The following is a 44,573-nucleotide window of genomic DNA, read 5'->3' on the forward strand; positions in this document are numbered from 1 at the left end:
CGACAGGAAGACGACGCCCTTGTCGATCCGCCCGCCCTCACCGTCAAAGATGGTTGCGCCGCGGATCGCGGTCGCGACGCCCGGATAGGGCTTGTAGGTCGAAGGGTAAGGATTGTCCGGCTCGGCCGAACTGCCCTGGGACGCCGGTGCGGGCTGATCCTTTTCCTTCTTGGCGACCGCCGGCGCGGTCATGCCGGTCGCGACCAGCGCCAGCCCCAGCAGCAGCTTGCTGCGTGCGTTCATGCCTGTTTCCCCTTTTCAGCGGCAATGAGATCGAGATGCATCATGCGTTTCACATAGGGCGAGACCAGCAGCACCAGGCCGCCGACCACCACGGAAAACCAGCCGATGCGGCTGTAGACGTCCAGCACCTGGGTCACGTCGCCCGCTTCCCCGCTGCCGGTGGCGCGCGCGATCAGGCCGGCGATGAAATTGCCCGCGGCCATCGCCAGGAACCAGGTGCCCATCACCAGCCCGACCATGTTCGACACCGACAGGCGCGTCATCGCCGACAGGCCGACCGGCGAGAAGCAGAGTTCCGCCATGGTGTGGAGCAGATAGATGAGGAAGACGAAGATCACCGGCGTCAGCGACTGGCCGGCCATCGCCGCGCCCGCGACCAGCACCAGGAAGCCGGCACCGCACAGGATGAGCCCGATGCCGAACTTGGCGGGCGAGGATGGCTCCAGCCGGCGCTCGTCGAGGAAGGTCCACAGCACCGCGAACAGCGGCGCGAGCAGGATGATGTAGATGGAATTGACCGACTGGAACAAAGAGGCCGGCACGTCCCAGCCCAGGATGACGCGATCGACATTGCGGTCGGTGAAGATGTTGAGCGAGGAGCCGGTCTGTTCGAACAGGCCCCAGAAGAGCGGATTGAGCGCGATCAGGAAGAGCGCGGCGAACATCCGGTCGCGCTCCACCTTGGTCAGCACCGTGACCGAGCGCCAAAGGATGTAGGCGACCGTCAGGGCGGAGAAGATCAGCAGCGTATAGCCCAGCAGTTCGGCATAGCGGATGACCATCCAGATCGCCGCCACGCCCAGCGCGGCGCTGGCATAGATGGTCCATTCCTGCGAGATCGTGCCGATCGCCGGCGCGCGCAGCTTTTCCGGCGCGGGCGGCTCGCCCTTGCCCAGCAGCCAGGGCCGCAGCCAGACGAACATGACGAGGCCGAGCAGCATGCCGACGCCGGCCGCGCCGAAGCCCCAGCTCCAGCCCCACAGCTCGCCCAGCAGGCCGCAGACGATCGGTCCGCTGGCGCCGCCCAGGTTGATGCCCATGTAGAAGATAGAGAAGGCCGGGTCGCGACGATGATCGTCACGGGCATAAAGTTCGCCCACCAGCACCGAGATATTAGCCTTCAGGAAGCCGGTGCCGACGATGATGCTGGCCAGCGCCAGATAGAAGCCGTTGAGATAGAAGGCATCCTGCCCCCCCGGCCCTTCGGTGATGGCGATCAGGAAATGGCCGATGGCGATGAACACGCCGCCCACCAGCACCGCCTTGCGCGGGCCAAGGAACCGGTCGGCCAGATAGCCGCCTATCACCGGGGTGATATAGACCAGCGAGGTATAGGCGCCGTAGAGGATATAGGCCTTGTCCTCGCCGAACAGGAAATGTTTGGTGAGGTAGAAAATCAGGATGGCACGCATGCCATAATAGGAAAAACGTTCCCACATTTCCGCGAAAAACAGCAGGAACAGGCCGCGCGGATGGCCGAGCCAGGTCTTGCCTGCCTCCGCCGGTACGGTGATTGCGGTCGCCATCGGACCCCCTTGAAATTGTCTTTTTGTGCCGGCCGGCAAGAGCGGCGGCGTTATGGCACGGACCCTAGAGGGGAAAGGTGGGCAGAGTCAAAGAGGGGTTTGGGGCAGGATTGAAGCGATAGGAAGTGCGCCCTTCACCCTTGCGTCCGGCGGCAAAGCCTCCCATTTGGCAACCGATGTTCAACGACCTTTCCAGCCCCCTCACCCTGCTGCAGACCCGCCGTTCCGGCAAGCCGCGCGACCTGATCGCGCCCGGCCCGGACGATGCGCAGCTGCGCCAGATCCTCGAAGTCGCGCTGCGCACGCCCGATCATGGCAAGCTGGCGCCCTGGCGCTTCGTGATCGTGCCGCAGGACAAAAGGGAAAAGCTGGCCGCGCTGCTGGAGGCCGCCTATCGCGCCGAGAAGCCGGAGGCCGGGCGGCTGGAGATCGAGGCGATGCACCAGTTCGCGCATCAGGCGCCGACCCTGGTGGTGGCGCTGTCCAAGCCGATCGCGAGCAGCAAGATCCCGGTCTGGGAACAGGAATTGTCGGCCGGCGCCGCGATCATGAACCTGTTGCACGCCACCCATGCGCTGGGCTTTGCCGGCGGCTGGCTGACCGGATGGCCGAGCTTCAATGACGATGTGCGCGACGCCTTTGGCAGCGAGGACGAGCGGCTGGCCGGATTCGTCTTCATCGGCACGCCCTCACGCGCGCTGGAAGAACGGCCCCGGCCAGATTATAACGATATCGTATCGACATGGGACAGATAATTGCCGAAAATACGGGCTTTCACGTAACAAGGTCCATTGACCTGCACGGCTGTATTATGGCACTGATGCACTTATGAGCGACGAATCCAAACCCGTCTATCTCCGCCTCCGCGAGATCATTGCCGCCTCCATCCTGGATGGGGACTATCGCGATGGCGACCTCCTCCCCTCGGTCCGCGCCTTTGCCGCGCAGCAGGGCGCCAATCCGCTGACCGTGGCCAAGGCCTATCAGAGCTTCCAGGATGACGGGCTGGTCGTCGTGAAACGCGGCGTGGGCATGTTCGTCGCCGATGGCGCGACCCGCAAGCTGCGCGAGGCGGAACGCAGCCGCTTCCTGGAAAGCGTGTGGCCGCCGGTCGCGGCACAGATCCGGCGGCTGGGCATCCGGCTCGACGAACTGGACAGCCAGAAGGTCTGAAGAAGAGCGCCCCGCGGGGCGCTTTTTTTTTACAATGAAGCGAGCGCCTTCACCGCCTGCTGGCGATCGGGGAAATGGGCGGCGGCCGCGCGCGACAAAGCGCGCTTCGCCTCCGCCTTGCGCCCGGCGGCGGCATAGGCCTGCCCCAGATGGAACTGGAAAGGCGGGTTTTGCGGCGCGAGGGCGACCGCCTTTTCCAGCAGATCGATCGCCGCCGGCCCCTGCGCATCGGTGCGCAGCAGCACCAGGCCGTAGATATCGGCGGTGACCGGATTGGCCGGCATCAGGCGATAGGCCTGGGCGGCATAGAGGCGCGCCTTGCCGGGCGATCCCATTTCCAGGCTCGCGCGGGCCAGATCGGCCATCAGCAGCGCATCATGGCCGCCCGTCTGGGCCTGTACCGCCTGCAACAGGCGCAGCGCGCCGCGCCAGTCATGCGCCTGCATCGCCGCCCCGGCCGCCAGTCGCTGCATCTCCACATCCATCGGATTCTGCGCCAGGAACAGGCGGACGAGTTGCAGCGCGCGGGCGGGATCGCCCGCCGCGCTCCAGGCCGCGACCAGCCGCAGCGCGGCATTGCGATCGAACCGGATATTGGCCGCCGCCTCGAAACTGCGGGCGGCATCGGCCGGCCGGCCGGCAGCGACCAGCGCATCGCCCAGCACGACATGAGCGGCCGGCGCGCCGGGATTGGCTCGCGCCAGCAGCCCGGCGCGGTCGACCGCCTCGCCCGTGCGCCCCTGCATCAGCAACGCGCGGATATAGGGGATATTGTCGGCCGCGGTGGCGACATCGGCCGGCGGCGTCATGACGGCGTTCGTGCCCCCCAGCAGGTCCGACGAGGGACGCACCGGCCAGGACGCGCGGGCCAGCAACGCATCGGCCTGCGCGCGATCGCCCAGTTGCTCCTGCGCGCGGGCGGCCAGCGTCAGCACATAGGGATCGGCATCATGGCGATCGACAAGGGGGCGAGCGTCGCCGCCGTGCCGGCATAGTCGCCGGTCAGATAGGAAGCGCGGGCGAGCAGCGTGCGCGCCACGCGATTGTCGGGCTGCATCGCCACCAGCGGCCCCAGCGCATCGGCCGCCAGCACGGCATTGCCATCCGACAGGTGCAACACGCCGCGCAGCAGCCGGGTCGCCGGCTCGCCATCCAGCCGGCCATCGGTGCGCGCCAGCAGGGTGCGGGCAAGATCGATCTGCCCGGCGCGGGCCGCGATCACCGCCTGAAGGAACCAGGCGCGCGGATTGCCGGGATCGAGCGCCAGGATGCGCCGGCTGACGCTGAGCGCGCGGCTCGCGCGGCCGGCATCGGCCAGTGTCGCGGCATATTCGGTGAGCGGGGCAAGCGCATTGGGATGATCGTCGAGTGCCCGTTCGAACCAGGGCAGCGCCGCCACCAGCCCATATTGATCGCGGATCAGCATGCCGCGCAGGGTCAGCGCATCCGGATCGCCCGGTGCCAGCGTCAGCGCCTTGTCCGCGGCCGCAATCGCCCCGGCCTGATCGCCCAATGTCAGGCGGAACCGGCCAAGATCGACCCAGGTCCGGGCTGCGCGCGGGGCGAGATGCAGCGCATCGTCAAAGGCGCGCTGCGCGGCGTCATTGTCGCCCTTGGCCTGCCAGGCGCGGGCGGCGACACGGGCCGCCTCGGCCGACTTGCCTTCGCCCGCCTGCACGGCGCGCAGGGCGCCATCGGCATCGCCCTGCAACAGCAGCGCCTGCGCCAGCAGTCCATTCGTGTCGCCGACGCTGGCGCCCAGCTTGCGCGCGCGCAGCAGATCGGCCTGCGCCCCGGCGCCATCACCCAACTGCACCAGCGCGCGGGCATGGCCCAGCCGCGCCGGCAGCGACGCCGGATTGCCACGAATGGCGTTCATCATCTCGATCCGGGCGGTGCGCGCATCACCGGCATCCAGCGCGGCCAGCCCGCGCGCGAGCGCGGCACTGCCGTCCGCCTCATGCACGCGCCACTGCCACAGGCCGGCCAGCGCCAGCAGCAGCAGGGCAAGGCCCGCCAGCAGGATCAGGCGTGAGCGCCGCATCGATCAGCCCTGCATCTTATATTGTTTGAGCAGGTCGTAGAGGGTCGGCCGGCTGATCCCCAATATCTTGGCGGCGCTGGAAATATTGCCGTCGGTGCGCGCGATCGCCCGGCGAATGGCGCGACGATCGGCCATTTCGCGCGCCGCCTTGAGATTGACGACCTCGCTGCCTTCGGCCCGATCGCCGTCTAGGTCGAGATCGGCCGCCGTCACATGCTTGCCATCAGCCATGATGACCGCGCGCTTCACGCGATTTTCCAGCTCGCGCACATTGCCCGGCCAGCCCCAGGCGTCGAGTGCCGCGAGTGCATCGGGGGCGAAGCCCTTGACCTGCGGGTTCATGTCCTGCGCGAAGCGGGTGAGGAAGTGGCGCGCTAGCAGCGCGGGATCGCCCGGCCGGTCGCGCAGCGCGGGGATGCGGATGACGATCTCGGCCAGGCGATAATAGAGATCCTCGCGGAAGCTGGCGGCGGCAATCATCGCGTCGAGATCCTGGTGGGTGGCGCACACGATGCGCGTATCCACCGCGATCGGCTGGCGCCCGCCGATCCGTTCGATCACCCTTTCCTGCAGGAAGCGCAGCAGTTTCACCTGCAAGGGCAGCGGAATGTCGCCGACCTCGTCCAGGAACAGGGTGCCGCCCTGCGCCTGCTCGATCTTGCCGGGGGTGGTCTTGACCGCGCCGGTGAAGGCACCCTTTTCATGCCCGAACAGTTCTGATTCCAGCAGGGTTTCGGGGATGGCCGCGCAATTGATCGCGACGAAGGCACCGCCGCGACGCGGGCTCGCATCATGCAGCCCCTGCGCCAGCAATTCCTTGCCGGTGCCGCTGGCGCCCAGCAGCATGACCGAGACATCGGCGCTGGCGACCCGCTCGATCGTGCGGGCGACCCGCATCATTTCCGGCGCGCCGGTGATCATCCGGCCGAGCACCCTGCCCCCCTCCGGCGCGGCTTCGGCGAGGCGGGCATTTTCCTGTTCCAGTGCATGGACGTGAAAGGCGCGCCGGACGATCAGGCCCAGCTCGTCAATGTCGACCGGCTTCTGGTAGAAATCATAGGCACCGCCGGAAATGGCATTGAGCGCGCTTTCCCGCGCGCCATGGCCCGACGCCACGATCACCTTGGTATCGGGCTTGATGCGCAATATCTCCTCCAGCGTGGCAAAGCCCTCGCTGGTTCCGTCCGGGTCCGGCGGAAGGCCCAGGTCGAGCGTCACCACATCGGGCGCCTCCATCCGCAGCATCTCGATCGCTTCCAGCCGGTCGCCGGCGATGAAGAGCTGATAATCCTCATAGGCCCAGCGCAATTGCCGCTGCAGGCCGGGATCATCCTCGACGATCAGCAATTTGGGGCGGGTGTCGCTCATCAGGCGGCCTTTCCTTGAACATCATCGCACGCCGGCGCGGGCGCCAGCGGCAGGCGCAGGGTGAAACGGCTCCCCACGCCGGGTTTGCTTTCCACGTCGATCCGCCCGCCCATCGCCTCGGCCAGGCTGCGCGCCTCGAAGGCGCCGAGGCCAAAGCCGCCGGCCTTGCTGGACGAAAAGGGCTTGAACAGATCGCGGCGGATAAATTCGGCGGTCATGCCGCAGCCCTGATCGACCACAGCCAATGTCGCCTGGCCATGCGCGCTGCCCAGATGCAGTTCGACCGGGCGATCGGCATCGCTGGCATCGATCGCATTTTGCAGCAGATGGACCAATATCTGCTCGACCCGCGCCGGATCGGCGAGCGCGACCGGCACGTCGCCGCTGACGGTGATCGCGCGCTGGCGGGCGCGGCTGCGCACGACCTGTTCGACCAGCGGGCCCAGCGCCACCGGGCGCGGCTCTTCGGGCCGGCCCTTGTTATGCTGCGACAGGCGGGCGAGCATGTCGTTCATCTTGCCCACAGACTCCTTGAGCGTCAGCAGCATGTCGGCGCGGAAATCGGGATTGTCGGCGTGCCGCTCCGCATTGCGCGAGAGCAGGGACAATTGGCTGACCAGATTCTTGATGTCATGCGCGATGAAGGCGAAGCGGCGGTTGAACTCGTCGAAGCGCTGGGCGTCGTCGAGCGCCTGCTGCCCCTGCGCCTCGCTGATATGGGTCGCCGCCTGACGCCCGGCGGCGCGCAGCATGTCGAAATCCTCCCAGTCGAGGCGGCGGTCGATCGGCGGCGGCGCAAGCAGGATCGCGCCGATCAGCCGGCCATAATGGAGCAGCGGCACCAGCGCCCAGACATGGGCATCCTCGATCAGCCAAAGCGGCAGGTCGAAGGTGGCGTCGCCATCGCGGATGCGACCGACATCGACGATCCAGCCGCTCCCTTCCCAGCTTTCCAGTTGGTCGAGCGGCAGGGACATGCTGGCAATCGGCTCCTGCGGCCAGTTCCATTGCGCCTCGAACGCCAGCCGACCGTCATCGGTGCGCAGCAGCAGCAAGGCAGCGGGGGAATCGGTGATGTCGGCGACCGCCTTGGCCACCCGCTCGCCCAGCGGCGGGGCATTTTCGCCCGGCCGGCCGATGGTTTCGCCAAAGCGCATCCATTCGGTGCGATAGTCGTAGCGATGCTGGAAGAAATGCTTGGCGACCTGCACCTTCCACAGCGCGCGCATCTGTGGCGAGGGCAGCAGGACGAACGCGGTCACCGCGACGAAGAAGACCGCGCCAATCTCCACCACCCGCGCATAGGGGCCGGCGATCATCTCGATCAGCACCGCCGCCGCGGTCAGCACCACGACATAGAGGCCGACCGCGACCAGCGAGAGCGACTGGAAGGCGATGGTGCGCGACAATTGCAGCCGCCCGGCCATTTCCTTGCGCATGCCGATGGCGATCACCGGCGCCAACAGCGCCATCAGCGGCCCGCGCAGCGCATAGAGTTCGTTGACCCGGTCCATCGCGAAATAGCCGATGACATAGAGATTGAGGTCATAGGTCCACATCGCCGCCAGCGCGCCGAGCAACAGCGACACCCGCCCGCGATCGCGCGAGGGCCAGGCGGTATAGAGATGATGGACCAGCAGCAGGCAGCCGATCGCGGTCATCATCCGCAGCACCAGCGACACCGCCACCAGCATCTGATGCAGGTCGCTGCGGACCGGCAATTGCCGCCAGGTGAGATCGGTCGAGGTCTGGAGGAAGATGAGGCCGGCGACGGCGAGATAGACGAGGCCGACGGCGACTAGCGCGCCGCCGCGCGAGGCCGGCCCGCGCCGCAGCATGACGAACAGCAGCATCAGCCAGGCGGCGTTGCGGACACTTTCCCCGATGCCCGACAGCGGCTTGTCGACGCCACCGAACGAGACATAGAGCGCCCAGCAGGAGGTCAGCAGCAGCGCGCTGGCGAGCATGCGCGGCTCGGCCGCATCGTCCCGGCGCCGCAGGATGAAGATGCCAAGCGCGGCGAACAGGACCGCGGCCAGTGCATGGCCCCAGTCGCCGATGAATTGCAGCAGCGCGCTCATGGCCTGCCGCTCAGCGCGCGCCGTCGGGCCAGAGGATCACCCGCACCGTCTGGATCAGGATCAGCAGGTCCAGGAAGGGCGTGTAATTCTTGGCATAATAAAGATCATATTCAAGCTTATGGCGGGCATCCTCGATCGACGCGCCATAGGGATAGTTGATCTGCGCCCAGCCGGTGATGCCCGGCTTCACCATATGCCGTTCGGCATAATAGCGCAGATGCTGTTCCAGATCCTCGACGAACTGGCGCCGTTCCGGGCGCGGACCGACGAAACTCATCTCGCCCTTCAGCACGGTCCAGCTCTGCGGCAGTTCGTCGATGCGCAGCTTGCGCAGCCAATAGCCCAGGCGCGTGATCCGCGGATCATCCTTCTCCGCCCAGACTGCCTGGCCCTTGACCTCCGCATCCTGGCGCATGGTGCGCAGCTTCACGATCCAGAATTCCTGGCCATAGAGGCCAACGCGCTGCTGCCGGTAGAAAGCCGGGCCACGGCTGTCGAGCTTCACCAGCAAGGCGGCGAACAGGATGATCGGGCCGGTCAGCAGCAGCAGGATCGAACTGGCGATGATGTCGAAGATGCGCTTGGCGATGCTGGACAGGCGACGACCGGCGGAAAAGCCATCGGAAAAGATCAGCCAGCTGGGATTGACGCTGTCGAGATCGACGCGCCCGGTCTCGCGCTCCAGGAAGGTCGAGAGATCGTTGACGTGGACGCCGGTGGTCTTGATCCGCAGCAGGTCGGACATGGGGATGGCGTTGCGCCGTTCCTCCAGCGCCAGCACGACTTCGCTGGCGTTCAGACGCACCACATAATCGGACATGTTGTAGATGGCGGTGCGGTTGATCGCCTCCTCCACCACCTGGTCGCCGTCATTCATGGCGATATAGCCGACCACCAGGAAACCGGCGCCGCGCTTCTGTTCCAGGTCGCGGATGCGGTTGGCCCGCCGGCCGGCCCCCAGCACGACAAGGCGGCGCTTGAACGCCTCGCCGCCGAGCAGCGAACCCAGCAGCATCCGCGCCAGCAGCAGCAGCCCCATCGCCAGCCCCATCGCGTAGAGCGAGTTGGAGCGCCACAGGGTGATGCCGGGCAGCAGGAAATACATGACCGAGAGGAAGATGACGCCGAGCGAGATGGCGACGAGCAGGCGGGCGAAGGCGAAGCGGATCGATTGCAGTGCTTCGGGGCTGTAGACGCCCACCGCGATCATGCCGGTCTGGATGGCGAAGGCGAAGCTCAGCAGCGGGCCGATGCGGGTCGCGATCGGCTCGACATCCATGCCGATCTGATGCGCGCGCAGGATCCAGCCCGCTTCCGCCGCGCCGATCAGCAGCAGGAAATCGAGCAGGCCGAGCAGCAGCACCGCATGAGGGACATAATGTTTGAACAGCCTGATCATCGTATCGCGCTTCTTCCCGCAGCACCGCCCCTCCGGTCGGGAAGGGCCGCCAACTGGAGTCGGCCCAGCCTTACAACAAGCTGTAAGGAAATCCGACAGGGCTCAGACCCTGCCTGAAAATGACAAAGAAAATCTGAAGATGGCGCCAATGACTGTAAATGAAAGCGACACCAGGATGCGTCAGCGTCGCGAGACAACGGTGTCGTGTCAGTTGTTGTTGCGCAGTTTGTCGGCCGCATTGCGCGCAGCTTCACCCACGATCCGGGCACCATTATCGACCGAATCCGCCGCCTGGGTAATGGCGTCGGCGCGCCGATCTTCGCGGCTTTCGTTGGTGAGGTAGAAGAAGCCGATCGCCAGGATCAGGGCCAGCGCCACCAGCGCGAAGACGATACCGCCGCTGCCTTGCGGACGATCCGAGCGTCGCCCGGTCCGATCCTGTCGATGTTGCGGGTCGCTGCCCATGGCTTCCGTCCTTCCCATGGCCTTTCAACCGACAAGCCGGGCGGATCGTTCCCGATCACGCCGGGGCAAGTGCATCCCGCCCTCAATCCTCGACGGTCTTGCCACCCATGTCGTCATCGCCGTCGTCGTCGGCACCATGGTCGACCAGATTGTCGGAGATGCGACCCCGGCTCAGGCGATCGACATCGTCCATAATCTCGTCCAGCACCGCCGTGTCGGTCGTTTCCTGCGTCCGGCGCGAGGGCAACGCGCCCTCCTCCAATATCTGCTCGAGCGCGGCGCGACCGCGGGCCACGCGGCTCTTGATCGTACCGACCGCAACGCCGCAGATCTCCGCAGCTTCCTCATAGGCGAAGCCACCCGCGCCAACCAGGATCAGTGCCTCGCGCTGGGGCTGGGGCAATTGCAGCAAGGCGCGCTGCATGTCGCTGAGTTCGACATGCTTGTCCTGCCCCGCAGGCGCGGCAAGCAGCCGGTCGGCGGTCAGGTCGTCCCAGTCGCCGCGGAAACGCGAGCGGCGCATCTGCGAGAGATAATGGTTGCGCAGGATGATGAAGGTCCAGGCGCGCATGTTGGTGCCGGCCTGGAAGCGGGCACGGGCGGCCCAGGCCTTGAGCAGGGTTTCCTGGACAAGATCGTCGGCGGTGTCGCGATTGCCCGACAGGGAGCGCCCGAAGGCGCGCAGATGCGGAATGACCGCGGCCAGTTCCCGCTTGAACTCGCCGTCCGACAGTGCCTCGCGCGGCGCCTGGTTCAGCCCTTCATCCACGGCAGCAACCCCCGTTTCGACTGTCGCCCTCGCTGCATGAACCGAAGTCGTCAAAGCCATATATGCATCCGCACCCTAGTTCGATTACCGCCAAAGGCCAATTCCCAAGATACCCCTAGAAACGCCCATTTTTTCCACTGCCTTACCGCCAGAGAACCAGCAGCATCACGATCACGGCCAGTGCGAGCGAAATGCCCAGCACATAGCGAACGACGTGCGGCGTGGCGCCGCCCCGTGCGTCCTGCGTCGAGATATGCTGCTCCTCGTCGGCCATCGGCCCTCTCCGAATCGTTACGCATATTTAACGCGTTAAAGCCGGGAGGGTTCCGCCGACCGTCACAAAGGATCGGCCGGCGGGAAGACAGGTCAGGCCGGAGCGGTCGCTTCGTCGAAGAAAAGCGCCTGCGAGATCGCGGCCTTGACCGTCGAGCGCTGGAACGGCTTGGTGATGAGGAAGGTCGGCTCGGGCCGTTCGCCGGTCAGCAGCCGTTCGGGGAAAGCAGTGATGAAGATCACCGGCACCGAGAATTCGGCGAGAATGTCCTTCACCGCGTCGATGCCGCTCGAATCATCGGCCAACTGGATATCGGCCAGCACCAGGCCGGGCCGCTCCGCCAGCGCCTCGCGCACCGCATCCTCGCGGGTGACGGCGATGGCGGTCACGTCATGACCAAGGTCGCGCACGATCGTCTCGATATCCATCGCGATGATCGGCTCATCCTCGATGATCAGAACCTTGGCACGGGTCTGCGCTTCGATTTCCTCCAGCGCTTCCTCGACCAGGGCCTCGACATCGGCGGTGTCGAGACCGATCAGATAGCCGGCATCTTCCGTGGTGAAGCCTTCGAGCGCGGTCAACAGCAGCGCCTGACGCGGCAGCGGGGTCAGCCGGGCCAGGCGGGCATGGGCGATCGCCTCCTGCCCGATCGAACCCGAGAAGCCGGGCTCGTCATCCAGATGCGAGGACGACCAGATCGCATGGAAGGTCTTGTAGAGGCCGAGGCGAGGATCGACACCGCTGGGAAACTCCTCCGGCGCGGCGACGATCGCTTCCAGCGTGGCGCGGACATAGGCATCGCCATGAGTCTGGCTGCCCGTCAGCGCGCGCGCATAGCGCCGCAAGAAAGGAAGATGGGGGTGCAGTTGCTGTCCAAGCGACATCGGTAAGTCTTCTCCCTGCCCTGTCGGGCCTGTTGTCCGAAACATCGGCTCCACCGGAGGATGGGATGACGATGCCGCGCTGGCAAGCCCCTCTCCCCCTGCCGCCGAATGACCGACGGTGCAAAAAATGCTTCGAATGCCGGAACCATCGACACCAAGATTTGTTTCACTCTCGTTCGGTTTTTTCGACGGTAACGGCTTTTTGGTGAAATTTGCCCAGCTTGGTGAATTGACGCCGCTATGCGTTGCGGCGAAATAGCGGACAGGCTGGCGTCACGGATTTAGCTTCAAAGGGGCTGATTTTGGTTTCTTCAACAACGGAACGGGACAGGATGGGAGGGGATATTGACGTCGGCACGACCATCCGCGACCGCGACATGAAGACTGCGCCCGAACCACGCAAGCGCCGCGCGGCCGCGAAAAAGGACGAGGCCCAGGTGTCCCAGGTGCTCAAGTCCGTCTATCAGCGCACGGTCGACGAAGATATTCCCGCCGAAATGCTGGACCTGCTCAGCAAACTGGACTGATCAACGCTGGTCGGGGCGGCATTTCTCTGCCGCCCAGACAAGGACCCTCTCGATCCCCCATGACCATGTTCGGCGTCTATCTCCGGTCCACCGGCGTCAAGATGTTCCTCATCCTGACGCTCGCGCTGCTGCCGCTGGGGCTGATCGCGCTGGTGGCGTCGCTGCAGGCGATCCGCACCGCTGACCTGGAGAAGGAGGCGCTGCTGCGTGTCGCCGTGACGCAGAGCGCGCGCAAGCTGACCGCAGATCTGAACGCTGATCGCACCGCGCTGGGCCTGACCGTCAACGCGCTGGCCGATGGCAAGGCGGACGGCGAAATCTGCAACCGCCTCTCCTTCTTCCTCACCGCGCAGGACCGGAACGGCATCCGATTCTATATCTATGACCGATCGGGCAAGAAGCTGTGCGGATCGGCCACGCCGGAACCGGCCGGCATTCCGCCCGCGCGCCGCTTCATCGGCCCGCGCGTCGAACTGCTGTCGTCCGGCGACTTTCTGCTCTCGCGCACCCACAGCCATGACAACCGCGTCGCGGCGCTGGCCTATTATTCGCGGCCGCACCTCGAAAGCGTCGCCGATCCGGCCACCGCGCTGCAGAACCGGCAACTGAGCCTGCGCCAGGGCGAGCGGCAGATGATCGTCAGCCGCCCCGGCAGCCGGATCGACGGTCATAGCAGCAGCCTGTCTGCCCGGCTCGACCCGCCCGACATATTGCTGACCATGACGGTGCGCGAGCCGCCCGCGACGATCGCCCGGCTGCTGTCGCTGTTCCTGCCGCTGGTGATGTGGTTCGCGGCCGCGGCGATCGGCTGGTTCGTGGTCAATCGGCTGCTGATCCGCCCGCTGGTATTGTTGCGGCGCCAGGTTGCCGCCTATCAGCCCGGCGAAGTGCTGGAGCCGCTGCGGCGCATCCGCACCCCCGCGCACGAGATCAGCGACCTGGGCGACACATTCCGCGAGATCAGTGAGGATGTCGCCACCCATGAGGCGGAAATGGCCGCCGCGCTCGACACCCAGCGCAAGCTGACGCGCGAGGTGCATCATCGGGTCAAGAACAACCTGCAGATCATCGCCAGCCTGATCAGCCTGCACGCCCGGTCGGCGCATGAGCCCGAAGCGGTGTCGGCCTATGGGTCGATCCAGCGCCGGGTCGACGCCCTGTCGGTCGTCCATCGCAACCATTTTGCCGAGTTGGAGGAAAATCGCGGCGTCGGCGTGCGTCCGCTGATCAGCGAATTGTCCGCCAGCCTGCGCGGCACTGCCCCGCATGAGGCGCGCCGTTTCGGTATCCAGATCGACAGCGACGATGATCTGCACATCAGCCAGGATGTCGCCGTTCCGGTCGCCTTCCTGGTGACCGAACTGGTCGAACTGGCGATGCTGTCCGATCCGCGCGCAACGATGCGGATTTCGGTGCATCTGGAGGCCGATCGCAACGACCGCGCCCTGTTGCAGATGGCGTCGCCCGCGCTGTGCGCCGGGCCGGAAATGACTTTATTGCTGAACGAACGCTATGGCCGGGTGCTGACCGGCCTGTCGCGCCAGCTCCGCTCCCCGCTCGATCATGATGCCGAAGCGGGCCGCTACAGCATCGCGATCAGCGTCATTCCCTGAAAAAGCGTCAGACCCGCTGATAGTCGCGGCGGAAATCGGCCGTGAAGGTCGACAATGTGCCCGCCGCAATATTGTCGCGCAGGCCCTGCATCAGTTCCTGATAGAAGTGGATATTATGCTGGGTCATCAGCATCGCGCCCAGCATCTCGCCCGACTTCACCAGATGATGGAGATAGGCGCGGCTCCAGGTCGCGCAGACCGGACAGCCGCAGCGCGGATCGAGCGGGCCCAGATCCTCGTTGAACTTGGCGTTGCGGATGTTGAGCGGGCCGGCCCAGGTAAAGGCCTGGCCATTGCGGCCCGACCGGGTCGGCAACACGCAGTCGAACATGTCGATGCCGCGCTCCACTGCACCGACGATGTCGTCGGGCTTGCCCACGCCCATCAGGTAGCGCGGCTTGTCCTGCGGCAGCATGTCGGGCGCGAAGTCGAGCGTGGCGAACATCGCCTCCTGCCCCTCGCCCACTGCAAGGCCACCCACGGCATAGCCGTCAAAGCCGATCTCGATCAGCTTTTCCGCTGAAATCTTGCGCAGCCCTTCGTTGAGCGAGCCCTGCTGGATACCGAACAGCGCCGCACGCTCGGCATGGTCGCCGCCCGCATCGAAGCCGTCGCGCGAGCGCTTGGCCCAGCGCATCGACCGCTCCATCGACTTGGCAGCTTCATCATGGGTGCAGCCATTCTTGGTACATTCGTCAAACGCCATGACGATGTCGCTGTCGAGCAGCCGCTGGATCTCCATCGAGCGCTCGGGGCTGAGCATATGCTTGGAGCCATCGAGATGGCTGGAGAAGGCGACCCCCTCCTCGCTCATCTTTGTAAGGGCGCTGAGGCTCATCACCTGATAGCCGCCGCTGTCGGTCAGGATCGGCCGGTCCCAGCCCATGAAGCCGTGCAGTCCGCCCAGTCGCGCCATGCGTTCGGCGCCGGGGCGCAGCATCAGATGATAGGTATTGCCCAGGATGATGTCGGCGCCGGTGGCGCGCACTTCGGCCGGGCGCATCGCCTTGACGGTGGCGGCGGTGCCGACCGGCATGAAGGCCGGCGTGCGGATCTCGCCGCGGCGCATCTGGATCGCGCCGGTGCGGGCCTTGCCGTCGGTGGCGGCGATCGAGAAGGAAAAGCGGGGCTTGGTCATCGCCGCGCTCTAGGAGCGAACGCCCGCGCGCACAAGAGCAGCGCGGTCGGAGCGCCGTTTCAGCCGGCCCGGCGGACGCCGTCGAACAGGGTCATCGCGTCGATGTCGAACCCCTCGACCCGGCGATAGCGGCCGATGAAGCGCAGACAATCGGTGGACAGGCGCAAGGTCCAGGGCTGGCCCTGCGCATCCTGTAGCGTGAGTGTCACATTCTTGCGGGCCGGAAGGCGATGCATGTCCATGCGACCGCCCTAATTAACAATGGTTAACAAAGGGCTGAGCAGACGGGCTGAAAAGGGGAAACGAAAATTTCTGTTGCGATATCGCAACAACAATCTCCATTTCGGCGCATTTACCGCGCTTTCCGGGCAACAGTTGCGGATAAAAATGGTTAATGATCTGTCAACTATTTGTCCCGCACTGCATCATAAGCGCCGACCGTCGAAGGTTCAGATTCAAGAGAAAAATGGGGCGCACATGATTGATTCAGGACGCTTTAGTGCAGCTGACGAGCGCGCGACCGAGGTCGAAGCGGCATTCGAGATCGAAAGCTTTGGCGAGGATGCCGTAACGTCATCTCCCGCCCCTTCCCAACTGTTCGACCTGGGCCAGATCGACGTGCAGTGGGAGGCCGAATCCGAAACGCTCTGGGCGTTCATGACGCCGGCCAATCGACCCAATTTCAGCATGACCATGCTGCGCGACGTCCGCTACTGGTATGCCGAGACCAAGCGGCTGTTCGATGTCGGCCAGTTGCCGGTCAAATATATGGTCGCGGGTTCCCGCTTCCCCGGCGTGTTCAACCTGGGCGGCGACCTCGAACTGTTCGCCGGCTGCATCGAGCGCGGCGACCTGCCCGGCCTGGTCCAATATGGCCATGCCTGCATCGACGTCGTCCATCGCACCTGGCGCAATGGCGACATGCCGGTGGTGTCGATCGCGCTGGCGCAGGGCGATGCGCTGGGCGGCGGGTTCGAGGCGCTGCTCTGTTTCGACGTGGTGATCGCCGAGCGCAGCGCCCGTTTCGGCCTGCCCGAAATGCTGTTCGGCCTGTTCCCCGGCATGGGTGCCTATTCGATCCTGTCGCGCAAGCTGGGCCGGCTGGCGGCCGAGCGCATGATCCTGTCGGGCAAGGTCTTCACCGCGGAGGAGATGTTCGACATGGGCATCGTCCATACGCTGGTCGAGGATGGCGAGGGGGAAGCGGCTGTGCGTGATTTCGTCGCCCGCAATCGCCCGCACCATGCCGGCCATGTCGGCGTCTATGAAGCCGGGCGCCGGGTCGATCCGCTGCACCATGACGAACTGAAGGATATTGTCGAGAATTGGGCCGCTTCGGCGCTCAAGACCGACCTCAAGGATATCCGCATGATGCGCCGGCTGGCGTCGGCCCAGACGCGGCTGACCAAATAAGGATCAGGCCAGGCGGCGCTGGCGGATCAGCGCCGCCATGTCATGGACATCGGCCCTGTTGCGGTTGAGCAGGGCCTGCAACTCGCCGATCGGGACCGGCCGGCTGAGGACGAAGCCCTGGACGTTGGTGAAGCCGGTTTCGCGGGCGTAGCGCAACTGTTCCTCGGTCTCGATCCCCTCGGCCACCGTCTCCACCTCCAGCGCGCGCGCCAGATAGGCGACGGACTGGGCGATGGCGCGGTCGCGGGGATTTTCGCCGACGCCGCGCATGAAGCTCTGATCGACCTTGATGGTGTCGAACTCATGGGTGCGCAGCGCGCCCAGCGAGGAATAGCCGGTGCCGAAATCGTCGAGCGCGAGGCGCAAGCCGATACGGCGCAATTCGCTGAGGATCAGATGGGTGCGGCGGTCATCTTCCAGGAAGATGGATTCGGTGACTTCCAGCTCCAGCCGGCGCGCCTTGAGCCCCGACTGGAGCAAAGCGGAGATGACTGCGCGCGGCAGGCCGTCGGTCTTGATGAGCGCGGGCGAGATATTGACCGCGACCCGGATATCCTCGTCCCAGCCCATCGCGTCGCGGCACGCCTGGGCCAGTGCCCAGTTGGTCATTGGCTCGATCAGGGCCGAGCTTTCGGCGATCGGGATGAACTCGGCGGGGGAAATCCAGCCCAGTTCGGGATGCTGCCAGCGCATCAGCGCCTCGCAGATGGTGATCCGGCCAGTCTCGGTATCGAAGATCGGCTGATAATGAAGTTGCAGCTCGCCATTGGCGAGCGCGCTACGCAGCCCGGTCTCCAGCTCATAGGTGCGGTTCTGCCGCTCCTTCATGGTCCAGTCGAACTGGGCATGGCGGTTTCGCCCGGCATGTTTGGCCTTGTAGAGCGCCAGATCGGCATGCTGCAGCAGTTCGTCGCCATCGGCGCCATCTTCGGGCGCGACGGCAATACCCATCGAGGCGGAGATGGTCAGGTGATGGCCGCCAACTTCGAAATCGCCGGCCAGAATGCGGGTGATGTCGCCGGCGATCACTTCGGCCTGGATGCGGCTGACGCCGGGGCAGATCAGCACGAACTCGTCGCCGCCGAAACGCGCGACATGGCCGCGCCGGTCGAGCGCGCGGGTCAGCCGCTCGGCCACCTGGCACAGCAGCTGGTCGCCGACGATATGGCCCAGCGTGTCGTTGATTTCCTTGAACCGGTCGAGGTCCATCCACAGGACGGCGGTCTGATCCGCATCGGAAATGCGATTGTCGAACAGGTCGCGCAGCCGCATCTGCATCGCCATGCGGTTTTCCACCCCGGTCAGGCTGTCATAGCGGGCCAGCCGCTCGAACTTGATCGCAAGGTTGCTCTTCTCCTGCTTGCCCTGCATCGCTTCCAGCACGATGCGGTGCGTGGTCTTGGTGATTTCCGCCATGGCGAAGATCATCAGGAAGCAGAGCACGCCAAGGACGACATAGCCGACGCCACCAGCGATCAGCAGGCCGATGGAGGTCGGCAGCATGGTGAAGCAGGTCTGGCCGACCGCGACATGGACCCGGCCGGCATTGCGGCCGGAAATGCCGCCCGCATAGGAGGCGACCATGCCGACGGCCAGCACATGCAGGGTCGCATCCTGGCTGATCGTCAGGGTCGCGAGCGATTGAAGCCCGAGCAGCGCGGCATAGATCCAGGCGCCCATTTCATAGGCGATTCCCCAGATCGGACGCGCCGGACCATCCTGATGCGCCAGCGCACGCTGGAAATAGACGGCCGAAATGGAGCGACTGATTCCCACGATCAGGACCAGCGCGGCAATGATGTGCATGGTCAGGACATGGGCCTGCCAGGCGATCACGAGACTGAGCGAACCACCTGAAATCGCGCCGGAAAGCAGCGATGCCGGGGAGGCATAAAGCGCTTTGACGAGGCTGTCCTGCACCTCAGCATTCTGCTGGGTACGGGGCGCAAAGCGCGCGCGCAGGACTGCGCACAGATGGCGGACGAGGCGTGACACGTGCCAGCATAGTGGCGGATCAGCCTTGAGATTTGGTAAATCCGATGCCCACCAAAGCAGATCAATTCCGCTGCCCGATCAACAATATCCCCCTACCCCTCCCCGGCCAAGGCACCGTCATATGGGGCCGGAAACAGGCTGTAGGACAGCAGAAACGACGGGCATGAAAAAGGCCGGTGGATCGCTCCACCGGCCCCTTTCTTGTCGCGTGAGCGAGAACTTCGTTTCGGTCGCGACCGAATTAGAAGTCCATGCCGCCCATGCCGCCCATGCCACCCGGCATGGCGGGCATGGCGGGCTTGTCTTCGGGCAGTTCCGAAACCGCGGCTTCGGTGGTGATCAGCAGACCAGCAACCGAGGCAGCGTTCTGGAGCGCGGTGCGCACGACCTTGGTCGGGTCGATGACGCCGGCGGCAACCAGGTTTTCATAGGTGTCGGTCGACGCGTTGAAGCCGAACGAGGTGTCGGTCTGGTCGAGCAGCTTGCCCGAGACGACAGCACCGTCATGGCCGGCGTTGGCGGCGATCTGGCGAACCAGCGCCGTCAGCGACTTGCGAACGATGTCGATACCGCGGGTCTGGTCGTCATTGGCGCCAGCGACGCCTTCGAGAACCTTGGTCGCGTAGAGCAGCGCGGTGCCACCACCGGGGACGATGCCTTCTTCGACGGCAGCGCGGGTCGCGTGCAGGGCGTCGTCGACGCGATCCTTGCGCTCCTTCACTTCGACTTCGGTCGCACCGCCAACCTTGATGACGGCAACGCCGCCAGCCAGCTTGGCCAGGCGTTCCTGCAGCTTTTCACGGTCATAGTCCGAAGTGGTGACTTCGATCTGCGCACGGATCTGCTCGGTACGGCCCTTGATCGAGTCGGCATCACCGGCGCCATCGACGATGGTGGTGTTGTCCTTGTCGATGGTGACGCGCTTGGCGGTGCCCAGCATGCCCAGGGTGACGTTTTCGAGCTTGATGCCCAGGTCTTCCGAGATCACTTCGCCCTTGGTCAGGACGGCGATGTCTTCCAGCATGGCCTTGCGGCGGTCGCCGAAGCCCGGTGCCTTGACCGCAGCAACCTTCAGGCCGCCGCGCAGCTTGTTGACGACCAGGGTCGCCAGCGCTTCGCCTTCGATGTCTTCGGCGATGATGAGGAGCGGACGGCCCGACTGAACCACGGCTTCCAGGATCGGCAGGATCGACTGCAGATTCGAGAGCTTCTTCTCGTGGATCAGGATGTAGGGATCAGCCAGCTCGACGGCCATCTTTTCCGGGTTGGTGATGAAGTAGGGCGACAGGTAGCCGCGGTCGAACTGCATGCCTTCGACAACGTCCAGCTCGAAGTCGAGACCCTTGGCCTCTTCCACGGTGATGACGCCTTCCTTGCCGACCTTTTCCATGGCTTCGGCGATCTTCTCGCCGACTTCCTTGTCGCCATTGGCCGAGATGATGCCGACCTGGGCCACTTCGGCCGAACCGGCAACCGGCTTCGAGCGCGACTGGATGTCCTCGACAACCTTGGCGACGGCGAGATCGATGCCGCGCTTCAGGTCCATCGGGTTCATGCCGGCGGCAACCGACTTCATGCCTTCGCGCACGATGGCCTGGGCCAGGACGGTCGCGGTGGTGGTGCCGTCACCGGCGATGTCGTTGGTCTTCGAAGCGACTTCGCGGACCATCTGGGCGCCCATATTCTCGAACTTGTCCTTCAGTTCGATTTCCTTGGCGACGCTGACGCCGTCCTTGGTGATGCGGGGGGCGCCGAAGCTCTTGTCGATGACGACGTTGCGGCCCTTCGGGCCCAGGGTCACCTTGACCGCGTCGGCCAGGATGTCGACGCCGCGCAGGATGCGCTCACGAGCGTCACGCGAAAACTTTACGTCCTTCGCTGCCATGATCTAATTCCTTCGAAAAATGGGGAAAAATGGAAAACCGAAATTCGGGAAATCGCTTAGGCGACAATACCCAGAATGTCCGATTCCTTCATGATGAGCAGGTCTTCACCGTCGACCTTGACTTCGGTGCCCGACCACTTGCCGAACAGCACGCGATCGCCGGCCTTGACGTCCAGCGGCGTGACCTTGCCGTCTTCGGCCTTCGAACCCGAACCGACGGAGACGATTTCGCCTTCCTGCGGCTTTTCCTTGGCGGTGTCGGGGATGATGATGCCACCGGCCGTCTTCGCTTCCGCTTCAATGCGGCGAACGAGAACGCGGTCATGCAACGGACGGAATGCCATGATGATTGCCTTTCCCTTTGTGCTGGGATGGGTCCGGCGTGGCCCGCAAGAGGAATGCCCCCGTGCGATATTGTGCCCCGCCTTGTCCTTCTCCCGATGAACTCTCTCACTTGTTAGCACTCGCGGATGGAGAGTGCTAGCGGCATGCATATGGAAAAGTCGTTTCGCCGGTCAAGGGCGGGACGGGATAAAAATTTTCGCCGTCCCGATGGATCGGGGATCGATCGGACCGGCACGCAGGCCATAGCGCAATCACCCCGCCCCGTCATGCCGGGCGCGACGGACCGCACGACGATTGCGACGCGACAGGCGGCAGGACGGGTAACAGCATAGGGCCACGCGCCCGTCGAAGTTCACAGTGTAAACGGGGTTTCCGGGGTCTTTGCACCGCCAACGCGCCGGGAACGCGTCGACTACGCGCCTGCCGCGCGTCGGGGGTGTGGGGGTGCGGGTCAGTGGCGCGCGCCCGTCATGCGGCGGCGAAGCGACGGCGACGCGGCACATAGGCGCCTGCCGCGCATCGATGAGGCTACAGGCGAGGCAGAGGCGGCGATGCGAAGAAAGGCGCTGGTCCATCGCGCAGGGTAGATCAGAAATCGGGCATGTAGGACAGTATCGGCGACGCGAGCATCTCCGTCATTGCGAGCGGAGCGAAGCAATCCATCTCGCGCCAGTGGATTGCTTCGCTCCGCTCGCAATGACGATATCCGGCTTTGACAGCTAAGTAACGACCAGTTTTTGCCGCTAATCGAAACTATCGCCTTGCCCATGAGCTGACATTGCGGCGCCCCATCGTGGGGCGCATATTACTGATATGAAAAAGCGTAATCTGCTCGCCGCGACCGTTATTTATATCCTTACTGCCTTTATGGTTGTTGTAATCTCGGCGATGATGGCGGGTGATTGCTCAACAGCCTTGACCGATGAAGTTTATCGGTCCTGCTCAGCCAGAGCGGATGGCAGATTGTTCTATGGTTTTATAGCTTCGTTGGGCCTTTATCCGATATTCCTTGCACTCTGCATTCGACGATCAAAGCGACGGAACCCCTGAAGCGGCTTTCGACCATTCTTGGCCACTCCCCAAAATCTTCCGTATCGCTGAAACCGGACACTCATTCAGGTGGCACATTGAAGGCTGCATCACCAAATCTAGCCAATAAAGCTTATTGAAGGATAGAAACAGCCGGGCGTTACTTGTCCTGCTTACATGCAAGATCGGCGGCGTAGACCCTCCAGCCGGCAACCACTGCATCGCGTTGACGACTCGAACCGCCGTTCACAATTGATCCGAAGCTCTCGCCGGTGATTTGATTGAGCACCGCATCAAGTCCATCCCCGACCTGCTCTGGCCCGTAGTGACGCATCCCCTCGAACGCGTCTGGGGCGTGGTTCACGAGGGAGATCGCCTGCGTGCGTAGATGGCGACGATCATCCATCTGCGCAATGATAGCAGGCACTGCTACGTAACCCAACGCTTCAAGCTGGTCGAATACATGCTGCTGCTGATCGCCATCGACTGACCGAGATTGGCGATGAGCGCGCGCACCTTCGCGAAGTGGGGAAGCGTGGTATTGGCCCGCCACGATGCGACGATCTTCGCCTGCCGTGAAGCTTCGGCGCGTGTAGCGGCGACCGTCAGGTCAGTTGCCCGCTTCAATGCGTCCGGCGTATAGCCAGCGAAGTATAGGCTAACAGGACCATCATCTCCTCGGTTAAGAAATAGGATGGCCGGTTCGCCAGCTAAGCCAAGCATCGCAGCATTAGATAGCTTGTATGTGGCATCCTGCGGATAGAAGCGGACAGTAGCACTGCTCATGTCTTCGCCTTTCACGACGCTCTCGACCTTTATAGGGATGTCCAGATACCCCGGTGACGGCTTTGCCGCTTCCTCGGTAAGTCGTTGCTTCGGCACATCCATCTTGCCGATAAGCACAATGCTTGACCCAGCGAGCAGCGTGGCGATCTTTGGGTCCGATGGGCAGAGCCGCGCTGAGACAGGCGAGGAGTTGGAGGTTGGAGAGACGCCCAATCCAAAAACAATCGCGAGCAGTGTAATCCGCATGATCATGATGATGACGATGCCACTTCTGGCGCAAGCTCGCTATCGACGATTGTTGCCGCTTGATTTTTACTGTCCAAGGTAAGCTATCGTCGCTCCTCTCTCCAAAAGCTGACTGTCGCAAATCCACCCCACTCCGCCATCTCAGCGACGGGTGGGAATGGTCGAGTTTGCCTCTCTCCCATTGCCCGGCGATTGCGGTATGTCCTTATTCATGTCGGGTCGGGAATCTTTGATGGCTGGGGCATCCCGCACGCGCGTCGATGGTTGGACGGCGCATAAGCGATAAGAGGAGAGCGCCATGTCCTATGCCACGATCGTCGCCGCCGTCGATGTCAACGCCCCTGACCTCGCCCGTGCCGCCATTGCCGGCGCGGCCGATGTGGCGGGGCACCAGGGCGTCGTCCATCTGCTCTATGTCCGCTATTATCTGCCGACCCGCTATTCCGAACTGCTGGACGGCAGTTTCGACGAGAATGAGGAGCGTGATGCGCTGGCGGCGATGAAGACATGGGCGAGCGAGGCCGGGCTGGCGCCCGATCGCACCCATTTCCTGACCCGGCGCGGGCGGGTGCGCGACGAGGTGCTGAGCGAGGCGGCGCGGCTGAAGGCCGACCTGGTGGTGATCGGGTCGCACCAGCCCTCGCTCACATCCAAGATGCTGGGGTCCAATGCGTCGGCGATCATCCACCAGTCGCCGGTCAGCGTGCTGGTGGTGCGGACGCAGGCAGCGGGTTAGCAGAAATAATCAACAGGGGTTGAGCGGCGCTCGGTTGCGGCGGGCGGGCGCCGTTCCTACCTGCCGGGCATCCCAGGCCTTTATTGGAACAGGCCCTTATCGGAGCGATGCCTGCATGACCGACAGCTATACCCCGCCCGCCGTCTGGATTTGGGACAAGGATAAGGGCGGCGCCTTTGCCAATATCAACCGGCCGATCGCCGGCGCCACCCATGACAAGCCATTGCCGGTCGGCCCGCATCCGCTCCAGCTCTATTCGCTGGGCACGCCCAATGGGCAGAAGGTGACGATCCTGCTGGAGGAATTGCTGGAGGCGGGCGTCACGCAGGCCGAATATGATGCCTGGCTGATCCGCATCGGCGATGGCGACCAGTTCGGCAGCGGCTTTGTCGACGTCAATCCCAACAGCAAGATCCCCGCGCTGATGGACCATAGCGTGTCGCCGCCGCAGCGCGTGTTCGAATCCGGCGCGATCCTGCTCTATCTGGCCGAGAAGTTCGGCAAGTTCCTGCCGACCGATCCGGCCAAGCGCACCGCGGCGCTGAGTTGGCTGTTCTGGCAGATGGGCAGCGCGCCGATCCTGGGCGGCGGCTTTGGCCATTTTTTCGCCTATGCGCCGGAAAAATACGAATATCCGATCAACCGCTACACGATGGAAGTGAAGCGGCAGCTGGACGTGCTGGACCGGCATCTGGCGGACAACGAATATCTGGCGGGCGACGAATATTCGATCGCCGATATCGCGGTGTGGCCCTGGTATGCGGGCGTGCTGCTGAACCGGGTCTATGGCGCGTCGGAGTTTCTGGACGCGGGCAGCTACAAGAACGTGCTGCGCTGGGCGAAGCAGATCGATGCGCGCCCGGCGGTGAAGCGCGGGCGGATCGTCAACAAGACCAACGGGCCGCTGGAGGATCAGTTGCACGAGCGGCATGACGCGGGCGACTTTGCCACGAAGACGCAGGACAAGCTGGAGGGGGTGGCCTGACACCCATTCCATAGCTTCCGTTCGTTTCGAGCCTGTCGAGAAACGGGAAGCACGGACGGAGGGGCATGATGCAAGGTCACGCACCGGCCCCTCCACCGCCTGTGGCGGTCCCCCTCCCCAAGCCAAGCTTGGGGAGGAATTCCATCAATAGCCCACGGTGAAGCGCTGGCGGACGTGCCGGGGCGCCTCGATCTCGTCCACGAGCGCGATGGCATAGTCGGCATAGGAAATGCTGCTATTGCCCTCGCCATCGACCAGCAGCTGGTCGGTGCCGAGACGGAATGTCCCCTTGCGATCACCGACGAAGAACAGGGCGGAGGGCGAGAGGAAGGTCCAGTCGAGATCGTCCACGCCGCGCAGATAGGCGAGGAAATCGCCGCCGCGACCAGCTTCGGCCTTATAGGCTTCGGGAAAGTCTGGCGTGTCGATCAGCTTGACGCCCGGCGCGACCTCCAGGCTGCCGGCGCCGCCGACCACCAGATAGCGGGCCACGCCCGACGCACGCACCGCGCCGACCAGCGATGCCGGATCGGTGTCAGCGAACATGACGGCGCTGACCACCGCATCATGGCCGGCGAGCAGCGCGCTGAGCGCGGCGGCATCATTGACGTCGCCAGCGATGGCGGTGACGCCGGCATCCTGCACAGCCTGTTCGGGATGGCGCGAGATCGCCGTCACCTGATGTCCGCGGCGGGCCAGCTCCGCGCTGATTTCCCGCCCCGCACGGCCGCTGCCGCCGATGATCGCGATCTTCATGTTCCATTCTCCATGGGTAGTTACCAATGGAAACCAGATAGCGATCCTGATATCATGGTCGCAAGAAGGCACTTTGCCATCACCTGGTTACGCCGAGGAAACCGCCTGCCATGACTGCGCCCACGCCCCTGCCCCGCACTGGCGACGCCTATGATCCCGATTGCCCGACCCGCCATGTGCTGGACCGGATCGGCGACAAATGGGCGGTGCTGGTGATGCTGACGTTGAAGGACGGGCCGGTGCGATTCAACGATCTGCGCCGGCGGATCGGCGCGATCTCGCAGAAGATGCTGTCCCAGACATTGAAAAGCCTGGAGCGCGACGGACTGGTTAGCCGCGCGGCTTATGCCACGGTGCCCGTGACGGTGGAATATCGGCTGACGGAGATGGCGCAGGGGCTGATCGGCATATTGGACCAGATCACCCGCTGGGCCGAGGGCCATGTCGGCGCGATCATGGATGCGCGCCGGGCGCATGACGCGCGCGAGGTCGAGGCCGCCTAACCGGCCTGGGTGGCGCGCTGGCCCTGTGACGCGGTGCGTTCACGCCACCAGCGGTTGATGCGGCGGGCGGCGGGACGCTCCACGCCATAGGTGAGCGCGCTCGCCAGCAGCAGCGAAGCAGCGGTTGCCAGCAGGAAGCCGATCCAGGTCGACAGGCCGGCGCGATCGACCAGGTTCATGATCGCCAGCCCGGCATTATGGTGGATGAGGTAGAGCGCGTAGCTGATCGCCCCCAGCCAGAGCAGCAGCCGATGGCGCAGGAAGGGCAGCCAGCCGCGCAGCATCGCGGCGAAGATCGCCATCACCAGCAGCGCGGCGACCAGATATTCGCGCGGGTCGGCCCAGGCGATCGTCGCCAGCGCCGCCACGAAGAAGGGCGCCTGTTGCCCCCAGCGACGATGCCCCGACCAGATGCGGTAGAAGAGCATGCCGATGATGAAAAAGGGGATATAGTCGAGCACCAGCAGCATGACGAGGCGGCTGGGCATGGCGTGCCAGCCGGCGATTGCGGCCTTGATCGCGAGCCAGCCGAGCAGCAGCCATTCGAGCCGGGCAAAGCCGCGCCCCATCCAGATCGCCAGCATGCAGCAATAGAAGGCGAGTTCGACGCCCAGCGTCCAGTAGACGCCGTCGACCGCAGGCAGATAGAAATAGCCCTGCAGCATCGTCATGTTGACCGGGATCACCCAGGCGGGCGGCAGCAACTGGCCGGCGCCGAGCAGCAGGACGATGCCGATCGAGAGCGCCATCGCGGCCCAATAGACCGGGAAAAGCCGGGCGAAGCGCTTGACCGCGAAATCGGCGGCGCTGCGCGTTCCTTCCAGCGAGAAGGCGATGACGAAGCCGGAAATGGCAAAGAAGAGCAGCACGCCATAGCCGCCATGTTCGAACAAGGGCGGCAGGCGATGCCCATGCGGGAAGAGCTTGGGGTAGATGTTGAAATAATGGAAGAGCAGCACGGAAAAGGCCGCGATGCCACGCAGCGCGTCCAGTTCCTGCAATCGCGTCCTGCCCTGCCCCATCATCCCCCTGCCCTACGCCCCCACGCGATAAGATTGGGTAAATTTGCGTGAACGATAGCGCCCGCGCCGGGGCGCCGGCATCAATTGCCGTCGGCGTCGACCATGAACTGCATCGGCTTACCGCGCGATTCCGGTTCCCAGCCGGCCGCCAGCGCCGCGCGCACGCCGCGCGCGACGATGGCATCGTTGATCTGGAGCCGGCCGCGCGCCAGTCCTTTGAGCAGGCGCTTGGGCGGCGGAAATTCCAGCACCGCGCCGCGCTGCGTCCCCTGCTGCTGCAGGGCGACGGTCATGCCGCGCCAGCCATCGGCATCGCTCCATTGCGGTTCGCGCCGCACTTCCCAATCATAATGCGCGCCGTCGACCAGGACGGTGCCACTGTTGTTGCTGTTTGACATGATGATCGCCCTATAGAGCATCATCCATTCATTCTGAATGGATGATGCTCTACTTTCCTTTTATTTTCCGCATTTTCCGAGCCAGCAGATGATACCATCTGCTTCGAAAATGCTCTAGCCTGCCGCCCTGACGATGTCAGCCCAGGCTTCTTCGCTAATCACCTCGATACCGAGTGCCGTCGCCTGCTTGAGCTTCGATCCCGCACCCGGACCGGCGACGACCAGATCGGTCTTGGCACTGACCGATCCCGCCGCCTTGGCACCCAGGCGCTCTGCTTGCGCCTTGGCCTCGTCGCGGCTCATCGTCTCCAGCTTGCCGGTGAAGACGACGATCTTGCCGGTGACGGCGCTGGCGGTGGTCTCGACGACATAATCGGGCGGCGACACTTCGCTCAGCAGATCGTCCCACGCCTCGACATTATGGGGTTCGTGGAAGAAATCGGCGAGCGCATGGCCCACGGCAGCGCCGACATTCTCGACCCCGATATGTTCGGCGATCGCCTTGTCCTTCTTCGCCGGCGTCTCATAGGCCTGATCGCGCAGGGCAATGATCTCGTCGGCCAGGGTGCGGAGCGCTGGAAGCGTGGTGTAGCGCTTGAGCAGGTCGCGCGCGGTCACGGCGCCGACATGGCGGATGCCAAGGCCGAACAGCAGCTTGGCGGCATCGGGCGCGCGCTTCGCCTCGATCGCGGCGAGCAGATTGTCGACCGACTTTTCCTTCCAGCCCTCACGCCCCAGCAGTTCACCGGCATGGGTGCGCAGGCGGAAGATGTCGGCCGGCTCCTTGATCCAGCCAAGGTCGAGAAATTCCTCGATCGTCTTTTCGCCCAGCCCCTCGATATCGAGCGCGGCGCGGCTGACGAAATGGCGCAGCCGCTCGAACCGCTGGGCGGCGCAGATCAGGCCGCCGGTGCAGCGATAATCGACTTCCTCCTCCTCGCGCACCGCTTCCGATCCGCAGACCGGGCAGTGAGTGGGGAAGGGAAAGGGTTCGCGTACTTCGTCGCGGGTCAGATTGTCGACCACCTGCGGGATGACGTCGCCGGCGCGCTGGACGACGATGCGGTCGCCCGGCCGCACGCCCAGCCGTTCGATCTCGTCGGCATTGTGGAGCGTGACGTTGGAGACGACGACGCCGCCGACCGTCACCGGGGTCAGGCGCCCGACCGGGGTCAGCTTGCCGGTGCGGCCGACCTGGATGTCGATCGCCTCCAGCGTGGTCTGGGCGCGTTCGGCCGGGAATTTATGGGCGATCGCCCAGCGCGGCGCCTTGGCCACGAAGCCGAGCCGCTGCTGCCAGTCGAGCCGGTCGACCTTGTAAACGACGCCGTCAATGTCGAAGGGCAGGTCGGCGCGGGCGCGTTCGATCGCGCGATAATGGGCCAGGATCGCGTCGATGCTATCGACGCAGACCAGCATGTCGGACACGGGCAGACCCCAACTCGCAATCGCCTGCATCACGCCCAACTGGGTGTCGGCGGGCAGCGCGCTATGGGCGCCCCAGCCATGGGCGAGGAAACGTAAGGGACGGCTGGCAGTGACGCTGGCGTCCTTCTGGCGCAGCGATCCGGCGGCCGCGTTGCGCGGATTGGCGAACTGGCGCGCCTTGTCGGCATCCTCCGCCTCGTCCAGCAGCCGCTGGTTGAGGGCGACGAAATCCGCCTTGGCCATATAGACCTCGCCCCGCACCTCGAACAGGTCGGGGATGGCTTCGCCGGTCAGGCGCTCAGGGATGTCGGCGATGGTGCGGACATTGGCGGTGACATCCTCACCCGTGGTGCCGTCGCCGCGGGTCGCGGCCAGCACCAGTTTGCCCTGCTCATAGCGCAGCGAACAGGACAGGCCATCGATCTTCGGTTCGGCGGTCATCGCCACCGGCGCATCCTCGGCCAGTGCCAGGAAGCGGCGGACGCGCGCGGCGAACTCGGCGATATCCTCGTCGGCAAAGCCATTGTCGAGGCTCATCATGCGGACCGCGTGCGGCACCTTCTTCAGTGCCGAGGTGGCGGCAGCGCCGACCTGTGCGTTGGGCGAGTCGGCGCGGATCAGGTGCGGGAAGGCCGCCTCGAGCGCGTTATTCTCGCGGATCAGCGCGTCATAGTCCGCGTCGCTGATCTCCGGCGCGTCCTGGTCATGATAGAGGCGGTTATGCTTCGCCACCTCCCTGGCAAGGCGCATCAGGCGGTTGGCGGCTTCGGCTTCGGTAATTTGCGTAGGATCAGTCATTTATTCAGATGCTCAAACAAGGCGAGGATAGAGAAAAAAGCCACCAATAGCGCGCTGACGATCACATAAGCTATCAAAAGTGGCTTCAAAGAACGGTTCTTCAACATTCCTCCAACGAAAAACGGCAGAAACAACACACCCAGCGTAACAGGGATCGAAAATAGGAATTGCGCCAACGTAAGTGGCATGCGCTACGCCCTCGTCGAGAGCGCCCTGCAAAGGCGGGCACCCGGTTGAAACTATGATATCAGAATTCAGATTCCTGCCACCGGCACCGTCTCGAAATGCTGGGGAAAGCCGGCGATGATCGGGCGCGCCTTGGCGATGGCAGCGCGGACGGCGGGGAGTTTCAGCGAGGCGGCGTGGCTTTCGCGGCTGTCCCAGACCTCGGTGATCCAGAGCGCATCGGGATTGGCGGTGTCGAGCGCGACGACATAGGAGAGGCAGCCGGGCATCGCGCCGATCGCATCCTTGAGATAACCGACCAGTTCGTCGCGCTTGCCCGGCGTGCTGAGCATCTGGCCGATCAGGCCGTAGCGCGGCTTTGCCTCCTGCGCAGCGGCGGGGATGGCCGTTGCGGCCAGCGTCGCGGCGGTGAGGCCGAGCATGTCTCTGCGATTATGGGTCATGCGGCTATCCTATCCCCTCCGTTCGTCCTGAGCGAAGTCGAAGGACGCGCCGAGCGGAGCGAGGCGCCTTCGCTTCGCTCAGGTGAAGGCTTCGACTTCGCTCAGCCCGAACGGTATGTGAAACGCGCGAATTGGCAAGCCTCAAGCTTCCAGCAGCCGTTCCGCCTGTGCGCGGGCTTCAGCGGTGATTTCCGCGCCGGAGAGCATGCGGGCGATTTCCTCGCGGCGTTCGCCATCGCTCAGCGCATGGACGCCGGTGCGCGTCACCGTGCCGTCGCTCGATTTCGCGATCAGCATATGGCCGGCGCCGCGCGCCGCGACCTGCGGGCTGTGGGTGACGACCAGGATCTGGTTGCTCTGTGCCAGGCGCGACAGGCGCTCGCCGATCGCATCGGCCACCGCGCCGCCGACGCCCCGGTCAATCTCGTCGAAGATCAGCGTGTCGGCCCCGCCCCGCTCCGCCAGCGCAACCTTGAGCGCGAGGATGAAGCGGGACAGTTCCCCGCCCGAGGCGATCTTGGCGAGCGGCGCGAAGGGGGCACCGGGATTGGTCGAAATCTCGAACTCGACCCGGTCCATGCCGGCGCCGCTCCATTGCCCTTCTTCGAGCGGGGCTACGACGGTGCGGAAGCGGGCGGCGTCGAGCTTCAGCGGCGCCAGTTCGCCCGCGACCGCCGCATCGAGCCGGCCTGCGGCGAGTTGGCGTTCGGCCGACAGCGCCTGGGCAGCGGCGCGATAGGTTGCGGCCTTTTGCGCGACATCGGCTTCGAGCGCGGCGATATGCTCCTCCCCACCCTCGATCGCGGCGAGGCGGGCGGCCATCTCGTCGCGCAGCGCGGCGAGATCGTCGGGCGCGACCTGATGCTTGCGGGCCAGGCCGCGCAGGTCGAACAGCCGGGTCTCGATCGCGTCCAGCCGGGCGGGGTCGAAGCTCAGCGCCTCGGCCGCCTCGGCCAGCTTGTCCTCCGCCTCGCCCGCTTCGATCACGGCGCGGTCCAGCGCCTCCAGCACGGCGGAGAGCGGTTCATATTCGCCCGCGATCCGGTCGAGCCGGCGGGCGGCCTGCCGCAACTGGGCAAGGCCACCGTCGGAGCCGGTCAGGCAATCGGTGACGGCGGACAGGTCATCGGACAGGCGCGCGCCCTTCTGCATGGTCGCGCGCTCCTCCGCCAAAGTCGCTTCCTCGCCGGCTTCGGGCGCGAATTTCGACAGTTCGGCGACGGCATGGTCGAGATAGTCGCGATCGCGCGCGGCATTGGCGACGGTGTCGCGCGCCTGCGCCAGATCGGCGGCGGCGGCGCGCCAAGCGGTGTAAGCGGTGGCGACCGCCTCCGCCTCGCAGCGGCCATAGGTGTCGAGCAGGGCGCGGTGGCCGCGGGCGTTGAGCAGGCCGCGATCGTCATGCTGGCCGTGGATCTCGACCAGCGCGCCGCCCAGGTCGCGCAGCAGCGCGGCAGAACAGGCCTGGTCGTTGATGAAGGCGCGGCTGCCGCCATCGGCCTTCACCGTGCGGCGGATCAGCAGCGGTTCACCGGCTTCGATCTCGATGCCATTGTCGGCCAGCAGCAGCGCGGCGCGATGTCCGGCGGGCGGCGGATCGAAGCTGGCGGTGACGCTGGCCTGCGCCTCCCCTGCCCGGACAAGGCCGCTGTCGGCGCGGGCGCCCAATGCCAGCCCCAGCGAATCGAGCAGGATCGACTTGCCCGCGCCGGTTTCACCGGTGAGGACGGACAGGCCGGCGCCGAACTCCAGGTCCAGCGCCTCGATCAGCACGACATTGCGGATGGCAAGCGAGGTCAGCATGGCGCCTGTCTACCTGCCATCGCACAAAAGGGGAACAAATAAAGCGTGCGCCTCAGCTCTTGACCGGATGCTGCTGCATCAGCTTGTAGCTGCGCTCATACCATTTGGTGCCGGGATAGTTGCGGCCCAGCACGGCGGCGGCCTTCTGCGCTTCGGCCGGGATGCCGAGCGAGAGATAGGATTCGACCAGACGCTCCAGCGCTTCGGGCGTGTGGGTGGTGGTCTGGAACTTGTCGATCACGGTGCGGAAGCGCAGCGTGGCGGCGAGCCACTGGCCCCGGCGCTGGTAGAAGCGGCCCAGCTCCATTTCCTTGCCGGCGAGGTGGTCATTGACCAGGTCGACCTTCAGACGGGCGTCGGCGGCATAGCGGGTGTCGGGATAGCGGCGGATCAGTTCGCCCAGCGCATCCATCGCCTGCTGCGTGATCTTCTGGTCGCGGGTGACGTCGGCAATCTGCTCATAATAGCACAGCGCGATCAGATAATAAGCGTAGGGCGCGTCCTTGTTGCCGGTGTGGATCGACAGGAAGCGCTGCGAGGCCGCGATCGATTCCGGATAGTCGCGGTTCATATAATAGCTGAACGCCGACATGAGCTGCGCACGGCGCGCCCAGGGCGAATAGGGATGCTGGCGCTCGACCTCATCGAACAGTGCGGCGGCGAGCTTGTACTGGCCGCGATCGAGGCGGGCCTTGCCGCTGTTGTAGAGGGTCGACACGTCGCGGGCGACGTAGAGGGTGTCGGCCTTGTTCTTCGATGTGGAGCAGCCGGTCAGCACAGGCGAGGCGATCAGGACCAGAGTGGTGGCCGCGCCGATGCGCGTCAGGGTTTTCGTCAGCATGCGCCGGGTCATAGCCGAGCGGATCGCCGTCGCCAAGCGCCAGAATGTTGCAGAACGTTAAGCCGTGTCAGCGCGTCTGTTGCGGCAGGTCGAGGCAAGCCATGGCGCCGCCATCCGGCGCAGGTTCCAGCCGGAAGCGGCCGCCAAGCTGCTGCGCCAGCGCGACGGCAATGCGCAGGCCGATGCTGGTCGGTCCGTCGGGCATGGTCCCGTCCGGCAGGCCGCGCCCGTCGTCGACGATGCGCAGTTGGAGCGCGCCGCCCGTCTGCTGTTCCAGCGTCACCGCGACGCGGCCGGCGCGATCGGGCAGGCCATGTTCGATCGCGTTGCTGACCGATTCCGCCACGATCAGCGCCAGCGGCACGATGACATCGGGTTCGAGCGACAGGCCATCGGGCGCGCAGATGGTGCAATCAATATCGGTGCGGCCGGACGCATCGACGATATCGGCGCAGAGCATGACCATGAAGGCGCGCAGTTCCTGCCCCTGCCCCGAGGGATCATAGAGGGCGCGGCTGATCTTGCCAATCAGGGCGAGGCGGGCGGCGGCATCGTCCAGCGCGCGACGGGCGACATCATTGTCGATCTGGCGCCGCTGGAGCGAGAGCATGGCGGCCACCACCTGAAGATTGTTCGACACGCGGTGCTGGAGTTCGCGGAACAATAATTCGCGATTCTCGGCCAGGGCGCGGCTGCGCTCCCGCTCCACCGCCAGGTTGAAATTGGCGCGCTGCATGAAGTGGATGAGCAATATGTCGACGGCCACGACCATCGTGTAGAAGATCAGCGCCATCGCGACGCCGGGGTTGAAGGCCAGCGCATAGAAGGGCGGGATTAAGCAATACCAGGACAGCAGCCCGCCGATGATGGCGGCGAAGATGCCCGGCCGCACCCCGAACAGGAAGGAGGAGAGGATGACCGCCGGGAAGAAGGTGACGAAGGGATAGCCGACCGGCAGCAGCGTTTCCGCTGCAACCCGCACCAGCCAGGCGAGCAGGCAGAGCAACAGGCTCAGCGCATAGCCATAGACCGGTCTTGGAAGCACGAGCGGCAGGCGCTCGACAAACCGCTCATTGCTGCGTTGCATGGACATTCCCCCGGAACCGTGACGCGACCGTATCAGATGTCGCCCCCCGCGCCTTGATCGAAATCAGCCCTGACGGGATTCGTCACGAAAAAGGGCGCCCGGCCAAGCCGGACGCCCCCTTTTCCTGTCAGCGATGATGCTGCCGATCAGTCCTGGGTCAGGAAGTCGGGCAGACCGGCGTTGGAGCCGTCATCGTCGCCCTTGCCTTCGCTGCGCGGGCCACGGTCGCGGCGCGGGCCACGATCGCCACCACGACCGCCACGGTCGCCGCCGTCACGGCGCGGGCCGCGACCACGATCGCCGCGATCACCACGGTCGCCGCGCGGTTCACGCGGTTCGCGGGCCGGACGGGTATCTTCCAGTTCCTCGCCGGTTTCCTGGTCGACGACGCGCATCGACAGGCGAACCTTGCCGCGCGGATCGATCTCGAGAACCTTGACCTTCACTTCCTGGCCTTCCGACACGACGTCGGTCGGCTTTTCGACGCGCTCGTTCTTAATTTCGCTGACGTGGACGAGGCCGTCCTTGCCACCCATGAAGTTCACGAACGCACCGAAGTCGACGATGTTGACGACCTTGCCGGTGTAGATCTTGCCGACTTCCGCTTCCTCGACGATGCCGAGAATCCACTTCTTGGCAGCTTCGATCTGGGCGGTGTCGGACGACGAAATCTTGATGATGCCTTCGTCGTCGATGTCGACCTTGGCGCCGGTTTCGGCGACGATCTCGCGGATGACCTTGCCGCCGGTGCCGATGACGTCACGGATCTTCGACTTGTCGATCTGGATCGTCTCGATGCGCGGGGCGTGCGCCGACAGTTCGGTGCGGGTCGAGGACAGGGCCTTGTTCATCTCACCCAGGATGTGGGCGCGACCTTCCTTGGCCTGGCGCAGGGCGGTCTCGAAGATTTCCTGCGTGATGCCGGCAACCTTGATGTCCATCTGCATGGTGGTGATGCCGGCTTCGGTGCCAGCGACCTTGAAGTCCATGTCGCCAAGGTGATCTTCGTCGCCCAGGATGTCCGAGATGACGGCGAAGTCGCTGCCTTCCAGGATCAGGCCCATGGCGATGCCCGACACCGGACGCTTCAGCGGAACGCCCGCATCCATCATCGAGAGCGAACCACCGCAGACGGTGGCCATCGACGAGGAACCGTTCGACTCGGTGATGTCCGAGAGAACGCGGATGGTGTAGGGGAATTCGTCCTTGGTCGGCAGCACCGGGTGCAGCGCACGCCAGGCGAGCTTGCCATGGCCGACTTCACGACGACCCGGCGCACCGAAGCGGCCCACTTCACCGACCGAATAGGGCGGGAAGTTGTAGTGCAGCATGAAGTTTTCATAGTGCAGGCCAGTGAGGCCGTCGATCATCTGCTCGGCGTCCTTGGTGCCCAGCGTGGTGGTGCAGATCGCCTGCGTCTCGCCACGGGTGAACAGGGCCGAACCATGGGTGCGCGGCAGGAAGCCGACCATCGCCTCGATCGGACGGATCTGGGTGGTGGTGCGGCCGTCGATGCGCTGGCCGTCCTTCAGGATGGCGCCACGGACGATCTCGGCTTCCAGCTTCTTGGTCAGCTTGATGCCGGCCATCACGGTCTGGGCGTCGAGGCCGTCTTCCGTGAACATCGCCTTCGCCTTGGCGCGGGCTTCGTTCAGGGCGTTCGAGCGGGCCGACTTGTCGGTCAGCTTGTAGGCGGCGGCGATGTCGCCACCGATCAGATCCTTGAGCTTGGTCTTCAGCGCGCCGAGATCGTCGCCCTTGGCCATTTCCCACGGATCCTTGGCGGCCTTTTCGGCCAGCTGGATGATCGCGTCGACGACCTTCTTGCTCGCTTCATGGGCGAACAGGACGGCGCCGAGCATGACGTCTTCCGACAGTTCCTTGGCTTCGGATTCGACCATCATCACGGCGTTGCTGGTGGCAGCGACGACCAGGTCGAGTTCGCCGGTCTTCACTTCGTCCAGCGACGGGTTCAGCTGATATTCGCCATCCTTGTAACCGACGCGGGCAGCGCCGATCGGACCCATGAAGGGCACGCCCGACAGGGTCAGGGCAGCGGAAGCAGCGATCATCGCGACGATGTCGGGCTCGCTCTCGCCATCGAACGACATCACCTGGGCAATGACGTTGATTTCGTTGTAGAAGCCTTCGGGGAAGAGCGGGCGGATCGGACGGTCGATCAGGCGCGAAACCAGGGTTTCCTTCTCGGTGGCGCCACGCTCACGCTTGAAGAAACCACCCGGAATGCGGCCGGCGGCCGAATATTTTTCCTGATAGTGAACGGTCAGCGGGAAGAAGTCCTGGCCGTCCTTCACCGACTTGGCGGCGGTCACGGCGCACAGCACCACGGTTTCGCCATAGGTTGCCAGCACGGCGGCGTCGGCCTGACGCGCGATCCGGCCGGTTTCGAGGGTCAGCGTCTTGCCGGCCAGCTCGATCGAAACTTTCTTTACATCGAACATATATGTTCCTTTGCCCACCTGGCCCTATTGCCGGGCGGGGCCTCATATGCGGACGAAACCGGTCCGCGGCGGTTGTGGAGCATCGTGTGGCCCCTGAAACGAAACGGGGCGCCGGATTGCGCCCGTCCCGAATGACATCCCCAAAAGGACGTCCGTTAGAATCGGAAACGGCCCCGAATGGGGCCGTCCCTTATTAGCAGGCTTACTTACGCAGGCCCAGCTTGGTGATGAGGTCGGTGTAGCGAGCCGCATCCTTCTTCTTCAGATAGTCCAGCAGCGAACGACGCTTGTTGACCAGCATCAGCAGGCCGCGACGGCTGTGGTTATCCTTGTGGTGACCCTTGAAATGCTCGGTCAGGTTCGAGATGCGCTCCGACAGGATCGCAACCTGGACTTCCGGCGAACCGGTGTCGCCTTCGACGCGGGCATGTTCCTTGATCAGCGCTTCCTTGCGCTCTGCAGTGATCGACATCGGGCTTCCTTTCGTATCTAGAGATTGAAGCCGCGCACCACCCGGATCTCCGGGCCACTGGACTCCACCAGCGCGACGGGCGTATCGCCCAACATCGCCAGCAGGAGACCGGTGTGCGGTTTCCCCATGAGCATCTTCCCCTGTCGGAGTGCCAATGCTTCATCGGGAGAGACTGCAAGAGCCGGGATATCGTCCAGCCCTGCCGTCAACGGGAGCATAAGCTCGCCGATGTCGCCGCCCCTAGCAGCTTCGTCCAGTTTGTCCAGCGAAATCGCGGTTTCCAGGGTGAAGGGCCCGGCCTTGATCCGCCGCAACATGGTGACATGGCCGACCGTGCCGAGCGCCAGCGCGATGTCGCGGGCAAGGGAGCGGATATAGGTGCCCTTGGAGACATGGGCACGCAGGGTGACGGAGGCGAGTGCGCCCTCTTCCTGTTCCTGCCCCGCGATCGCCAGCGCATGGATCGTCACCGATCGCGTCTTCATCTCCACTTCCTCCCCCTTGCGGGCGAGGTCATAGGCGCGCTGTCCGTCGATCAGGATCGCGCTATAGGCGGGCGGCGCCTGCTCGATCGGGCCGGTGAAGCGCGGCAGGATGGCTTCCAGCTGCGTCAGCGTCGGGCGCACCTCGCTTTCCGCGATGACCTTCCCCTCCAGATCGAGCGTGTCGGTCTGTGCGCCGAAGGCGATGGTGAAATCATAGATCTTGTCGCTGTCGAGCATCCGGCCGGCCAGCTTGGTCGCCTCGCCGATCGCGATCGGCAGCACGCCGGTCGCCAGCGGATCGAGCGTGCCGCCATGGCCGACCTTCCATTTCTCCGTCCCGCCCAGCACCTCGCGCTGGGTCCGCAGCGCGCGCTTCACTGCGCTGACCGCCTGGGTCGAGCCAAGGCCATGGGGTTTGTCGAGGATGATCCAGCCGTGCATGGCGGCGCGCTCTATAGCGCCCGCCCTGCCCTGTCAGCCCTTATCGCATCCTTACGTCCGTTCGTTTCGCGCCTGTCGAGAAACGGAGGCCAATGGAAGGAAGGATGAAACGCCTTGCCGATCAGCCATTTCCCCCTGCCCCGCGCTCGGCTATTCCGGCCCCATGACGATCAAGCTCATCTGCCTCGATGCCGACGATACGCTGTGGCACAATATGCGCCATTTCAACGCGACCCAGGAGGCGCTGACCGACATGTTGCAGCCCTTTGCCGATGTCGATGTGACGCGCGAGCGGCTGATCGCCTGCGAGATCCGCAACCTGCCGCTCTATGGCTATGGCGCCAAGGGCTTCACCCTATCGATGATCGAGGCGGCGGTGGAACTGGCCGGCGATCAGCTGTCGACCGCGATGATCCAGGACATATTGGCGGCGGGCCGCGTGCTGCTGGCCCATCCGGTCGAGCTGTTCGACGGGGTGGAGGAGACGCTGGAGCGGCTGGCGGACATAGGCCCGCTGGTGCTGGTGACCAAGGGCGACCTGCTGCACCAGGAAAGCAAGCTGGCAGCATCGGGCCTGGGCGACCTGTTTTCCGGGATCGAGATCGTCAGCGACAAGAAGGTCGACACTTTCCGCACCCTGTTCGCCCGCCATGGCATCGCCCCCGAACAGGCGGTGATGGCCGGCGATTCGATGCGGTCGGACATATTGCCGGCGCTGGAGGCCGGCGCCTGGGCCGCGTTCATCCCGCAGGAGGGCGCCTGGTCGCATGAGCGGGCACAGCCGCCGATCGGCGCGGCCCGCTATACCCAGTTGGAACGGCTGGGCGAACTGCCTGACTGGATTGCCGGCATCAACTGAAGTTCAGGCGGCGCGCGCGGCCCATTCGTCGGCGAGGATCGAATAGATCACCGTGTCGCGGACATGGCCGGTCCAGGTGATGCGCTGCTTGCGCAATATGCCCTCGCGCACGGCGCCCAGCTTCTCCACCGCCCTTTGCGAGCGTATGTTGCGGGCGTCGACCCGAAGTTCGATGCGATGGAAACCGCAGGCCAGCGCCCGGCCGATCAGCAAGGGCTTGATCCGGCTATTGAGACCGGTGCCGCGGGTGGCCGGCGTCATATAGGTGAGGCCGATTTCCAGCGCATTGTCGGCGGGATGGACATTGAGGTAGCCTGACATGCCGACCGGCTGGCCATCCGCCAAGATCAGGAAGGCATTGCGGTCTGCGCTGGTCAGCGTCGCGTCGAAGGCGGCATCGAAATCCGGTCCAGCAAAGCGCACGGGATAAATCTCCCATACCGGATCGTCGACCGGACAAATCCCGCGCAACGCCTCGCGATGATGGTCGGCCAACTGCTCCAGATGAAGGCCGGGCGCGTCGATCGGCGCCAGCAGATCGTCCATCCGGCTCATCCGCGCATCTGCTCGACGAAATGGCGACGGCACAGCGCCACATAACGGTCATTGCCGCCAATCTCGGTCTGGGCGCCCTGGCGGATCGCGCGTCCCGACGCATCGACACGCAGGTTCATCGTCGCCTTGCGGCCGCAATCGCACACCGTCTTGATCTCGGTCAGCGCATCGGCGAGGCCGAGCAAATGGGCGCTGCCCTCGAACAATTCCCCCTGGAAATCGGTGCGCAGGCCATAGCAGAGGACGGGAATGCCCAGGCTGTCGCTAACCGCGGCGAGTTGCCAGACCTGATCGCGGGTCAGGAACTGCGCCTCGTCCACCAGCACACAGGACAGTGGTGTCGTGTCATGCTGGGCGGCGATGGCGGCGAGCATGTCGACGCCCGGCTCGAACAGATGCGCCTGCGCCTCCAGCCCGATGCGCGAGGCGATCCGGCCATGGCCGAAGCGATCGTCGACAGCCGCGGTCCACAGCATCGTCGCCATGCCGCGTTCCTGATAGTTGAAGCTCGACTGCAGCAGGGTCGTCGATTTGCCCGCATTCATCGAGCTATAATAGAAATAGAGCTTCGCCATGGCCGCGCTTTAGCGCAGCGTGGGCGCAACGCCAGCCAGGAAACGCACCAGCGCGTCGGCGAGCGCGATCCGCTTGTCGGAGAAGCTGTGATCGGTCGGCCAGACCATCAGGCGGGTATTGGGATTGGCCGACTGGGCGTCCGCCCCGACCTTGCGCGCCATCGCGCCAATCCCCCGGTCCGCGCCGATGATGGTCAGCGGCCGGCGGCCATAGCCGACCAGCTTGCGGCCAAGGTCGAACTTCTGCGCATCGCCCTTGATCTCGGCGGTCAGGCTTTCATAGCTGGCGCCCGACAGCGGCGGCAGGTCGCCCGCCACCTCCGCTTTCCAGCCGGCCTCCCCCTGTGGCGTGGCGAGCGCGGCAACGGTCTGGGCCGGATCCCAGGGATCGATCAGGAACAGCCCGGCGACGCGCGGTTCTGCGGCCGCCGCCTCCGCCGCCATGAAGCCGCCCATGCTGTGGCCGGCGACCACGATCGCGCTGGTGTCGATACGATATTTGGCGACGGTCGAGGCTTCCTCCAGGAACAGCAGCGCGTTGAACGCATCCTCCGCCGCGTTGGTGAAGGAAAAGATGCCGGGGCTGCCCCACGATCCGCGATAATGGAGGGTTAGAACATTCCAGCCGGCGCGGCGCGCGGCCTGAGCCAGATCCAGATTCTGCTCATTGCCCGGAAAACCGTGCAGCAGCAGCAGGGTCGGATGCACGCCGCTGCCCGCCGCGACATACATGACCGCATTCATCGCCCCCTCGCCCGAGGGAAGGACGAACGCGTCCATCCGCGCGGGATTGGCGGCGTCGGGCGCGGGATCGGTGATGACGGCGGGATGGGTGGCAGGTTCGCGGGCGATGGCGGGCGTAGCCAATGCCAAGGCGGCCATACTGATTATCCCGCTCATCTTCATGCGTCTGCCCCTCTTGATCTTCCGGTTCCGGGAAAGACGCTGTTAGCGCTGCCGCACCGTCGCGTCGACGCTGGAAACATTCCGCGACCGGACAAGATATGGCAAGACGCGCCACACAATTGCTGGAGCAAACACATGGCGACCGCGCAAGCCCGTGAAGCCTGTCTCGATCCCATCGTCCTCGTGCAGGACCGATATAGCGGTGCCTATAGTGGCGGGGCATGGCTTGCACTGGCGGAGGGCGATCGCTCCTACGAGGAGGCTTCGCGGATAGGCTGGATCATGAGCCACGGTCCCAGCGGCAATGACCTGGAGGCAGCTGCGTTTTGGCAGGCTCATCCAGCCTGGATTGCTACAGGTAAAACGCCCGACGAGGCGATCGCGCGTTTACGCTCTCAAAATTCCATCGCAGCCATGGCGTAGCCCTCCCCCGGAACAGCGCTCCGGGGGCCAGCCTTTCAATCTTCGCTCTCATCCTGCTCCAGGTCGCGGGCAACCTTGGGGTCGCGGAGCAGCTTGTCGATATGGCTGCCCTCGTCGAAGCTCTCGTCCGACAGGAATTTGAGCTTCGCCGCATATTTGAGGCGGATGCGGTGCGCGACTTCGCGCTGGAGATAGGCGGTGTTGGTGCGCAGCGCCTTGAGCACCGCTTCCTCATCCTTGCCGAGCAGCGACTTGATGAAGACGGTGGCGTGGCGCAGGTCGGGCGACATGCGCACTTCGGTGACGCTGACCACATGCTGGCTCAGCACATCGTCATGCACGTCGCCGCGCTGGAGAATGTCGGAAAGGACATGGCGCACCTGTTCGCCGACGCGCAGCAGGCGGACAGAGGGGCCTTCGGATTGTTGTTGAGCCATAGTCAGACCTTAAAAAACATATCGTCGAGCGAAACATTCAACTCCATGGCCAGCTTGCGCCAGAGTTCCACATTCGCGCTTCTCTTATTGCGTTCTACATTACTGAGATGGGCATGCGTCGAGCCCACCCGTTCCGCCAAAACTTTCAGCGTTAAGCCCCGATGTTTTCGCCATGCGCGTAAAGGGCTTTCCCCGGCCATCATTCCATCGACCACTTTCGCGGGAAGATATTCCTCGCCCTCATCGCGGCGCGCCTCAGCCTCTGCAGCTGCTATCATGTCAGCCTTATCCTCCGCGATCTCGACAAGCCGCTGATAATCCTCAATCGGCAGCATCGCGATCTTCTGGCCCGCGATCTCGACAATCTGAACGGTCATGGGTTCACCTCATAAGCCGATCCGCGCGGCGCTATATCGTCAATCCACAGAATATCCTGATCAAAACGGAAAATCACGCGCCAGTCCTGAACCCGCAAGCGATATTCCGGGCGCCCCTGAAGACGCTTCACATTGGCTTCCAGCGATGCGGGATCGTTCGCCAACTCGTCAATCTTCTGCCGAATAAGCGTTCGCTTGTTCGATCGCAGCAGCGCTCTCATCGCCGTCTTCGAGAAGCGGATATCCACATCCGCAAATTATAGGCACGGCAAAGGCCGGTCAAGAAATTTAGCTCACAGCTAAATTCCTCGACCGGCCTTCTGTAACTCACAGCGTGCGTGCGCGCTCTTCGACTTCGAACAGTTCGAGCGTATCGCCCGGCTTGATGTCGTTGGTGTCCTGCAGGACCGCACCACACTCCATGCCGGCGCGGACTTCGGAGACATCGTCCTTGAAGCGACGCAGCGACGCGATGTTGGTGCGCGATACGATGACATCGTCGCGGGTGAGGCGCGCGGCCAGACCCTTGCGGATGATGCCGTCGAGGACGAGCAGACCAGCGGCCTTGTCCTTCTTGCCGGCCGGGAAGACCTGCAGCACCTCGGCGCGGCCGACGATCGTCTCGATCCGTTCGGGGGCGAGCTGGCCAGCCATTTCGCCGCGAACTTCCTCAAGCAGGTCGTAGATCACGTCATAGTAGCGCAGGCTGATCTTCTCGCGCTCGGCGAGCTGACGGGCCTTGGCATTGGGACGGACGTTGAAGCCGATCAGCGGCGCGCGGCTGGCAGCGGCCAGCGTGACGTCGCTCTCGGTGATCGCACCGACGCCCGAATGCAGGATGCGAACCTTGATCTCGTCGGTCGAGATGCGGTTGAGCGAGGACACGATCGCTTCGACCGAACCCTGCACGTCGCCCTTCACCACCACCGGATATTCGATGACCTTGGTGTTCAGCGCCGAGAACATATGCTCGAAGCTGGTCGGGGCAGCCGTGGTGCGCTTCTTGGTCGCCTGTTCCTGACGATAGGCAGCGACTTCGCGGGCGCGGGCTTCATTCTCGACGACGGTGAGCTGGTCACCGGCCATCGGCACGCCCGACAGACCCAGAACCTCGACCGGGGTCGAGGGACCAGCGACCTTAACCTGCTGGCCCTTGTCGTTGATCATCGCGCGGACCTTGCCGCTTTCCGAACCGATGACGAAGGTGTCGCCGATCTTCAGCGTGCCCTTGCGGACCAGCACGGTCGCAACCGCACCACGGCCCTTGTCGAGCTGTGCCTCGATCACATTGCCTTCGGCGTCGCGATCGGGGTTGGCGGTCAGTTCCATGACCTCGGCCTGGAGCAGGATCTTGGTGATCAGTTCGTCAAGGCCGGTCTTCTTGAGCGCCGACACTTCCACGTCCTGGACGTCACCGCCCATGTCCTCGACCACGATTTCCTCGCTCAGCAGGCGCTCACGCACCTTCTGCGGGTTGGCGTCGGGCTTATCGCACTTGTTGATCGCGACGATCATCGGCACGCCAGCAGCCTTGGTGTGGTTGATGGCTTCGATCGTCTGCGGCATCAGGCCGTCATCGGCCGCCACCACGAGGATGACGATGTCGGTGACGTTCGCGCCACGGGCACGCATTTCCGAGAAGGCTTCGTGACCCGGCGTATCGAGGAAGGTGATGAGGTCACCGCTCTTCGTCTTCACCTGATAGGCGCCGATATGCTGGGTGATGCCGCCGCTTTCGCCGGCCACCACGTCGGTGCCGCGCAGCGCGTCGAGCAGCGAGGTCTTGCCATGGTCGACATGGCCCATGATGGTCACGACCGGGGCACGCGGCTTGAGCGTTTCGGGTGCGTCAGCCTCGCCTTCCATGCCGATTTCGACGTCGGCATCCGACACGCGCTGGATGCGGTGGCCGAATTCCTCGACCAGCAGCTCCGCCGTATCCTGATCGATCGGCTGGTTGAGCGTGACGGCGGTGCCCATCTTGAACAGGGCCTTGACCAGGTCCGCGCCCTTTTCGGCCATACGGTTGGCCAGTTCCTGCACGGTGATGCTTTCGGGCACCACGACGTCGCGGCTCTGCTTCTCGCGCGGCTGGCTGCCGCCCGAATAATGGGCACGACGTTCCTTCTCGCGAGCGCGCTTGAGCGCGGCGAGGCTGCGGGCACGGGCGCTGTCGTCGTCCGCAAGCGCGCGGGTGACGGTCAGCTTGCCGGACTGGCGGCGATTGTCATCGTTGCGCTTGGCACGATCGGGCTTCGCCGGTTCGGGGCGTTTGACCGGCGCGACCGGGGTGAAGCGGCGCGGCGGCGGCATGGTCGAGCTGGTGGTGGCCGGTGCGGCGGGCGCAGCCGGGGCAGCAGCGGCAGGCTCGGCTGCAGCAGCCGGCGCG

At 64.6% G+C, this 44,573-nt stretch carries 45 protein-coding genes and 1 pseudogene (1 of these 46 running past the window's edge); 10 read left to right on the forward strand and 36 right to left on the reverse strand.

What is annotated here, in order from left to right:
• Together A0U87_RS06085 and A0U87_RS06090 are read right to left on the reverse strand one after the other, a co-directional pair.
• Positions 1-243, reverse strand: the 5' end (the start) of a protein-coding gene (locus A0U87_RS06085; RefSeq protein ID WP_048939431.1) for an amidohydrolase. 1,161 nt of this gene lie to the left of the window's left edge; only the first 243 of its 1,404 coding nucleotides appear in the window; its start codon is at positions 241-243; its stop codon lies off the left edge, out of view.
• On the reverse strand, positions 240-1,769 hold the full coding sequence (locus tag A0U87_RS06090) for a peptide MFS transporter (protein ID WP_048939432.1): 1,530 nt from the start codon (positions 1,767-1,769) through the stop codon (positions 240-242). The genes A0U87_RS06085 and A0U87_RS06090 overlap by 4 nt, the downstream gene beginning before the upstream one ends.
• Before the next feature lie 176 nt (positions 1,770-1,945).
• On the opposite strand from A0U87_RS06090, the gene A0U87_RS06095 reads away from it, so the two are divergent.
• Both A0U87_RS06095 and A0U87_RS06100 read left to right on the forward strand, forming a co-directional pair.
• Positions 1,946-2,524 (forward strand): nitroreductase, encoded by a 579-nt coding sequence (locus A0U87_RS06095; protein ID WP_048939433.1) that lies wholly within the window; start codon positions 1,946-1,948, stop codon positions 2,522-2,524.
• A gap of 73 nt (positions 2,525-2,597) precedes the next feature.
• Positions 2,598-2,942 carry a GntR family transcriptional regulator gene (locus A0U87_RS06100; protein WP_004211328.1) on the forward strand — a complete coding sequence of 115 codons (345 nt, stop codon included), beginning with the start codon at positions 2,598-2,600 and terminating at the stop codon, positions 2,940-2,942.
• A gap of 29 nt (positions 2,943-2,971) precedes the next feature.
• Here the strand turns inward: A0U87_RS06100 and A0U87_RS27100 are convergent.
• The 8 genes and pseudogenes from A0U87_RS27100 to A0U87_RS06135 all read right to left on the reverse strand — a co-directional run bounded on the left by A0U87_RS27100 (position 2,972) and on the right by A0U87_RS06135 (position 12,229).
• A pseudogene (locus A0U87_RS27100) lies at positions 2,972-4,986 on the reverse strand (tetratricopeptide repeat protein).
• Between the two features lie 3 nt (positions 4,987-4,989).
• Positions 4,990-6,354: a PEP-CTERM-box response regulator transcription factor gene (gene prsR / locus A0U87_RS06110; RefSeq protein ID WP_004211323.1), complete on the reverse strand. Its 1,365-nt coding sequence runs from the start codon at positions 6,352-6,354 to the stop codon at positions 4,990-4,992.
• The gene (prsK, locus tag A0U87_RS06115) at positions 6,354-8,435 is read right to left on the reverse strand and encodes an XrtA/PEP-CTERM system histidine kinase PrsK (protein WP_137405290.1); all 2,082 of its coding nucleotides are present in this window, start codon (positions 8,433-8,435) and stop codon (positions 6,354-6,356) included. The genes prsR and prsK overlap by 1 nt, the downstream gene beginning before the upstream one ends.
• A 10-nt stretch (positions 8,436-8,445) precedes the next feature.
• A complete protein-coding gene (locus tag A0U87_RS06120) occupies positions 8,446-9,834 on the reverse strand; it encodes a TIGR03013 family XrtA/PEP-CTERM system glycosyltransferase (RefSeq protein WP_004211321.1) in 1,389 nt (462 codons plus the stop codon).
• A 207-nt stretch (positions 9,835-10,041) separates the two neighbouring features.
• Positions 10,042-10,299 carry a hypothetical protein gene (locus A0U87_RS06125; protein ID WP_004211319.1) on the reverse strand — a complete coding sequence of 86 codons (258 nt, stop codon included), beginning with the start codon at positions 10,297-10,299 and terminating at the stop codon, positions 10,042-10,044.
• 82 nt (positions 10,300-10,381) lie between these two features.
• Positions 10,382-11,068: a sigma-70 family RNA polymerase sigma factor gene (locus A0U87_RS06130; RefSeq protein ID WP_048939435.1), complete on the reverse strand. Its 687-nt coding sequence runs from the start codon at positions 11,066-11,068 to the stop codon at positions 10,382-10,384.
• Positions 11,069-11,210: 142 nt separating this feature from the next.
• The gene (locus A0U87_RS27000; RefSeq protein ID WP_004211316.1) at positions 11,211-11,342 is read right to left on the reverse strand and encodes a hypothetical protein; all 132 of its coding nucleotides are present in this window, start codon (positions 11,340-11,342) and stop codon (positions 11,211-11,213) included.
• 92 nt (positions 11,343-11,434) lie between these two features.
• Positions 11,435-12,229 (reverse strand): response regulator, encoded by a 795-nt coding sequence (locus A0U87_RS06135; RefSeq protein WP_004211315.1) that lies wholly within the window; start codon positions 12,227-12,229, stop codon positions 11,435-11,437.
• Positions 12,230-12,561: 332 nt separating this feature from the next.
• Between A0U87_RS06135 and A0U87_RS06140 the strand changes: the two genes are divergently transcribed.
• Entirely contained in the window at positions 12,562-12,756 is a 195-nt protein-coding gene (locus A0U87_RS06140; protein ID WP_037511289.1) for a NepR family anti-sigma factor, read from the forward strand.
• A 59-nt stretch (positions 12,757-12,815) separates the two neighbouring features.
• Positions 12,816-14,369: a sensor histidine kinase gene (locus tag A0U87_RS06145; protein WP_037517808.1), complete on the forward strand. Its 1,554-nt coding sequence runs from the start codon at positions 12,816-12,818 to the stop codon at positions 14,367-14,369.
• A gap of 7 nt (positions 14,370-14,376) precedes the next feature.
• On the opposite strand, the gene tgt is transcribed toward A0U87_RS06145, so the two are convergent.
• Together tgt and A0U87_RS06155 are read right to left on the reverse strand one after the other, a co-directional pair.
• A complete protein-coding gene (gene tgt, locus A0U87_RS06150) occupies positions 14,377-15,507 on the reverse strand; it encodes a tRNA guanosine(34) transglycosylase Tgt (RefSeq protein WP_048939436.1) in 1,131 nt (376 codons plus the stop codon).
• Positions 15,508-15,566: 59 nt separating this feature from the next.
• On the reverse strand, positions 15,567-15,749 hold the full coding sequence (locus A0U87_RS06155; RefSeq protein ID WP_004211308.1) for a hypothetical protein: 183 nt from the start codon (positions 15,747-15,749) through the stop codon (positions 15,567-15,569).
• Positions 15,750-15,984: 235 nt separating this feature from the next.
• Here A0U87_RS06155 and A0U87_RS06160 point away from each other — a divergent pair, with 235 nt between their 5' ends.
• Positions 15,985-16,920, forward strand: a complete 936-nt coding sequence (locus A0U87_RS06160; RefSeq protein ID WP_048939437.1) for a crotonase/enoyl-CoA hydratase family protein — start codon at positions 15,985-15,987, stop codon at positions 16,918-16,920.
• Positions 16,921-16,923: 3 nt separating this feature from the next.
• On the opposite strand, the gene A0U87_RS06165 is transcribed toward A0U87_RS06160, so the two are convergent.
• The 5 genes from A0U87_RS06165 to A0U87_RS06185 form a co-directional block, all read right to left on the reverse strand.
• Positions 16,924-18,915, reverse strand: coding sequence for an EAL domain-containing protein (locus A0U87_RS06165; RefSeq protein ID WP_037517799.1), 1,992 nt, complete (start codon positions 18,913-18,915; stop codon positions 16,924-16,926).
• 241 nt (positions 18,916-19,156) lie between these two features.
• On the reverse strand, positions 19,157-20,800 hold the full coding sequence (gene groL, locus A0U87_RS06170) for a chaperonin GroEL (RefSeq protein ID WP_004211302.1): 1,644 nt from the start codon (positions 20,798-20,800) through the stop codon (positions 19,157-19,159).
• A gap of 56 nt (positions 20,801-20,856) precedes the next feature.
• Positions 20,857-21,144, reverse strand: coding sequence for a co-chaperone GroES (groES, locus tag A0U87_RS06175; protein ID WP_004211301.1), 288 nt, complete (start codon positions 21,142-21,144; stop codon positions 20,857-20,859).
• Positions 21,145-22,334: 1,190 nt separating this feature from the next.
• Positions 22,335-22,580 (reverse strand): hypothetical protein, encoded by a 246-nt coding sequence (locus A0U87_RS06180; RefSeq protein ID WP_048939438.1) that lies wholly within the window; start codon positions 22,578-22,580, stop codon positions 22,335-22,337.
• A 23-nt stretch (positions 22,581-22,603) separates the two neighbouring features.
• On the reverse strand, positions 22,604-23,212 hold the full coding sequence (locus tag A0U87_RS06185) for a hypothetical protein (protein ID WP_137405291.1): 609 nt from the start codon (positions 23,210-23,212) through the stop codon (positions 22,604-22,606).
• 292 nt (positions 23,213-23,504) lie between these two features.
• On the opposite strand from A0U87_RS06185, the gene A0U87_RS06190 reads away from it, so the two are divergent.
• Positions 23,505-23,942, forward strand: coding sequence for a universal stress protein (locus A0U87_RS06190; protein WP_048939441.1), 438 nt, complete (start codon positions 23,505-23,507; stop codon positions 23,940-23,942).
• 115 nt (positions 23,943-24,057) lie between these two features.
• Positions 24,058-24,927 (forward strand): glutathione-dependent disulfide-bond oxidoreductase, encoded by an 870-nt coding sequence (gene yghU, locus A0U87_RS06195; protein WP_048939442.1) that lies wholly within the window; start codon positions 24,058-24,060, stop codon positions 24,925-24,927.
• A 144-nt stretch (positions 24,928-25,071) separates the two neighbouring features.
• On the opposite strand, the gene A0U87_RS06200 is transcribed toward yghU, so the two are convergent.
• On the reverse strand, positions 25,072-25,683 hold the full coding sequence (locus A0U87_RS06200; RefSeq protein ID WP_048939443.1) for an NAD(P)-dependent oxidoreductase: 612 nt from the start codon (positions 25,681-25,683) through the stop codon (positions 25,072-25,074).
• A 110-nt stretch (positions 25,684-25,793) separates the two neighbouring features.
• On the opposite strand from A0U87_RS06200, the gene A0U87_RS06205 reads away from it, so the two are divergent.
• Complete coding sequence (locus A0U87_RS06205; protein WP_048939444.1) at positions 25,794-26,186, forward strand: helix-turn-helix domain-containing protein; 393 nt, start codon at positions 25,794-25,796, stop codon at positions 26,184-26,186.
• Here A0U87_RS06205 and A0U87_RS06210 read toward each other — a convergent pair.
• The 11 genes from A0U87_RS06210 to truB form a co-directional block, all read right to left on the reverse strand.
• The gene (locus A0U87_RS06210) at positions 26,183-27,211 is read right to left on the reverse strand and encodes an acyltransferase (protein ID WP_048939445.1); all 1,029 of its coding nucleotides are present in this window, start codon (positions 27,209-27,211) and stop codon (positions 26,183-26,185) included. The genes A0U87_RS06205 and A0U87_RS06210 overlap by 4 nt on opposite strands.
• A 77-nt stretch (positions 27,212-27,288) precedes the next feature.
• Positions 27,289-27,606 (reverse strand): hypothetical protein, encoded by a 318-nt coding sequence (locus A0U87_RS06215; protein ID WP_004211293.1) that lies wholly within the window; start codon positions 27,604-27,606, stop codon positions 27,289-27,291.
• 114 nt (positions 27,607-27,720) lie between these two features.
• Positions 27,721-29,832: an NAD-dependent DNA ligase LigA gene (gene ligA / locus A0U87_RS06220; RefSeq protein WP_048939446.1), complete on the reverse strand. Its 2,112-nt coding sequence runs from the start codon at positions 29,830-29,832 to the stop codon at positions 27,721-27,723.
• On the reverse strand, positions 29,829-30,020 hold the full coding sequence (locus A0U87_RS06225; protein WP_048939447.1) for a hypothetical protein: 192 nt from the start codon (positions 30,018-30,020) through the stop codon (positions 29,829-29,831). Before A0U87_RS06225 ends, ligA begins: the two co-directional genes overlap by 4 nt.
• A gap of 66 nt (positions 30,021-30,086) precedes the next feature.
• A complete protein-coding gene (locus tag A0U87_RS06230) occupies positions 30,087-30,461 on the reverse strand; it encodes a putative quinol monooxygenase (protein WP_037511323.1) in 375 nt (124 codons plus the stop codon).
• 141 nt (positions 30,462-30,602) lie between these two features.
• On the reverse strand, positions 30,603-32,264 hold the full coding sequence (gene recN / locus A0U87_RS06235; protein ID WP_048939448.1) for a DNA repair protein RecN: 1,662 nt from the start codon (positions 32,262-32,264) through the stop codon (positions 30,603-30,605).
• 52 nt (positions 32,265-32,316) lie between these two features.
• On the reverse strand, positions 32,317-33,105 hold the full coding sequence (locus A0U87_RS06240; protein WP_037492082.1) for an outer membrane protein assembly factor BamD: 789 nt from the start codon (positions 33,103-33,105) through the stop codon (positions 32,317-32,319).
• 67 nt (positions 33,106-33,172) lie between these two features.
• On the reverse strand, positions 33,173-34,192 hold the full coding sequence (locus A0U87_RS06245; RefSeq protein ID WP_137405292.1) for a histidine kinase dimerization/phosphoacceptor domain -containing protein: 1,020 nt from the start codon (positions 34,190-34,192) through the stop codon (positions 33,173-33,175).
• A 146-nt stretch (positions 34,193-34,338) separates the two neighbouring features.
• Complete coding sequence (gene pnp / locus A0U87_RS06250; RefSeq protein WP_137405293.1) at positions 34,339-36,654, reverse strand: polyribonucleotide nucleotidyltransferase; 2,316 nt, start codon at positions 36,652-36,654, stop codon at positions 34,339-34,341.
• A gap of 202 nt (positions 36,655-36,856) precedes the next feature.
• Positions 36,857-37,126, reverse strand: coding sequence for a 30S ribosomal protein S15 (gene rpsO, locus A0U87_RS06255; RefSeq protein WP_010337408.1), 270 nt, complete (start codon positions 37,124-37,126; stop codon positions 36,857-36,859).
• Positions 37,127-37,143: 17 nt separating this feature from the next.
• Positions 37,144-38,052 (reverse strand): tRNA pseudouridine(55) synthase TruB, encoded by a 909-nt coding sequence (truB, locus tag A0U87_RS06260; RefSeq protein ID WP_048939449.1) that lies wholly within the window; start codon positions 38,050-38,052, stop codon positions 37,144-37,146.
• A 163-nt stretch (positions 38,053-38,215) separates the two neighbouring features.
• On the opposite strand from truB, the gene A0U87_RS06265 reads away from it, so the two are divergent.
• Positions 38,216-38,911, forward strand: coding sequence for an HAD family hydrolase (locus A0U87_RS06265; RefSeq protein ID WP_137405294.1), 696 nt, complete (start codon positions 38,216-38,218; stop codon positions 38,909-38,911).
• Positions 38,912-38,914: 3 nt separating this feature from the next.
• On the opposite strand, the gene A0U87_RS06270 is transcribed toward A0U87_RS06265, so the two are convergent.
• The 3 genes from A0U87_RS06270 to A0U87_RS06280 are packed head-to-tail and all read right to left on the reverse strand — an operon-like array spanning position 38,915 to position 40,947.
• A complete protein-coding gene (locus A0U87_RS06270) occupies positions 38,915-39,457 on the reverse strand; it encodes a GNAT family protein (protein WP_048939459.1) in 543 nt (180 codons plus the stop codon).
• 5 nt (positions 39,458-39,462) lie between these two features.
• Positions 39,463-40,041, reverse strand: a complete 579-nt coding sequence (locus A0U87_RS06275) for a thymidine kinase (protein ID WP_048939451.1) — start codon at positions 40,039-40,041, stop codon at positions 39,463-39,465.
• Between the two features lie 9 nt (positions 40,042-40,050).
• The gene (locus tag A0U87_RS06280) at positions 40,051-40,947 is read right to left on the reverse strand and encodes an alpha/beta hydrolase (protein WP_048939452.1); all 897 of its coding nucleotides are present in this window, start codon (positions 40,945-40,947) and stop codon (positions 40,051-40,053) included.
• 135 nt (positions 40,948-41,082) lie between these two features.
• On the opposite strand from A0U87_RS06280, the gene A0U87_RS06285 reads away from it, so the two are divergent.
• Entirely contained in the window at positions 41,083-41,370 is a 288-nt protein-coding gene (locus tag A0U87_RS06285) for a hypothetical protein (RefSeq protein WP_048939453.1), read from the forward strand.
• A gap of 35 nt (positions 41,371-41,405) precedes the next feature.
• On the opposite strand, the gene rbfA is transcribed toward A0U87_RS06285, so the two are convergent.
• The 4 genes from rbfA to infB all read right to left on the reverse strand — a co-directional run.
• Positions 41,406-41,807: a 30S ribosome-binding factor RbfA gene (gene rbfA / locus A0U87_RS06290; RefSeq protein ID WP_048939454.1), complete on the reverse strand. Its 402-nt coding sequence runs from the start codon at positions 41,805-41,807 to the stop codon at positions 41,406-41,408.
• A 2-nt stretch (positions 41,808-41,809) separates the two neighbouring features.
• A complete protein-coding gene (locus tag A0U87_RS06295) occupies positions 41,810-42,184 on the reverse strand; it encodes a helix-turn-helix transcriptional regulator (protein ID WP_048939455.1) in 375 nt (124 codons plus the stop codon).
• Positions 42,181-42,405: a type II toxin-antitoxin system RelE/ParE family toxin gene (locus A0U87_RS06300; RefSeq protein WP_240700507.1), complete on the reverse strand. Its 225-nt coding sequence runs from the start codon at positions 42,403-42,405 to the stop codon at positions 42,181-42,183. Before A0U87_RS06300 ends, A0U87_RS06295 begins: the two co-directional genes overlap by 4 nt.
• 106 nt (positions 42,406-42,511) lie before the next feature.
• A partial coding sequence (gene infB / locus A0U87_RS06305) for a translation initiation factor IF-2 (RefSeq protein ID WP_137405295.1) occupies positions 42,512-44,573 on the reverse strand: 2,062 nt, incomplete at its 5' end.

This window comes from Sphingobium sp. MP9-4 (assembly GCF_005281675.1).
GTDB classification, from domain to species: domain Bacteria; phylum Pseudomonadota; class Alphaproteobacteria; order Sphingomonadales; family Sphingomonadaceae; genus Sphingobium; species Sphingobium yanoikuyae.

Excerpts from the sequence above, each read along its gene's own strand:
- A0U87_RS06155 (WP_004211308.1), bottom strand. The coding sequence starts at position 15,749 with ATGGACATGCATCGCCTTCCGGCCCGCAAGAATGTGACACTCACGCTA.
- A0U87_RS06090 (WP_048939432.1), bottom strand. The coding sequence starts at position 1,769 with ATGGCGACCGCAATCACCGTACCGGCGGAGGCAGGCAAGACCTGGCTC.
- A0U87_RS06095 (WP_048939433.1), top strand. The coding sequence starts at position 1,946 with ATGTTCAACGACCTTTCCAGCCCCCTCACCCTGCTGCAGACCCGCCGT.
- A0U87_RS06280 (WP_048939452.1), bottom strand. The coding sequence starts at position 40,947 with ATGAAGATGAGCGGGATAATCAGTATGGCCGCCTTGGCATTGGCTACG.
- A0U87_RS06185 (WP_137405291.1), bottom strand. The coding sequence starts at position 23,212 with ATGATCATGCGGATTACACTGCTCGCGATTGTTTTTGGATTGGGCGTC.
- A0U87_RS06205 (WP_048939444.1), top strand. The coding sequence starts at position 25,794 with ATGACTGCGCCCACGCCCCTGCCCCGCACTGGCGACGCCTATGATCCC.
- A0U87_RS06190 (WP_048939441.1), top strand. The coding sequence starts at position 23,505 with ATGTCCTATGCCACGATCGTCGCCGCCGTCGATGTCAACGCCCCTGAC.
- A0U87_RS06100 (WP_004211328.1), top strand. The coding sequence starts at position 2,598 with ATGAGCGACGAATCCAAACCCGTCTATCTCCGCCTCCGCGAGATCATT.
- A0U87_RS06300 (WP_240700507.1), bottom strand. The coding sequence starts at position 42,405 with ATGAGAGCGCTGCTGCGATCGAACAAGCGAACGCTTATTCGGCAGAAG.
- recN (WP_048939448.1), bottom strand. The coding sequence starts at position 32,264 with ATGCTGACCTCGCTTGCCATCCGCAATGTCGTGCTGATCGAGGCGCTG.
- A0U87_RS06225 (WP_048939447.1), bottom strand. The coding sequence starts at position 30,020 with ATGCCACTTACGTTGGCGCAATTCCTATTTTCGATCCCTGTTACGCTG.
- ligA (WP_048939446.1), bottom strand. The coding sequence starts at position 29,832 with ATGACTGATCCTACGCAAATTACCGAAGCCGAAGCCGCCAACCGCCTG.
- A0U87_RS06120 (WP_004211321.1), bottom strand. The coding sequence starts at position 9,834 with ATGATCAGGCTGTTCAAACATTATGTCCCTCATGCGGTGCTGCTGCTC.
- A0U87_RS06285 (WP_048939453.1), top strand. The coding sequence starts at position 41,083 with ATGGCGACCGCGCAAGCCCGTGAAGCCTGTCTCGATCCCATCGTCCTC.
- A0U87_RS06230 (WP_037511323.1), bottom strand. The coding sequence starts at position 30,461 with ATGACCCATAATCGCAGAGACATGCTCGGCCTCACCGCCGCGACGCTG.
- prsR (WP_004211323.1), bottom strand. The coding sequence starts at position 6,354 with ATGAGCGACACCCGCCCCAAATTGCTGATCGTCGAGGATGATCCCGGC.
- prsK (WP_137405290.1), bottom strand. The coding sequence starts at position 8,435 with ATGAGCGCGCTGCTGCAATTCATCGGCGACTGGGGCCATGCACTGGCC.
- A0U87_RS06125 (WP_004211319.1), bottom strand. The coding sequence starts at position 10,299 with ATGGGCAGCGACCCGCAACATCGACAGGATCGGACCGGGCGACGCTCG.
- yghU (WP_048939442.1), top strand. The coding sequence starts at position 24,058 with ATGACCGACAGCTATACCCCGCCCGCCGTCTGGATTTGGGACAAGGAT.
- A0U87_RS06215 (WP_004211293.1), bottom strand. The coding sequence starts at position 27,606 with ATGTCAAACAGCAACAACAGTGGCACCGTCCTGGTCGACGGCGCGCAT.
- A0U87_RS06140 (WP_037511289.1), top strand. The coding sequence starts at position 12,562 with ATGGGAGGGGATATTGACGTCGGCACGACCATCCGCGACCGCGACATG.
- A0U87_RS06295 (WP_048939455.1), bottom strand. The coding sequence starts at position 42,184 with ATGACCGTTCAGATTGTCGAGATCGCGGGCCAGAAGATCGCGATGCTG.
- truB (WP_048939449.1), bottom strand. The coding sequence starts at position 38,052 with ATGCACGGCTGGATCATCCTCGACAAACCCCATGGCCTTGGCTCGACC.
- A0U87_RS06135 (WP_004211315.1), bottom strand. The coding sequence starts at position 12,229 with ATGTCGCTTGGACAGCAACTGCACCCCCATCTTCCTTTCTTGCGGCGC.
- groL (WP_004211302.1), bottom strand. The coding sequence starts at position 20,800 with ATGGCAGCGAAGGACGTAAAGTTTTCGCGTGACGCTCGTGAGCGCATC.
- A0U87_RS27000 (WP_004211316.1), bottom strand. The coding sequence starts at position 11,342 with ATGGCCGACGAGGAGCAGCATATCTCGACGCAGGACGCACGGGGCGGC.
- A0U87_RS06265 (WP_137405294.1), top strand. The coding sequence starts at position 38,216 with ATGACGATCAAGCTCATCTGCCTCGATGCCGACGATACGCTGTGGCAC.
- tgt (WP_048939436.1), bottom strand. The coding sequence starts at position 15,507 with ATGACCAAGCCCCGCTTTTCCTTCTCGATCGCCGCCACCGACGGCAAG.
- A0U87_RS06160 (WP_048939437.1), top strand. The coding sequence starts at position 15,985 with ATGATTGATTCAGGACGCTTTAGTGCAGCTGACGAGCGCGCGACCGAG.
- A0U87_RS06275 (WP_048939451.1), bottom strand. The coding sequence starts at position 40,041 with ATGGCGAAGCTCTATTTCTATTATAGCTCGATGAATGCGGGCAAATCG.
- A0U87_RS06145 (WP_037517808.1), top strand. The coding sequence starts at position 12,816 with ATGACCATGTTCGGCGTCTATCTCCGGTCCACCGGCGTCAAGATGTTC.
- A0U87_RS06210 (WP_048939445.1), bottom strand. The coding sequence starts at position 27,211 with ATGATGGGGCAGGGCAGGACGCGATTGCAGGAACTGGACGCGCTGCGT.
- A0U87_RS06245 (WP_137405292.1), bottom strand. The coding sequence starts at position 34,192 with ATGCAACGCAGCAATGAGCGGTTTGTCGAGCGCCTGCCGCTCGTGCTT.
- A0U87_RS06240 (WP_037492082.1), bottom strand. The coding sequence starts at position 33,105 with ATGCTGACGAAAACCCTGACGCGCATCGGCGCGGCCACCACTCTGGTC.
- rpsO (WP_010337408.1), bottom strand. The coding sequence starts at position 37,126 with ATGTCGATCACTGCAGAGCGCAAGGAAGCGCTGATCAAGGAACATGCC.
- groES (WP_004211301.1), bottom strand. The coding sequence starts at position 21,144 with ATGGCATTCCGTCCGTTGCATGACCGCGTTCTCGTTCGCCGCATTGAA.
- pnp (WP_137405293.1), bottom strand. The coding sequence starts at position 36,654 with ATGTTCGATGTAAAGAAAGTTTCGATCGAGCTGGCCGGCAAGACGCTG.
- A0U87_RS06270 (WP_048939459.1), bottom strand. The coding sequence starts at position 39,457 with ATGGACGATCTGCTGGCGCCGATCGACGCGCCCGGCCTTCATCTGGAG.
- rbfA (WP_048939454.1), bottom strand. The coding sequence starts at position 41,807 with ATGGCTCAACAACAATCCGAAGGCCCCTCTGTCCGCCTGCTGCGCGTC.
- A0U87_RS06200 (WP_048939443.1), bottom strand. The coding sequence starts at position 25,683 with ATGAAGATCGCGATCATCGGCGGCAGCGGCCGTGCGGGGCGGGAAATC.
- A0U87_RS06180 (WP_048939438.1), bottom strand. The coding sequence starts at position 22,580 with ATGGATGATCGTCGCCATCTACGCACGCAGGCGATCTCCCTCGTGAAC.